The sequence below is a fragment of the Pedobacter rhizosphaerae genome (assembly GCF_900111155.1).
GTDB lineage: Bacteria > Bacteroidota > Bacteroidia > Sphingobacteriales > Sphingobacteriaceae > Pedobacter > Pedobacter rhizosphaerae.
Genome location: NZ_FOGG01000037.1, coordinates 1 through 49,074, shown reverse-complemented (window position 1 = coordinate 49,074; position 49,074 = coordinate 1). Strand labels below are relative to the sequence as shown.

The following is a 49,074-nucleotide window of genomic DNA, read 5'->3' as shown; positions in this document are numbered from 1 at the left end:
GGCTTTGCCCCAAAAGGTGAACTATGTATTTATTCTTACCAATTTCTCGACATCATTCTTGCCAATTTCTCTGTATCCGCGATTACGAAAAATCCTGTATTTTTAATTACCGATTACAGTGCTTTTTCCGAAACTCCAATCTCATGACTAAAAACTCCAAACTGATTACTAACTTTGCCGAATGGTTATTACAATATTAAAATCGAAAATACACCGTGTTAGAGTAACGCAGGCAGAGCTCAACTATGTTGGCAGTATTACGATTGATGAAGATTTAATGGATGCGGCTAACATTATAGCCAACGAAAAGGTGCAGATTGTAAACAATAATAACGGTGCCCGCTTTGAAACTTATGTTATTAAAGGGGAACGTGGCACTGGAACCATTTGCCTAAATGGGGCTACAGCTCGTTTAGCGCAACTTGGAGACATTTTAATCATTATGTCTTATGGCTCACTGCCAATAGAGGAAGCTAAAAAATATAATCCTATATTAGTATTCCCTGACGATAACAACCATTTGCTAAAGTAACATTGTGACGCTAAACCTTAAAACAGTGCTGAAGTATATGATCCTGTTTTTAATAGGATTAGCGGTATTGTTTTTAGCGTTTAAAGGTCAGGATCTGAAGAAAATCTGGCAGGAAATAAGATCTGCTAACTTTATATGGGTGGGTATTTCTGCGTTCTCCGTTTGGATAGCGCATATACTTCGATCCCTAAGGTGGCAGATGCTTTATCATTCTATGCGCTATCCTGTAGGTTTCTGGAATACCTATCATGCGGTAATGGTAGGATACCTGGCGAATTTGGCCTTGCCAAGATTCGGAGAGGTAGGCCGCTGCTCTATTATCCATCGAACGGAAAGAGTGCCTATGTTTGCCTCTATTGGTACCGTAATTACAGAAAGGCTTTTTGATGTTGCCGTTTTGCTCTTTACCGCATTGGCAATGGTTATTTTCCAAAAAGATATCATCTTAAATCTTTTCACCCACACCATTTATCCCTCACTAGAAAATAGACTAAACGCTATTAATTATATGTGGTTACTATTGATTGGCATTTTAGCAGTTGTTTTAGTGGCATTAACAATCAACATATTACGACAAAAGTTTAGCAATAAATTTTTAAGAATCTTTGTGAACCTCCGCCAGGGTTTTAGTTCTTACCACAAACTTAAACACAAAAGTCTTTTCCTACTTTACTCCTTAGGTATCTGGATATTTTACTTTCTTTCCATCTACTTTGCCTTTTCAGCAATACCATCAACAAGTTTGCTGGGTTTTAACGCCGCATTCACTGCCATCGTGTTTTCCAGCTTTGCTATGGCCGCACCGGTACAAGGCGGGATAGGAGTTTTCCATTGGATGGTTGCCCAGGCTTTGGTGCTCTACTCCATAACCTTCAAAGATGGATTGGCCTATGCCACCATCATTCATTCGTCACAAGTCTTGCTCCTCTTATTACTTGGAAGCTTAAGTCTTTTTATCAGCTTGCACCCCAATAAGTCAAAACGAACTTCCTTTTAAAGCCTCCCTTTGAAAAGAAATAAAAATGCTATGCAACCATAGTATTTTACATGAGAAATGCTACATTTGATTAACTAACCTTTTATACATAATGTTATGCATTTTGAATTAAGTGAAGAACAATTAATGATTCAGCAAGCTGCGAGAGACTTTGCGCAGCAAGAGTTGAAACCCGGTGTGATTGAACGTGATGAACATCAAAAATTCCCTACAGAACAAGTAAAAAAACTCGGTGAATTGGGTTTTCTGGGCATGATGGTCGACCCAAAATACAATGGAAGTGGTTTGGATGCCATATCTTACGTATTAGTGATGGAAGAACTTTCCAAAATTGATGCTTCTGCTTCTGTTGTGGTATCTGTAAATAACTCACTGGTTTGCTACGGTCTAGAAGCCTATGGCACAGCACAACAAAAAGAAAAATACTTAAAACCACTGGCTTCTGGAGAAAAAATTGGTGCATTCTGTTTATCAGAACCAGAAGCAGGATCTGATGCTACTTCTCAGCGCACTACAGCTGAAGATAAAGGAGATTATTACCTGTTGAACGGAACCAAAAACTGGATTACCAATGGTGGTACTGCTTCTACCTATCTGGTCATTGCACAAACGCATCCCGAACTGAGACACAAAGGCATTAATGCTTTTATTGTAGAGAAAGGAATGGAAGGATTTACGGTAGGTCCTAAAGAAAATAAATTGGGGATTCGTGGATCTGACACCCATTCTTTAATGTTTAATGATGTTAAAGTACCCAAAGAGAACAGGATTGGTGAAGATGGATTCGGCTTTAAATTCGCTATGAAAACCTTAGAAGGGGGTAGAATTGGCATCGCCGCGCAAGCGTTAGGGATTGCACAAGGTGCTTTCGAGTTAGCGACGCAATACTCAAAAGAAAGAAAATCATTCGGAAAACCTATTTCAGAACACCAGGCAATCGCTTTTAAATTAGCGGATATGGCTACCCAGATTGAAGCGGCACGGCTATTGGTTTACAAAGCGGCCTGGTTAAAAGATCAAGGTCTTCCCTACACCCAGGCAGGCTCAATGGCCAAATTATATGCTTCGAAAGTAGCCATGGATGTTACTATTGAAGCCGTACAAGTACATGGAGGATACGGCTTTGTGAAAGAGTACCATGTAGAAAGGTTAATGCGTGATGCTAAAATCACTCAGATTTACGAAGGCACCTCTGAGATCCAGAAAATGGTGATTTCGAGGGAAGTTATTCGCTAATTTGGAATTGGGGGCCTGGAGTTAGGAGTTTCAAAACACCTAAATCCAAGCCCTAAACCAACATCGTAAACGCTCAACTTAAGACCTCAATATCCAACTAAGAATCGAGTTTTAAAGCCCCTGACCAGAAACCCTCGTCTCCAAACCCCATAATCCAAACTTAATCCTTATCTCCTGCTATTGCATTAAAAATTGCTTTAATTAAAGCCACAACAATAGCCAGAAATGCCGCTGCTAAAAACCCAGAAGTATTAAATGAGGTCATCATATTATCAACCAGTAAAATCATCAATACAGTGATAATGAAAGACACCAATCCGAGCGTTAAAAAATTAACCGGAAAGGTAAGTAACCGCAGAATAAATCCGATTGTTGCATTTGCCAGGGCAATTAAAATGGCAGCAATGATGGCGTTTCCATAGCCGTCAATACTTACACCCGGAACCAATTTAGCCCCCAGAAAAAAAGCCAGTCCCGTTAACAGGATTTCAATAATAAGTCTCATAGTTTTTGTAATTTAGTAAATGTTTAAATGCGTTTTATTGTATTTGGCAGTGTTTGTATTTGCCACAAGTATTCAATCTTGCTCCAATGCAAACAACAAGCCAATCATAAAGTTTTCTGGGGATAGTTCTACAATAATAATTAAAAACATTGATGAGGCTAGCTGGTTTGAGGCTCGAAAAGCCTATCAGGCTAATCCTGATGCCAATAGTTTGATCACAGTACTCATTATCCCAGGAGATCAGGATAGCCTGCAAACTGAAAGAGAAATCTCGGGTAGTTTTAAATTGGCAGGAGATTCTATTCAATTTACGCCTGATAGTACCTTTTTGAAAGGAAAAACCTATCTGGTAGAAAACTATGTTGGCGTAAAATTCGGATCATTGGGCGGACTGCTCAAAAATAACGTAAAAGCGCAGTTACAGCCACAACGACAAACACTTACGAGATAATTTAATGAGTATTTTTTAGCACAAGGGTTTGATTTTATCCAAAAAATTACTACCTTTGCCTTGTAATCGAAGAAAAGAGAAGGGGACATTGTCCCCTTTTTCTATGAAATCAGGTTAAATATGCAGGTAGAAAAGAGAGTAAAAGAGCTCGTTGAAGAGAAAATTGCAGATCGCCCGGAATTATTTTTGGTAGATGTAAAAATGTTGCCAAACAATAAACTGATTATTCAGGTTGATGGCGATGAAGGAATCAGTATCCAGGATTGTGTTGCCATAAGCAGACACGTAGGTTTTCATCTGGAAGAAGAAAATACTATTGCTCAGGCTTACAATTTAGAGGTATCCTCTCCTGGAGTTGGAGAGCCGTTAAAACTTAACCGCCAATATCAGAAAAACATTGGTCGTACGGTAGGCTTGAAGCTTAAGGATGGAAAAAAGAGAGAAGGAAAGCTTTTACAAGTTGCAGAAGATAGCTTAACGATTGAGGAATCGGTTAAAGAAAAAGGGAAAAAAGCGGTGACAGTTGAAAGCATTGTGCCGTTAAATGATATAATAGAAACAAGTGTGTTAATTTCATTTAAATAAAAATGAGTACTACAACAATTAATTTGATCGACTCTTTTCAGGAGTTTAAGGATTTTAAAAATATCGATCGCCCTACGGTGATCAGTGTGTTGGAAGAAGTTTTTCGTAGCATGTTGCGTAAAAAATACGGAACTGACGAGAACTGTGACGTAATTGTGAATCCTGACAATGGGGATTTAGAAATCTGGAGAACGAGAAAAGTAATGGAGGATGGATTTTCTGAGGATGATGATTTAGAGATCGAACTTGCTGAAGTACATCAATATGATCCAAGCCTAGAGGCTGGAGATGATTACATCGAGCAAATCACACTGGAAAGTTTTGGCCGCAGGGCAATTTTAGCTGCTCGTCAAACTTTAGTTTCTAAAGTATTGGAATTAGAGAAAGATGAAATCTTCAAAAAATACAAGGATCGTGTAGGCGAAATTGTAACTGGCGAGGTTTATCAGGTATGGAAGAAAGAAACTTTGGTTTTAGACGATGAAGGCAATGAACTTTTAATGCCTAAAACAGAGCAGATTCCTGCAGATTATTTCAAAAAAGGAGATTCTGTGAAAGCAGTGATTTCTAAAGTAGAGATGATCAATGCTAATCCAAAAATCATTATTTCCAGAACAGCGCCAGAATTTTTACAGCGTTTGTTCGAACTGGAAGTTCCAGAGATTTTTGATGGTTTAATTACCGTTAAGAAAATTGTTCGCGAACCAGGAGAGCGTGCTAAAGTTGCTGTTGAATCTTATGATGACCGTATTGATCCAGTTGGGGCATGCGTGGGTATGAAAGGTTCACGTATCCATGGTATTGTTCGCGAATTGAAAAACGAAAACATTGATGTGATTAACTTCACTAACAATATTTCACTATATATCACACGTGCTTTAAGTCCTGCGAAAATCACTTCTATTAAATTAGATGATGAAACAAAACACGCCTCTGTTTACTTGAAACCAGATCAGGTTTCTTTAGCTATTGGCCGTGGCGGACACAACATCAAGCTTGCTGGTAAATTAACTGGCTATGAAATTGATGTTTACCGTGAAGCAGGAGAAGAAGATGAGGATGTTGATTTGGAAGAATTCTCAGATGAAATCGATAGCTGGATTATTGATGAATTAAAGGCTATTGGATGTGATACAGCAAAGAGTGTATTAGCACTTACTGTTGAAGATTTAGTAAAACGTACTGATTTAGAAGAGGAAACCATTAAGGAAGTGGTTCAAATTTTACAGTCAGAATTTGAATAAGTGGTGTAATTTCCAAATAAACACTACTTTTGTATAACAATTAGAAAAATAAAAGGAGCTAAATGTCAGACGACAAACCAATCATTTTAATTAAAGCTATTAAAGAACTTAATATAGGCATGGGTACGGCCGTTGAGTTTTTAAACAAAAAGGGCTTCGCTGCCGAGAAGAGCCCTATGTTTAAACTTACGGGTGAAATGTACAATGCCTTGTTGAAAGAGTATCAGGGAGATAAGATCGTAAGAGAAGAAGCCAAACAAATAGTGATTGGTAAAATACGTCGCGACGAGCCTGAGACTGAAAAGCCAGTAGAAGCGCCAAAGAAAAATGCCGATTTTGAGAAAAATGAAGAGATTTTAATTAAAAATGCTCAATCATTTACTCCACCGGTAGAAAAACCAAAGGTTGTTGAAACACCTAAGGAAGAAACTCCGGCTCCTGTGGCAGCAGAGCCTGTAAAAGAAGTTAAAGCTGAGGAAAAGGTTGAGGAAAGTGCATTGCCTGGTGTTAAAATTGTAGGAAAGATTGATTTAAACGATCTTAATTCAAAAACACGCCCGGTAAAAAAAGAAGAGCCAACTACTCCTCCCCCAGCTCCTGTAGCGAAAGCTCCAGAGCCTGTGAAACCTGTTGAACAACCTAAAGTGGAAGAAAAACCTGTGGAAGTTAAAAAGGAAGAAGCACCTGTTGTAGCTAAAGCCCCAGAACCTGTGAAACCAGTTGAACAGCCTAAACCAGAAGTAAAGCCTGCCAGTACACCTACTGAGCCTGCCGGACCTGAAGTAATTAAGGCACGTACAGTTAAATTATCTGGACCAAACATCGTTGGAAAAATTACCCTGCCAACTGTACCAGACAGAAGAAATAATCCTGTAGCCTCTTCAAGCGATAGCGAAGCTGCGAAACGCAAGCGCAAACGCAAGAAAACTCCGGGAGGACCTGGACAGCCAGGTCAGGGTCAGCAAGGACAAAATCCTGCTGGCACACAGGGTCAAGGCCAAGGTCAGGGAGGTACCCAACAACCGCGTCAGCCTTATCAAGGGAACCGTCCGGGAGGCCAACCATATCAAGGTAATCGTCCTGCAGGACAAGGCGGCCAACCTTATCAAGGTAATAGAAATAATAACAGACCAGGTTTCCAAAATAGAAACGCAACTCCAAGCGGACCTAAAGAAGAGCCTACTGAGAAAGAGATTCAAGATCAAATCAAGGCAACACTTGCTCGTTTAAGTGGTGCAGGTAAATCAGGTAAATTTGCTCAACGTGCTAAACTACGTCGTCAAAAACGTGATGATGTTGCTTCATCAGCAGAAGAAGCAGCAAACGAACTTGAATCGCAATCAAGAATATTAAAAGTAACAGAATTTGTTACGGCTAATGAATTGGCGAACATGATGGATGTGCCAGTTACCAAAATTATTGGTACTTGTATGAGCTTAGGTATGTTCGTATCCATTAACCAACGTTTAGATGCTGAAACTTTAACCATTGTTGCTGATGAATTTGGCTACGAAATTCAATTCGTAAAACCTGATGAAGAGGAGGACAATGTTATTGAAGAAGAAGATAACGAAAATGATTTGATCGAAAGAGCTCCTGTAGTGACTATTATGGGGCACGTAGATCATGGTAAAACTTCATTGCTGGATTATATCCGTAAAGCAAATGTAGTAGCTGGTGAAGCGGGTGGTATCACTCAACACATTGGTGCCTACATGGTAACGACTTCTTCGGGTAAAAAAGTAACTTTCTTAGATACACCAGGTCACGAAGCCTTTACAGCGATGCGTGCACGTGGCGCGAAAGCAGCGGATATTGCCATCATCGTTATTGCAGCGGATGATGCAGTGATGCCTCAAACGAAAGAGGCTATCAATCACGCTCAGGCAGCAGGCGTTCCTTTAGTATTCGCATTCACTAAGGTGGATAAACCAGGAGCAAATGCAGACCGTGTTCGCGAGCAATTATCAACCATGAATATTTTAGTTGAAGACTGGGGTGGTAAATATCAATCACAAGAAATCTCAAGTAAAAGCGGCTTAAATGTTGATTTACTTTTAGATAAAGTTTTATTAGAGGCTGAGTTATTAGAACTTAAGGCTAACCCTAATAAACGTGCTACAGGTACAGTAATTGAGGCTGCTTTGGATAAAGGACGTGGTATTGTTACTACGGTATTGGTTCAAGGTGGTACCTTAAGAGTTGGAGATCCAATTTTAGCGGGTAGCTTCAGCGGACGTGTTAAAGCATTAACCAATGAGCGTGGAGCTAAGGTTGACTCCGCAGGCCCATCACAACCAGTACAGGTTTTGGGTATGCAGGGAGCACCTACAGCAGGTGATCGCTTCAATGCTTTAGAAAGTGAAAGCGAAGCACGTGATATTGCGAACAAACGTATGCAATTACAACGTGAACAAGGCTTACGTACGCAGAAACACATCACACTGGATGAGATCGGTCGTCGTTTAGCAATTGGTAACTTTAAAGAGCTTAATATCATCGTTAAAGGTGATGTGGATGGTTCTATTGAGGCTTTATCAGATTCATTATTGAAACTCTCTACTGAGCAGATCCAGATCAACGTAATCAGTAAAGGTGTAGGTCAGATTTCAGAATCTGATGTATTATTGGCTTCGGCATCCGATGCGATTATCATCGGTTTCCAGGTTCGTCCTTCAACTGGTGCACGTAAGTTAGCAGAACAAGAGCAAATCGATATCCGCTTATATTCTATCATCTATGATGCAATCAACGAGATTAAATCTGCGATGGAAGGTATGTTGGATCCAGAATTTGAAGAGAAAATTGTGGCTAACGTTGAAATCCGTGAAACATTCAAAATCACTAAAGTGGGTACCATTGCAGGATGTATGGTATTGGATGGTAAGATTACCAGAAACAGCAAAATCCGTATCGTTAGAGATGGTGTTGTAGTTTACACTGGAGAACTTGCTTCCTTAAAACGCTTTAAGGATGATGTTAAAGAGGTATCGAAAGGTTACGAATGCGGATTGAACATCCAAAACTTTAACAACATTGAAGTGGGCGATATCGTGGAAGCTTACGAACAAGTAGAAGTTAAACGTAAATTATAATTAAGCTTATTATAGCTTTATGGAGGGTCTTAGCGAAAGTTGAGACCCTTTTTGTTTGATGCCTATATTCGAATAATTATTACTTAGTACTACTATGTTTTATCATATACCCAACTACCATATAGGAATCCTTTATGATCTGATCGATAGGTATTGAATAAAATTCAGATATTTTCTCCAGCTGGTTAATCGAAAAATCAACTTCGTTATTTTCCCATTTTCTGTAACTCACTCTACTAATTTCCAAGCAGTTTGCAACAAATTGTTGAGAATAACCACAGCTATCCCTATATTTTCTTAAGGTAATCCCGATATCTAGCATGAGAAGAGCTATTAATAAAACATATATAAATGTATATTTCATGGAATAGCTTTTGACAACGGGGAGTTATCAAAAATATACTTTTTTTCGTGTCTCTTTAGGAAAAAAACTTTTATGAAAAATTTAAAGATGATAGCATTTATGCTTGCCATTATTTCTTGCTCCTTATTAAGTTGTAAGAAAAAAGAACTATTAAGTGATCCTATTTCAAGTAAAGAGTTATCGGAACAAACTTCTAAAACCATCACAACAACACCGTTAGCAATACTTCCACAAGTATGGGGACCTCCTCCTTCAAACGGAATTGCATTAACGCGTTTATATAATCCATATCAGGGTGTTCATATGCTTGCCAATCCAGAGGAAACGTATGTTCTTTTAGCACAAAAAGTTAAAAGAGGCTCGAACTGGTTTCCAGCTTGGGTAAATGAAGGAATACTTGGCTATGGTTTAAGAAGTGGGGGAAAGCCACTGTATAGGTTTTATGCCATTGATGACCACTATTTTTCTACAAATTCGAGCATACCTGCAGGTTACGTATTGGAAGGTATACAAACTTATGTATACACTTCTGCAACTTCTGGCTACCGTCCAATATATGCTTTTTCTACTATTTCAGGGAAAACAGACCATGTCTATACCGCAAATCCAAATGAACTGAATGGAAATTCAGCCTGGAGAAATGAAGGTATAGCATTTTACTTGATGTATTAAGTTTACTCCACATAGGCCAAAACAGATGCATGAAGAAAATAATCGCTCAAAACAAACAAAACTTCAAAGCAAAAACAATAGAATTCTAACTGGCTTGCACGAGCAAATTAAAATCCAGCTTGGAAAGACTTAATAAATGTTAAAACCATCTCATTATCAATTTGAGATGGTTTTTTTTGTCATATTTGCAAAGCCACTTATGAAAAGGTATTAATTAATGAATCCAACCCAACTGAAACAGACATCTACTCTAAATAAAAACTTCGATTTTGTAAATACCATCAGGTGCATTTCTATGATGGGAATTCTATTTGAGCACAGTCAAATTGCTCATGCTCCAATGTACAGTACGATTGGAGCAACAATAGTTGAGACGGGAGTATTGCAATTCTTCAAATTTTCTACAATCGCATTTTTCTTGATTGGTGGATTTCTTATTAACCACAAGTTTCAAGAATACTCGGCCATTCAGTATTTAAAAAACAGATTTAAAAATACCGTTAAACCCTGGTTATTTTGGATTCTGGTCTATCTACTTCTTACCATGCTGGATAGAACTGTTGCCTATATGAAAGGTAGCGATGGTGGCCTCATGTTTACTGATTTTTGGGCATATATATCGGATTTAGGATATCGGGTACTATTTTTTAGTCCTTATTGGTTTATACTTAATTTCCTTATCTGCATTACATTACTTTTAATTTTCAAGAAATACTTATATAATTATTGGTTAGGGATTCTGTTTGGCATCATTTCCTTAAGTTATAGTGTCAATCTATATTATAAATGGTTTGAAACTACTCATACTTCAGCTTTATTTGGTTTTGTATTTTATTTATGGTTAGGGGTTTTCCTCAATAAATACTACATCAAGGTAGTGGAATTTATTAAGAAAAGTTCTTGGCTCATGTGGGTATTACTTTATGTAGCCACATTTAGCCTGGGGGTTTGGGAGTCAATGCACCTGATCAAACTAGGAAGTACTGATGCTTATAATACACTTAGAATATCTAATATTATCTATTCATTAGTATCATTTGGAATCTTGCTCAAGATTGGAAGCATTAAAACACTAGATAAACTGAAACCAAGAGAAACCACTTTTGGCATTTACCTTATACATAGTATTGTAATAGAAAGATTTTTACCGTTAATTTTTCAACCTTTAAAGTTAAATGTAGCCAAATTTAATGTTTGGCAAAATACAGGTTTATTGCTAGGTCGTTTTGTGATCGTATATATTCTTTGCTACCTACTTTCATCACTAATTGTTAAAACCAAAATGAAATGGACTGTGGGGCAATAAACCTATCAAAAAACGTTTTTTATACTATTTTTAAGAGCTTTACGCATTTTCTTAAGATTAAAATAAGACAGGCTAAATAAAGCAGGATTAAAGTACCATTTAAGATAAAGACCATTGACTTGATCCGACAGGAGAATAGCGCACCATTTATCAAATAAAAAGCGTTCAAATCGATTAGAATCATATGTTTTTGAAATTCTGTTAGCTAGTTTCAGCTCGCTGAGTAGATTGGCATAATTCGTCAGGTGATCTTTATTCAAATGCCATGAAAAAAGCTCAAAATGTATTTTTAAGGAAAATTCATCAACTGAAACGCCCATCATACTTCTCAAACTGGAAATAATCCTCTGCTCATTCTCAAGCCTTATGGCTAAATGTAGAGCTGATGTGTTATTACTATGCACCCTATAGTCTATCAGTGTTTCATCTAAATTAGCTACTTTCTGACCATTTGACATCCTGATAAAAAGATCGTAATCCTCAGAAATCTCATATTCCTGATATCCACCAATAGCTTTAAAAGATTCGGTTCTAAACATAGTAGTAGAATTCACAAAGGGATTACCAAATAACATAAACATGTTTACAGTATTATCTACAGGTACCCGCAATTGTGCTCCAGTTGCGCGATTATGCTCGTCAATAATGTTGGCATGACCACCACACAATACAACATCTGGATTCTTTCTCAGGAATTGATATTGATGTTTTAAACGATCATGATACGCAATGTCATCAGCATCAAGGATCGCTATATATTTACCCCTTGCAATGTCTAACAATCTATTTCTGGTAAAGATCAATCCCCGATTACCAGCGTTGTGCATCAATCTGATTCTGTCATCTGAGAATGATTCAACAATAGCAACAGTATCATCCGTAGAACCATCATTTACAATAACCAGCTCAAAGTCGCTGAAACTTTGTTCTAATATGCTATTTATTGATTTTTCAATATATTTTTCCTGGTTATAAGCGGCCATAAAAACCGTTATTTCTGGTTGTTTCATTCTTTGCTAATTACAGATACGGAGATATTGAATTAATTTTTAATTTATTCCTATTAGTATCGCTTTCAAATATATTAACAAAAGTAATGAACCGAGGTTAGTGTAATAAAATAAAACTTAATGAATTATTGCTTTACTTTGCAGAAAAACTGATTTCCAATCACCAAAGATTAGATGAAGAAAATATTATTTATCACGCACAATTTAGGCAGAACTGGCTCAGAAATGCTACTTTGGTATTCTTTGATACATCTTAATAAAGAAAAATTTACGCCACTATTATTCACAAAAACTAAGGGAGTGCTTGTAGATCAGCTACCTGCCGAGATCCCGCATTTTTTGCCATACAAGAAGAATCCAAAGCGATCATTAAGATTTTTGAGAACCATTTTAAAAATTTTTAAAATTGATTCTTTAACCTACCAGTTAACACAAATACATAAAAAAAATAATGTAGATTATTGGTATGTCAATACATTGGTGTTGCCAGAAGTTTATTCCATTGCAAACAAATTGGGGGTAAAAATTATTACACATGCCCATGAGTTACCCCTGGCTTATAACTTTAACTCTTACACGGACATGGAGCGAATCATTACTTCCTCCAGCACCTTAATTGGCTGTTCAAAAACGGTTTGTGAAAAGATTAGTGACATGGGAAGACCAGATGTAAAACTGCTTTATGGCTTTATAGATGCGAACAAGATTGTTTGCAGCAAAACAGCGCCTGAAGTTAAGGCTAACACCGGCTTCAATAACGATGATTTCGTTTGGGCAATTTCAGGAAAAACCTCTTTAATAAAGGGTGTAGACTTCCTTGCTTCATTGGTTGCTGAACTTCCCGATAATGTTAAATTTATTTGGATTGGAGGCGAGGAAAATACGGGGATTTACTATTATGCCAAAAAAGCATTGGAAAATAAATTTCCTGGGAGAGTATTATTTCTAGGCGCACAGAGTGATGAATATTATAACTATCTTAATTCTGCTGATGCTTTTCTACTTCTATCTCGTGAGGATTCTTTCCCGTTGGTAATGCTGGAAGCGGCGGCCTTAGGCAAACCTATAGTCGGCTTTAACTCTGGGGGCATAAGCGAATTTGTTAATGAGCAAACCGGCATTGTTATCGATACCTGGAGAGCAAAGGACCTGGCTTCTGCAATGATGAGAGTGAAAGATTATCCTGAGCAATTTTTAGAAACGGAGATCAAAGCACAGGCAGCGCGATACGAAGTGAAAAAACAGGTTTCTAGACTAGAAGAAATACTGGAAGACATATAAAATCCAAACGATTAAACACAATTTGAACTCATTTAAGAATTTAAATTGTGTCTTGATTTATTCTTTATGACTATTGATTTTAACAGCATCCAATCCTTCCTTTAGCGCTTGCAAATATTGATGTCCATATTTTTGATCCGGTTCTAAATGGCAGCCTTCTGCCCATTCATTCCAGGCATTAATAAACATCATTCGCTCATCTCCGTTAAAATTCCGATTGGTGTAATCAGCTGTTTTGATCACCCATTGCTTAAATTTCTCCGGGCTGGAATTGACAAAAACAGTAGCGTCTTTAGCTCTTCGAGCAGAATTATCCCAACTGGGAAATACGGACCTAAAAAATTTATATGATTTTGGTTCTTTCGCAACCATTCGATCAACCATATCCTGATAATCAAAGACTTTATTTTTTAATAAACCACTTGATGCTATTCCAGTTTTATGAGATAATTTTCTTAAAAAATGTCGAATAGGCTTCTTTTTGCTATACTTTTGAAGTTCAAGTGAAAAATCTGGAGCAAATTCCATACTAGCATCGAAATCATGATTTACAGGATCAAAATTTCTCTTAAAGTTTTCTACACGTATTAAATAGAGATCCTCAAATCCTTGTTTTTTAACTTCTTCCCTCCATATATGCACGGCTTGATTAATATTAGGATGGAGTTCGGATCTATACATTAAATATACTGGTTTACCATCTATCTTGATATATCTGTCATCCTTAAAAAATGGCATCAGATATTGTATATGATCCAAATCGTCTTTTAAATCATAGTCTTGTTTAATTAAGACGTTTTTTTCTAATCCATCCCAAGTCCTTGTCCAATTCTCGTTTGCCCAACATAGGCAGAAAGGGAAATCTGGTTTTTTAGATTTAAGCATTTGTTCTACTGGGGTTTCCATTAACAGCTTACCATTAAACCAGTAATGGTAAAAACAGAATCCATAAACTCCATATTCCATTGCAAGTTTCGCCTGATCAACCATAGTATCCAGGAGCCTAAGGTCATAAAAACCTAAATCAGCGGGTAGATGTGGCTGATAGTGTCCTTCAAACTTTGGTTTTGATTTAGTGACGTTAGTCCATTCTGTAAAACCTTTGCCCCACCACTCATCATTTTCCTTAAACGGATGAAACTGTGGCAAGTAAAGTGCAATTGCTTTCAGATCATTTTTGCTTGGAGAATCTTGCATAGTATTTTTAACATTAGTAGCCCATCTTTCTTGCAAAATTAAATCTACTGATCAAATTCCGCTTTTTCAAATCGGGAAAAAACTTGTGATAATCCTTGATCATTTGTGTGATTAGGAATAAATTATATTTGCTTTTGTGTGTATATGACAGGAATAATCTGCTTATCAGACGCCTGTCTTTTTTGCTTAAACCTTTGTATTCTTTCAGCGTACTCAAATTATTAGCAATTTCGGAATACCTAGCCTCCTTTAAATTTTTTGCATTGTTTAGCTCTTCCTTTTGCATTACCGAATTAGTGTGAATTCTATGTAAGGTAAGACACTTATTGAGATAAGTTATTTTATGATGATAAAGTGCAACAAATCCCATCCACCAATCGTAATATCCTAACTGAGGAATAGGTAGTGCATATGAAATCAATTTTCTATCAAACAGCGTAGTATGCCCGGTTACGAAATTATAAAAAAGTAGACTTCTAAAATCCCGATCACCCAGATGAAAGGAAGGATCAAGAAGCATCTTATCTATATGCTCATTCTCCTCATTAATATATGCAGAGTTCGAAAAGATTAACCATTTGTCGCCAATGTGATTAAATAGTAACTCTAATTTATTTAATTCCCATATATCATCCTGATCGCTTATCGCAATATATGCTCCAGTGGCTAATTCTATCGCCCGCTGAAAATTCTTATTAAAGCCTAAATTACTTTCGTTTTCGAAAAGTTTGATCTGTGGGAAAGAATTCATCAAAGTTCTCACCACTTCTACCGTCTCATCTTTTGAGCCGTCATCTACAACAATTATTTCAATATTTCTATAAGTTTGATTAATAATGCTAATCAACTGTTCTTCTACAAACCTCGAACCATTGTAGGTACATAATGCTATGGAAATTAAAGGTTGTTCCAAGGTGATAGATTATACTTTTACAAAAACATCTTTAACGGCTTGCTCAAACTTCTGTTCTTCCATATACAATGCCTCCCTGTACGAAACAAAATTTTTTATCTCATCATTATAATTTTCCAAACAAATGTTGATCATCTGTACAATATCTTTAATATTGTCGTCTACTTTCTCAAAACGATATTTATCTAAGATAGGCATATCCTCGTCGAAAGCAGCTGAACCCTCCCGGCCAATAATCATACAGCAACGCATAATACAAGCCTCACGAGGCATTCTTTCCTTACCTGGATGATAGCCGAAATCAACATATAATTTTGCCCTATTCATGGTGCTTGCTACCTCTTCTGGCGTTAAGCCTTGTAGTGCTACCCAATTTAATTCGGGTGTTTTTTTTATTATTTTTTGGAGAAATTCACCATTCTTTACGGGGTTATATATAATCATATCCTCCTTCTCCACCTGCTCATTCACCCTATTAAAAAACTGCTGATTCATATAATCAGAAATCTGTCCGATTGGATGTATACCTGCTTTCTTTAAATGATCCATCGAAAAATAGGAGTGCCCAATATTTGCAATATTCATTTCCTTAATTTTCTCCAGAGAAGCAAACTCAATTGGATCATAAAGCTTCCTGATCCAATAAGACGGTTTGCGTTTTGTTCTTCTGATCACAGGAGCCAACATCTTATAGTAGTTAGTTACACTAAGCCACCAGATAACCTTATTAATCTTACTCAGTTCTTTTTTAAATATCAGCTCTGGAGAGGTCTCTGGTAAAATGAGAAAGTTAGCTTCAGCATTTTCAACTGAAGTTACATAAGGTACCTGATATTTTTTGTAGAAAGGGTGAACTGGATCATTGTTATCACTCCCAATAGGATAATAGTACATTTTAGCATTAATACCCATTTTTATCAATTGATGCCCAAGTTGGTGTAGTGCCTCGGGGCCGCCAGTTGCAAAATTAGGTGCACAGAAAATATAAATGATAGCGTCGTTCTTTATCTTAAGCATTTTTCTTAACGTCTAATAAATATAATTTTTTGGGCTTAAAAGCCTTAAAAAACTGCCTAACCAAAAATTTAACTGGTTGCAAATTATAAAACCATGCCGTAAACCAATTACCCGACAAGTAGTAGCGGGTTATAGTGGTCGTCATAAATCTACCTCTAAGGGCATTATTATATTTTTTTATAAATTCTTTTCTAAGTTTATAAAAGCTTTCATCAGGATTACCATCACTCTTATGAATGATATTAAAGTCTATCACATAGGCATTAAAACCCAATACATCAGCAACCAGGCATAAATCCGGGCCATAAAGATGAAAGCCAGACAGATTATGGGATAGGGCCAGATTAGCACTATTTTTTACTATCATGAAATTTTCATCTACAGTTTTAGTCCTGAGGGGCAACCTTTTCTCCTTAATCACATTACCTGAACCTTGTGTGAGGTTTGTTGCAATCCATTTAAAGTTTATCCCTCCGGCATTGGCTAAAATTGCCCAATTTGGATCATTATTTTCTATCTCTGCAATTCGTGCGGATAAATATTTCCGATCCTGATCGTGAATAACAATATCCTGATGGCAAAGAATAATATATTTTCCCTTAGCCTGTTGCAGAAATTGGTTGAGACCTTGAAAAGCTTCGAATTTACATCCTTCGGTATTGTCAATAAACAAATACTCACAGCTTTCTTTGTCAAATCCCTTTTCAAGAAAGGATTCCAACATCTCTACGTACTCAGCTTTGCGGGTTACCAGTGTACAAATAGAATACTCATACTCATAAGCCGACAGTGAGATTGATTTAGCTACATTCAAAGCTGTACTCATGGTTTAATCATTAAAAGCTTGCATATCAATTAAACGTCTATATAAGCCATTTTGTGCAATCAATTCACTATGACTTCCAGTTTCTATAACGTTACCTTTATCAATCACAATGATTTTATCAGCATGCTGAATGGTGCTTAAACGGTGTGCAATTACAATCGAAGTTCGGTTTTTCATCAAATTATTCAGGGCATCCTGAACCAATTTTTCCGATTCGGTGTCCAAAGCGGAGGTTGCTTCATCCAAGAGCATGATTGGAGGATTAGCTAAAACGGCTCTCGCAATACAAACACGCTGCTTCTGACCACCCGAAAGCTTATTACCCCTATCACCTACAAATGAAAGATAACCATTTTCGGTATTTTGAATAAAATCATGTGCATTGGCAATTTTTGCCGCAGCAATTACCTCTTCCATAGTTGCATCTGGCTTTGCGAATGCAATATTGTTAAATATAGTATCGTTGAATAAAAACGATTCCTGATTAACAGTTCCCATTTGAGCCCTAATACTTTCTACGGTTAATTCACGGTAGTCGTAACCATCTATCTTAATCGTTCCGGATTTGGGATCATGGAAACGTGGGATCAAATCCATTAATGTACTTTTTCCCCCACCAGATGGCCCTACCAATGCTATCGTTTTTCCCTTTTCTATTACAAAATCGATATCTTTTAAAATAGTTTTATCGCCATAGGCAAATGATACCTTTTCGAGCCTGATTTCTTTACTAAAGCCAGGCAAAACTGTTGCATTTGCTGAATTGATTAATAGTGGTTTGGTATCTATTAATTCCAAAACACGTTCTCCGGCCGCAATTCCTGAATGTATGCCGCTGAATGAATCTGTAAGAGCTTTTGCAGGGCGCATTACCTGGGAGAAAATAGCAATGTAAGCGATAAAATCTGCGGCAGCTAATGCGTTACTCTCTTTATTGATAATTAAAGATCCTCCATACCATACAATTGCAGCAACCATCATTACTCCCAAAAACTCAGAAACCGGTGATCCTAATTGCTGTCTCCGGGTAATCTTTCTTGTTAGGTTAGAATAAAAAATATTTTCCTCGTCAAATCTATGCTTAATTCTTTCTGAAGCATTAAAGGCCTTAATTATTTTTATACCGCTTAATGCCTCATCTAAAAATCCAATCATTTTGGCAAAGGATTCGTGTGATTCTTTGGCTTGTTGTTTAAGTCTTTTAACAATCTTACTAATGATGAATGCTGAAACCGGAATGACTAACAGTGAGAAAAAGGTAAGCTTTGCAGAAATATTAAAAAGTAATACTACATACACTATAAGTGTTACAGGCTCTTTAAACACAACCTGAAGCGTGTTGGTAACGGTAAATTGCACAACCTGCACATCTGATGCTACTTTAGAAATAATATCTCCCTTACGTTCGTTATTAAAGTATCCAACATGCAAGTTCATCACATTATTAAATACTGTTTTACGTAAATTTAGTAATGTATGCACTCTTAAATCTTCCATGTATCTTTGAGAGAAGTACTTAAAAAGGTTAGAGAGAAGCACTGATACAATAATTACTACACACACGTAACCGAGTGTTTTATCTGGACCTATTGTACCTATTGATTCATTTACATATTGCCTAAATTGGCCTAGTATATTAAATGATGATATGGCCTGATCGGTTAGTGTTTGTCCATTTTGGGCTTTATTGTGATTTAATAAAGTTTCAAACAATGGGGATAGTAAGGCTAGATTTAAGGTACCAAAAAGTATGGATAGCAGGGTTGCTATAACATAGGGAATTGCAAATTTCTCAATGGGTTTCGCAAAAGATAACAAACGAAAGTAAATCTTCATTTTTATATAAAATGGAATATGTGAAATGTACGTTGCATGTGAGTCAACGCCATAAAATTTTTAATAAAACTCAGCAAATGTACGGTTTTCGATTTAACCTGTAAGTTTTAAAGCCTCAAGCCTACTTAAAATTACAATCGCTGAATCTTTTTTCCCGTAATAGATTGATTTATAATATTGATCACGTCAGAAATATGAAGATCAGATTGATATTTAGCTTTTAACAACTCCAATCTGGCTCTACTGGCATCAATTTCATTTTTATGTTTGCGATAGTCCTTGTAGCTGTTCCACACCCAAATTTTTCCAGTAATTAATTTAGGTATTAATTCAGTTAAGATTTGTTGCAAAGGATAAAGTAACCTTCTAAATCCCTGCAAATGGATACCTTGAAGAATATAGCGGTTGCGATAATATATTTTCTTTATAAAATTTGATTTGATTTGTGTTTTTGTACTGCCACTAACATGATGAAAACAATAAGATTGGTGCTCATAATAGCATTTCCATCCCAGTTGCCAGGCCCTTAGGCTTAAATCAAAATCTTCTGAAGAAAATGGAGAATATATTTCATCAAATCCTTGTAGTTCTTTCAACTTTTTAGCGTCAACTAAAGCATTTGCTCCTGAAAGATAGGCCGTATAGACGCAATCTTCTGAAGGGTCTTCGCTATAATAAAACCTGTTTGCTTTAATGCGACACCCCCCATAGTATAGCAGTCGGGCAGCATCTTCTATTTTTGATTCGTCGAAACTCATGATCCGTCCCATTACACCAAAAGTGTCTGGTCGGTCAAAATATTTCCATTGATGCTCAAAGTAATCCGGCGTAAGCTTCACATCCGAATTGAGGAGCAAAATCAACTCATATTGTGCGCTTTTAATCCCTTGATTACAGGTGTAAGAAAACCCGCTGTTTTTTTCATTAATTAACAACACTACGTTAGGATAATATTGCTGAATAAAAGAAATACTATCATCCTTAGAGCCATCGTCAATAACAATTACCTCAAAAGCGGTTTGGGCATTTTCGGCGGCAAGAAATACCGAAGGCAGATACTTTTCTAACAAATGCCTGCCGTTGTAATTGGGAATAACAATAGAAATGCTTTTCTGCATCTACTTAACAATTTTATAATTACGGTATTCAAAGAGGCGCAACCCCGTTAAATCTTCAATTTTCTGAAGTACCCTTCTCCTGAAATTCATTTTCGGTGTTTCTTTGCTGAGGTCTTTTTCAAATTTCCAGTTTGCGGCTTCGATTCGAGCCTGAATAACCTTAGGATGTGTTCCTTTAAAATGCACTAAACGGTCTGCATTGTGCATATCGTAGGTTTCCTGAACGGGATAATTCTCTTCAATCCACTCTTCTGTTTGGTAAAACTGGTTAAAATTCCTCACCTTACCCTGCAAACCCTTTGGTGGTTTTACCCAGCCATAATGATATACATAAGCATCAATTAACTTTACTTTTAGCTTTCGATCATCAATTCTAAAGCCTTGAGCGTCTCTGTAAGAACTTACGCCTGGAAGGTTCTTTATGATGCGAACCTCTCTTCTATACCATCGCCTCGATTCTGCAAGATAATCATAAGAAGCATAGAAATGACGGTACTTTAATAGCAAAGCTTCCACATTCTTATTACTCAACTCTGATTCCATTTCCTGCTTAATTACTGGCAGGTAATCTTCATGAATAGCTTCATCACCCTGTATGTAAATCATCCAATCGGTATCATCAGAAATTGCAGCCAATGCCTTATTGGTTTCATCGGCGAATACTTTCCCCCCTTCCCTTATACTGTCATTCCAAGCGGTATTGATGATCCGAATTTTATCAGAATGAATACTTTTGATTAATTCAGCTGTTTCATCTATAGAGTTACCAAGCGCTACAACAAACTCATCGCAAAGTGGTAAAACAGAAAGTATAGCTTCCTTTGCCGGATAATCATTTACTACTGCGTTTCTAATGAAGGTAAAACCTGTAACTTTCATGAATAAATTAAGTAATTGCGAAGGTTGATTATTACCAATTCTACACAATAACGATTAAAAATAAATCTGTTTCTTTGTACAAAGATAGTTTTATTGATGAATACACCTCTATCCATTTTGAGTGAATTGAAGGCAGGTAATTTCAAAGCACTGGCTCGCGCATTGACGTTAGTAGAAAATGAGATTGCCCCTTCTGATCAGCTTTTAAGAAGTTTAAGCCATGAGGTTAAAGTTCCTGTAATAGGTATTACCGGTCCTCCGGGTGCAGGGAAGAGTACGTTAATTAATGCTGTAGTTTCATCCCTAACTGCGCAGGGCAAACGAATCGCCATATTGGCTGTAGACCCTACTTCTCCCTTTAATTTCGGATCGCTACTTGGAGATCGAATTAGAATGGCTACTCAATTTAATAATCCAAAGGTGTTTATCCGGTCCATTGCAACCAGAGGTGCCTTGGGAGGAATTTCTACCAAAACAATTGAAATGGTAGATATTTTGAAAGCGGCCAATTTTGACCTGATTATCATCGAAACTGTTGGCGTGGGGCAATCAGAAGTAGAAATTGCGGGCCTGGCAGATAAAACTATGGTTACCTTAGTTCCAGAATCTGGAGATGAGATCCAGCATATTAAATCGGGATTGATGGAAATTGCAGATTGTTTTGTGGTTAACAAATCAGATCGTGAGGGAGCAGATACTTTCTTTAATAATCTCAAAAAATTAGTTCACAGTGGTAAAAAGACCATCCCCATATTTAAAACCATTGCAGATAAGCAAGAAGGTATTTCTGCGGTAACAGACTGGATATTGGCACCAATTACTGAGGCCAATGCTAAAAAGACTTTGCTTTTAGCAGAAAAAGCCTGGAAAATCATTCAACACCAACGCATGCAGTCGGTAGATAAAAAAAGGCTGCAAGAAAAAATTCTGGCAGCCTCCAATCAAAAAGATTTTAATATTTACCGCTTTGCGGACGAATGGATTAATACTTAACCTAAATGTTTAACTGCTTAACTGTTGAATTGTTTAACTGTTTAACTGTTGAATTGTTTAACTGTTAATTGCTAACCGCTAACTACGTTAGCTATTCATAATAGATTCTATTTCTTCCGCTTCCAATGGAATATCTGCCATTAAATCTACATTTCCATTTGCCGTGATGAGTATATTATTTTCTAAGCGAATGCCTAACCCTTCTTCTGGAATATAAATACCAGGTTCAACAGTTAAGATATTGCCTGCTGCAAATGGGGTATATCTTCCCGCAAAATCGTGTACATCTATACCTAAGTGATGTGAATTGCCATGCATAAAGTATTTTTTATATGCCGGATAAGCTGGATTTTGATTTTTCACATCTGTTGAAGAAATTAATCCGAGTTTGATTAACTGTTCTGTCATGATTTCACCAACTTGTTCATGATAGGTATTCCAAATTGTTCCAACACCTATAAGCTTTATAGATTCTTTCATCACATGCAGTACCGCATTATAAACCGCTTTCTGTCTTGGGGTAAATTTTCCGTTTACAGGGATGGAGCGGCTCATATCGGCATTGTAATTAGCGTACTCTGCTCCAAAATCAAACAGAATAACATCTCCATCATTACACACCTGATTATTATCGTTGTAATGAAGAATATTGGCATTATGTCCAGAAGCGATTATTGGGGTATAAGCATGCCCTGTAGCACCTTGCTTGATAAACTCATGAATAATCTCTGCTTCTATTTCATACTCTTTAACCCCGGGTTTGGTAAACTTTAACACCCTCACAAATGCATCGCGGGTTATGGCACTGGCCTTTTTAGTTAATGCGATTTCTACATCTGACTTTACCGCACGCAAATCACGCATAATAGGGGCCGATCTTTCGTAATGATGTAAAGGGTACTTAGATTTCATTTTTTCGATAAACCGAATATCACGAAAAGGCACTTCATGCGCATAGCGATCATTTTCATTCGTATTTAAGTAAATATGTTCCGCGTAATTAACAATGCTATGCAAAATATTATCGAAATCTTCTAACCAATAGATGCTTGTTATGCCTGAAGCTTCTTTTGCTTGTTCTTTTGTATATTTATAACCTTCCCAAACCTTAATATAATCATTTGTCTGTCTTAAAAACAGGACTTCTCTGTACAAAGGATTAGGACAATCAGGATAAAGGAGTAAAATAGTCTGCTCCTGATCTATACCTGATAAATAAAACAGATCGGGATTTTGCTTAAAAATAAAGTTTTGGTCACCACTTCTTGGAAATTCATCGCTGGCATTGAATATGGCTAAGGAATTGCTTTTTAAGCGTTTAACGAAGTTCTTTCTGTTTAATACAAATAGCGACTGATCGATAGTTGGATATTTCATAAATGAAGTATTTTAGTACGAATAATGGCCAAATGTAAGAAAATGATTAGCACCTGAGAAGTTTGGAACGGAGTTTGTATAAAAGTTTGAAAATTTAAAAATTTGTTTAATTTTGCGATTACTAAAAAATTAATCAATTAAATTGTTTAACCCTTAAAAAAGAAAAAGATTATGAATTATTCTACTTTAAAGAAAAGTCTTGCTGTTTCTTTAGTAGCTTTAACAGGACTAGCTTCTGTTGCTGTTGCTCAAGATGCTCCGGCAACGACTTCTTCTACCAAGGTATTTGGTGGAAGAGGACAGTACAGAACATGGTCAATTGGTGTTAACGGTGGTGTTTTAGCTCCTGTTATCGCAATCGGCGGTTCTAATGATTTCAACAAATGGGATGTTAACTTAGGTTACGGTTTAAATATCCGTAAACAATTAGGTCACTCATTCGCTTTAGAATTAAACGGTTTACGTGGTAAAGTTTCTGGATCAAATGACGTTGCTCAGGCTCCAGGTACTACAGTTAGAGAATTCGAAACTGAATTACAATATGCTGTTGATTTACGTGGTGTGATCAACGTAGGTTCTATCGACTTCTTACGTCGTGAGAACTCTGTTGGTTTCTTCGTTACTGCGGGTGGTGGTTACTTAGCTTATGCTCCAAAAGTAACTTATACTAACGGCACTGTTGTTGATTGGAAAGGTAAAGCTACTGGTCCAGTTGGTGACAAACACGAAGCAAAAGATTACACAAAAGGTTTCTATATTCCAGTTGGTGCTGGTGTTAAATTCAAAGTTTCTGAGCGTGTTAACTTTAACTTAGGTTACACTATGAACTTTGTTGACGCTGATAACTTTGATGGAGTTTATGCAAAAGGAACTACTAAAGATAAATTCTCTTACGGTTATGCTGGTTTAGAGTTCTCTTTAGGTTCATCTGCTAAACCTAGCTTAGAGTGGACTAACCCATTAGCTACTATGTACGATGAGTTAAAAGATCCTACTTTACGTCAAGAAGTTGAAGCATTGAAAAACCGTGTTTCTAACGTAGAGAAATCTGTTGAAGATTTGAAAAAAGATACTGACGGTGACGGTGTTGCTGATCAATTCGACAAATGCCCAGGAACTCCTGCTGGTACTGCTGTTGATGGTTCTGGTTGTCCACTTCCAAAACCTGAGGCTGCAACTGCTCCAGCTAGCAATGTAACTGGTTTCGAGAAAATCTCTTTTGATTTCAACTCTTCAGTTTTAAAAACTGAGTCTTACCCAACTTTAGATAAATTATCTTCAGTGTTACGTGAAAACGGTGGTAAAGTAACTGTTAACGGTTACGCTTCTAGCGAAGGTACTGCTGCATATAACGTGAAGTTATCTAAAGACAGAGCAAACTCTGTTAAAACTTACTTAGTAAATTCTGGCGTTAGCGCTAGTCAAGTTGCTACTAAAGGTTTCGGTGAAGCTAATCCAATTGCTTCTAACGATACTGAAGAAGGTCGTATCCAAAACCGTCGTGTTGAAACTGCTAGAAACTAGTATTTCAATATAACTGATTAGAAAAAGGGTTCCGAAATTCGGAGCCCTTTTTTTATTTGCTCATTTTTTTCCATGATGATTATAAATGCTAATCGGTTTTCTCTAAGTTTGTATTATGTATTTCTTCAGAAAAAAAGATCCTAACCGGCCAACCAATATTAATATTAAAATCATGCATTTCATCAATGCATTGGCCATTGCCATTTTTTTAGCAGGAATCATTTACAAGCTCATTCAATGGCTTACCAAATAACCATACCTCTTTAAATTGATTATGAAACAAATTATTAATACAACCAATGCACCTGCTCCAATAGGGCCATATAGCCAGGCGGTTAAAGCTGGTAATTTCTTATTTATCTCTGGCCAAATCGCTATCAATCCGGAAAGTGGAGAACTTAATATCGGCAACATTCAGGAGGAAACTCATCAGGTAATGCGTAATTTAAAGGCAGTATTGCTGGAGGCAGGCTTAACTTTCGATAATGTGGTTAAATCAAGTATCTTCTTAAGTGACATGGATACCTTTGCACAGGTAAATGAAGTTTACGGACAATATTTCAGTGCAGATTTTCCTGCGCGCGAAACTGTTCAAGTATCTGTTTTACCCAAAAATGTTAACGTTGAAATTTCAGTGATTGCCATAGTTGAATAGTTTTGGCATTAGGAAAGAGTAAATATTTTTTAGCAGGCATTGTTCCCTATATTATCTGGGGAACAATGTCTATCCCACTTCGTAACATAAAAGGTTTTTCTCCACCCGAGATTTTATATTACCGCATATTTGCATCGGTTATATTGGTTTGGCTGGTTGCCCTTATCTTTAGAAAAGAGGCGATCAAAAAGGATATAGCACTAATTAAATCTTTAAATGGCAAAGAAAAAAAACGTTTATTGCTATTTACAATCATATCTGCTTTCCTGATTACCGGTAACTGGTTTAGCTACATTTATGCAGTAAATAGCGTGAGCCTCAAGGCCGCGGCCTTTGCCTACCTGGTTTGCCCTTTGCTTACCGCATTAAGTGGCTTTATAATTTTAAAGGAACAGCTTACAAGAGCTAAAATAATCGCATTAATAATTGCCTTTGTAAGCATCATATTATTAGCTACAGGCTCCTTAAACGAGGTGCTTTGGGCAATTGTTATCGCATCATTCTATGCCCTGTATGTAATTGTATTAAAGGTAATAAAAGGGATTGATAAGTTTAACCTGCTGGGGATCCAGCTTATTCTTTCAGGCTTATTGATGTTACCCATGTATATCATTAGTTCAAATCCTTTCCCCACAGATACCTATTTCTGGTGGCATATTATTTTAATTGCTATAGTTTTTACCATTATACCTTTATTTTTAAATTCTTACGCATTGCTAGGCATGCCTTCCTCAGCCTTAGGGATATTAATTTATTTAAATCCGATTGTAGCTTTTACGGTAGCCTTTTTATACTTTAAAGAGCCAATAGATTTACACCAGATCTTTTCTTACTTGCTTTTACTGGTATCGATAATTATTTTTAATGCACAATTGATAAAAGGCGTTGCTAACAAGAAACAGTAAATATTTTGTACCATTCAATTTTAGACACATCCGTTGAGTTTATTAAAGGCGTAGGGCCTACTAAAGCTGATGTGCTTAAAAAAGACCTTGGGTTATTTACTTTTCGTGATATGCTTGCCCATTATCCCTTTAGGTATATCGACAGAACCAAGTTTTATAAAATCAATCAAATCAATCCAGACTCCCAGTACATTCAGATTATTGGTCGGGTTATTAGTAAGAAGGTTATAGGGGATAAACGTGTAAAACGCATTATTGCTGTTTTTAAAGATGAAACGGGTATCATGGAACTGGTTTGGTTTCAAAGCTTAAAATGGGTTGATACCAATATCCAGGTAGGGGTTGCCTATGTCGCTTTCGGAAAGCCAAACCTTTTCAACGGGACATTTAGTATTTCTCATCCAGAAATGGAATTGTATCAAAACAGGCATCTTGGAAGAGGAAATCTGACCTTACAACCCGTATACAATTCAACTGAAAAATTAAAGAAGTTTAACCTTGATTCTAAAGGTATACAGAAATTAATTGCGGGATTACTGGATCAGGTGATTCCCCAGGTTACTGAAGATCTTCCCCAATATATCCTGGACAAATACCAGCTACCAGATAAAAGAACAGCTCTGCTAAATATTCATTTTCCTAAAAATCAACAGGATTTAAATGCGGCCGAAAGGCGTCTTAAATTTGAAGAACTCTTTTATATCCAACTTCAATTACTGCATAACAAACAGCTTAGGCAACTAAAATTTAAGGGTGCAAGTTTTGAACTTGTAGGCGAAAAGGTAAACCGGTTTTACAAAGAGTTTCTACCTTTCGAACTGACAAATGCGCAAAAGCGGGTAGTGAAGGAAATCCGGATAGATACCCAACGTGGCGTACAGATGAACAGGCTTGTTCAGGGAGACGTTGGAAGCGGTAAAACAGCCGTGGCGCTTATGAGTATGCTGCTGGCCAATGACAATGGCTATCAAGCCTGTATGATGGCTCCTACGGAGATTTTGGCACGTCAGCACTATGCTTCAATTATAAGCCTTGTTTCTGATGATCTGGTGAAAGTTGCTATCCTGACCGGAAACACGAAAAAGAAGGAGCGTAACATACTACATGAGCAGCTTGAAAACGGAGAAATTGATATCCTCATCGGTACGCATGCCTTAATAGAAGACAAAGTTCAGTTTAAAAACCTGGGATTAGTTGTGATTGATGAACAGCATCGATTCGGCGTGGAACAAAGGGCAAAACTCTGGCGTAAAAATGTTATTCCACCACATATTTTGGTGATGACGGCTACACCCATCCCCCGTACGCTCGCCATGACTTTGTATGGAGATTTAGATGTTTCTGTTATAGATGAATTGCCTGCGGGCCGAAAACCTATTGAAACCAGGCACCTATACGAGGGGCAGAGGTTGAGAATGTTTGGCTTTATGAAGCAGGAAATTGCTAAAGGCAGACAGGTTTATATCGTTTACCCATTGATTAAAGAAAGTGAGAAGCTTGATCTCTTACACCTTGAAGCAGGGATTGAGCAACTAAGTTATCAGTTTCCCCGTCCTGATTATCAAATGAGCATTGTTCATGGACAAATGCCAAATGCAGACAAACAATTTGAGATGCAGCAATTCATTGAAGGTAAGAGCCACATCATGGTAGCGACAACAGTGATTGAGGTTGGCGTAAATGTTCCAAATGCTTCTGTCATGGTTATCGAAAATGCAGAGCGTTTCGGCCTATCTCAACTCCACCAATTAAGAGGAAGAGTTGGACGGGGCGCTGAACAGTCCTTTTGTATCTTAATGAGTGGCAACAAACTGAGTAAAGAGGGCAGGATAAGATTGGAAACCATGGTAAAAACCAACAATGGCTTTGAAATTTCGGAAATTGATTTGCAGCTGAGAGGCCCGGGCGATATTACCGGCACACAACAAAGTGGTGTTTTAGAGCTTAAACTTGCTGATCTGGCCAGCGATCAAATTATTCTATCGGAAGCCAGAAATACAGTAATTGCACTTTTCGAGGATGACCCACAACTGGACAAGCCGGAGAATTCAATGCTAAAGGCTTATCTTCAAAAACTTCAGAGAGGAATCTCTTTCGATAAGATCAGTTAATTGGAGATAATAACCATCTCAACATAATTTTTCTTCAAAAATTCTTTCTTTACAACAACGCAAACGATTGCATTATTTATCCTACAATATGTAGTTGTAAAATAATTTTTTATCAATCAGCCCCTTTATTTTTATTGATTTACCCCCGCTCCAAAATTGATAATAATTTTTATATTGCGGTAACCAAGTATAAACTGTTTAGCTAGATACACCCCTCTTAGGGCAATCCCGCTCTGTAGTTAATAAGCCCTGATACCCACAAATTATGTGATAATACAGGTTTTATTGGTTGAAAATTGATAATTGTAGATTCGACAAGTAAAGAATACAAATCAAAGTGCCCCTTGAGGGGATCATGAGTCGTATATCTTAACATTATCGCCTAAGCGTTTTAATAATACACAAAAAACACTCAAATACTTACTTATATGTAAACCAAATAACTACAAATTATCTAACCAAAAATTAACTAGAACCTATGAAAAAAAATCTATTGAGATCTTTTGCTAAGCGTAGCCTGCTTCTTGTATTCGGAGGATACTGTATACTTTCTCCGTTAACGAGTATAGCTGCTAGTTGGCTTTCTACCGAAAAAGAGCCGGCCGATCTTTCCAAACTACTACTTAAAGACATCATTGTAAAAGGCCAGGTAAGTGATGTTAAAGGAGGTCCGCTTCCCGGAGTTAGCATTAAAGTGAAAGGGGGCACTGCCAGTACTGTAACCGACAGCAATGGAAAATTTAGTATAAAAGCACCAGAAGATGGAGTTTTGGTATTTACCTATGTTGGTTATGTAGACCAGGAAGTGCAGGTAAAAAACCAGACCAGCATAAATGTCAATTTAGCTGAAAATAACCAAAACCTATCGGAAGTTATTGTGGTGGGCTACGGCACACAGAAAAAAGCGGTTGTATCAGGGGCTGTTGCTGCCGTTAAAGGTACTGAACTGGCAAAATCATCATCGGTAAATTTAACCAACTCATTGGCAGGCCGATTACCAGGTGTTACTGCGCTTCAAAGCAGTGGAGAACCAGGTTATGATGGTTCAACCATTAGAATTCGGGGAATTAATTCATTAGGAAACAACAATGCCCTGATCGTAATTGATGGGATTCCAAATCGGGCCGGAGGTATGGAACGCTTAAATCCGAACGACATTGAAAGTGTATCGGTTTTAAAAGATGCATCGGCAGCTATTTATGGCTCGCAAGCTGCAAACGGTGTAATTCTCATCACCACCAAATTGGGTAAAAATGGGAAACCCCAATTTTCTTATGATTTTAGTTATGGCTTGCAACAACCTACCAGAATTCCTAAAATGGCCAATTCGCCACAGTATGCAGAGATTTTAAATGAGCTCAACATATTTGGTTCGGATCTTAACCCTAGCGAATGGTCGGCCGCGTGGAACAGTTTTAAAACCACTGGAGTATATCAATCTCCCACCGGAAAAACACTCAATGCAGCCTATACCCCTGACCAAATTAGAAAACTCGCAGATGGTTCAGATCCACTGCGTTTCCCGAATACAGACTGGTTTGATACGACATTTCAGGAATGGTCGCCTCAACAAAGACATAACGTACAAATTAACGGAGGAAGTGAGTTTGTGAAGTATTTAATCTCCCTTGGTTATTTAGATCAGGATGGTTACTACAAAAAATCGGCTACCGGCTACAAGCAATACGATATGCGTATTAATCTTGAGGCTAAATTGAGTAAATACATCACCACAACACTTGGAGTAACAGCCAGAGAAGAAGCCCGTAATTTCCCAACGGTAAGCGCTGGTGATATTTTTAGGTTTTTGATGCGGGGAAGACCAACCGAAATTGCCGTATGGCCTAACGGACTACCGGGAAGGGACATTGAATATGGGTATAACCCCGTTGTATCTACCACTGATTTAACCGGATACAATAAAGATATCAGAGATTATCTTCAAACCACTGGTAAAGTGGAAATTAAAATTCCGGGAGTGGATGGATTAAAAGTAACCGGAACAGCTGCCATTGATAAATATTCGGGCAGACAAAAAAACTGGCAACTTCCCTGGACACTGTACGATTGGGATAAGAAGACCTTTCAGGCAGATGGCGTTACACCTGTATTAACCGGGACAGTACGTTCTCAGTACACCGACCCAAGACTTAGGGAAACAGCTGGGGGCCAATTGGCAACCAACTTAACCGGTATGATTAATTATGATAAAAAATTAGGAGATCATACCATTGGTTTAATGGCTGGTGTAACCCGCGAGCAGGTAACGAATGATGGATTTACGGCATTCAGAAGGTATTTCTTATCATCAGCTATTGAAGAATTATTAGCCGGAGACGAAAGAGAGCAATCGCTGGGGAATAATCCCGGAGATCCAAACAACTTATATAACAGAGCACGATTAAGCTATTTTGGAAGAGCTGGGTACAACTATAAAGAAAAATACCTGGCTGAGTTTCTCTGGCGTGTAGATGGGTCTTACATCTTCCCTACTGCAAGGAGATTTGGCTTCTTCCCTGGTGTATCATTAGGCTGGCGCTTATCAGAAGAGGCTTTTTTCAAAGACAATGTTAAATTTATTAATAACTTAAAATTAAGAGCTTCCTGGGGACAAATGGGTGCTGAAGCCTATTTTGGAGATGCCCTTCAAGAATATCAATACCTCAGTTTAATGAACTTTGGCAGTTACGTTTTTAACGATGCCATTACAAAATCCATTTTTGAAGGCAAGGTGCCCAACCTGGATTTTGGCTGGGAAGTAGCTAACAATACCAACATCGGTTTAGATGCGTCATTCCTGAATAACAAACTGTCTTTAGAATTTGATTATTTCTATAACAAACGAACCAATATCTTAATTAGCCGTGGAAGTTCTATTCCTGAAAGTTCGGGAATTGTAGATCGTCTGCCGCCTGTAAACCTGGGAAAGGTAAATAACAAAGGTTTTGAATTTAAACTAAGCTACAATGATCAGATCGGAGATTTAAATTTCGGTGTGAGTGTAAACGGGGGATATGCTAAAAATAAAATCATTTTCTGGGATGAAACGCCAGGTGCTCCGGAATGGCAACGTTCTACCGGCAGGGTAACCAACTCCTGGTTAGTTTATGATTATGACGGAGTATTTAAGGATCAGGCAGAAATCACCGCGAATAGAATTAATTATAGTGCATTAACTAACAATTTGCGCCCTGGCGATATGAAATTCAAGGATATCAACGGTGATGGCAAAATTAATGCTGACGATAAAATCCGATTGGACCAAAACGGTACACCTACTTTTACCGGAGGGGTTAACTTTAACGTTCAGTATAAAGGATTTGACCTTTCAGTGCTCATCCAGGGGGCAACAGGTGGAAAGCAGATTGTGGGAATTACAGAGTCTGGCGACATAGGAAACTTCTTAGAATGGTCTTACCTCAACCGTTGGAGCATTGATAACCCAAGTTCGGTAAACCCTCGTCTATCCAACCGTGGGGCAACCTATTATACCGATGGTAATAATGCCTTAAATAATACCTACTGGTTAAGAAGCAACAACTATATCAGACTGAAAAACATCGAGTTAGGCTACACACTACCTACCAATTGGCTCGAAAAAGTTGGTTTAAACAGCGTTAGACTTTACGCAAATGGACTTAATCTGTTCACCGTAGATAAAATTAAAATTTGGGATCCTGAATCTACCAATTCAAGTGGTCAGTATTATCCGCAGGCAAGAGTAATCAACTTTGGTATTAAAGCCGCTTTTTAGAAAGGTCCTACTGTTTATCAATTACAATGAATAACATGAAAACAACAATTAAAAATATAAACCTATATCTGCTCACGCTTATAACCTGTTTTACCCTTTCTTGTAAAAAGGACTTCATGGATGTAACTCCGCCAGATAAAATATCATCAGAACTGGTTTGGAATGATGCAGCACTTGCTCAAGCTTTTGTTAACGACATTTACAATGGTTTAGGGAATGGCGGTTTCTCGGAAGAGATGTTATCTTCAGTTTCGGATGAATCTCTATTTACCCACCCTACAAGAGGGATAGATTTAGTTAACAACGGAACCATTAACCCTTCTACATTGGGTTGGGTAAACGACAGCTGGGCGTATAAAGCAATGTACAATCGCATTAGAGCTTGCAATACTACTGTTGAAAGAATTGCTGGCGGAAATAATGGGCTTACCAGCCAAGACTTGAAGGACAGACTTTTGGGTGAGTCTTATTTTTTAAGAGCCTACTTCTATCAACAGTTGTTGAGATTTTATGGTGCTGTTCCCATTATCACTAAAACCTACAGTTTAACTGATGATTTTAATGTAAAGCGCAATACCTATGAAGAATGCGTAAATTTCATCATTAAAGATTGTGAAGAGGCTAATAGATTACTTACTGGAAAAACAATGGACAAAGGACGTACAACGGCACTTGCTGCGCTAGCACTGAAATCCAGAGTACTCATTTATGCTGCCAGCGACCTACACGACCGCACAAAACTTACGGCCAAAATTAGTGGGATCCCGGCACAGAAATTAGATTTTTTAAGTTATAGCTCTGGTAACCAAACCGAACGCTACAGATTGGCACAAACCGCAGCAAAGGCCGTTATGGATTTAGGCACAGGCTATAAGCTCAGTCTAACCGCACCTGTTTCTGTGGCCGATGGGACTAAAAACTATAAGAGTATAGCCATGGGTGGGGGAAGTGCTGCTCCAGGCGTTGATCTTAGTGCTGCATCAGAATTGATCTTTGCCAGATATTTTATTATTCAAAACAATATTAAACATGCTCAACAGAATGGCCCCAATGGTTATCACAATTGGGCAGGCAATACCCCTATTGGTTTGCTTGTAGATGATTATGAGATGAACGACGGAACAAAGTTTAGCTGGACCAATGCAGTGCAAAAAGCCAACCCATACCAAAACAGAGATCCACGGTTTTATGCCACTATTTTATATGATGGTGCAGGATGGAAGCCTCGTGATAAAGCTTCAGGAAATGTTGACCCTGCGAGTCAAATACAGACTGGAATTTATGATTTGATAGATAACGGTACCCGGATAGATTTCAAAGGTTTAGATACCAGGGGCAGCACGATTGAGAACTGGAACGGAAGCTGGACAGGTTATTACTACCATAAATTTATTGATCCAGATCCGAATATTGTAGATGCCTCTATGTCGCAAAATGTTCCATGGCCGTTTTTTAGATATACCGAAGCAGTATTTAATTATATTGAAGCCAGCATCGAGCTTGGAGAACTGGATAATGCTAAGAACTGGCTGAACAAAATTCGCTTCAGGGCAGGGATGCCAGCCATCACTGCAACAGCCCAGGCCGAGTTAAGAGACATTTATCGTCACGAACGCCGTATTGAGATGGCTTACGAGGAGCAACGTTACCATGATACCCGCAGATGGCTAATTGCAGATGTAACTTTAGGGAGAAAAACCACCTACATTAAGGTTACAGGTAAATTTAAAGCCGGCAAAACCATGTCTGCACCATACCATTACGATCCAACGGTTTATGACTATACGTATAGCCCTATAGTAGAGAATGCTCAGGAAAACCGAAACTGGGATAACAAACTCTACTTCAGACCTTTCAGTCGAGACGAGATAAACAAGAATAATCTTCTAGAACAAAATCCGGGGTATTAAAAAGCCCTGCTTAAAAGGCCGGTGGGTAGCAATATCCATCGGCTTTTTGTTTTACAACATAATTTAAAAGGTTTAAACAAATATTTTTACGCTATAATAGAAAAATAAGGGTGCTAAAAAAGAGATTTGTTCGCCTATTAATTTATGATGACGTAGTTTTGCAAGAAAATATTTTCCTGTGGCAGATTCAGACCCCAATTCGGTTTTAGTAAAACCAGATCCTTTCGCGGCCTTGCGATATAAAGAGTTCAGATCGTTTTTAGGCATGCGATTCTTTTTTACACTTGCTTATCAAATGCAGGCTGTTGTTATTGGTTACCATATTTACGATTTAACCCACGATCCCTTAAAACTGGGTTTAGTTGGTTTGTGCGAAGCCATCCCTGCCATTGGAATTGCACTTTATGGTGGATACATTGCCGATAAGAGTGAAAAAAGAGGATTGCTAATCAAGATTTTCTCGGGTGTACTTTTGGCTTCACTCCTTATGTTGCTCATTACCAGCAAATACCTGCATCTGAAAGAAAGCCTGATTGTATTAATTATGTACGGCTTAGTATTTTGCATTGGCTTAGCAAGAGGATTTTTCGGTCCAGCCACATTTTCATTAATGGCTAAAATTGTACCTAAAGACTTGTACCCAAACTCGAGTACCTGGAACAGTAGCAGCTGGCAATTGGCTACCATTATTGGCCCAATGCTTGGTGGATTAGTGAACTGGCTATGGGGAATTACTGCTGCGTACAGTGTAATTGTAGTATTAATATCTATTTCTTTGCTCTGCATTATTTCATTTAAAAAGCATCCTGCTACATTTATTCCCACACAAGATATATTTGCGAGCTTAAAAGAGGGTATTCAATTCGTATTCAAAACCAAGATGATGGTTTGGGCGATGAGTTTAGACCTTTTCTCTGTATTTTTTGGAGGCGCGGTTGCCCTACTTCCAATTTTTGCCAAAGACGTTTTCCACCTGGGTTCTTTTGGCTTAGGCATGATGCGTGGAGCAGCTTCTTCTGGTGCCGTAATTACCATGTTGCTCATGACCCGCTTCTCGCCTATGGGTAAACCCTGGAGAAACTTATTAATTGCTGTTACCGGATTTGGAATGAGTATTATCTGCTATGGCTTATCTAAAAATTTCTACCTGACCTTATTTTTCCTATTCCTGGAGGGATCATTTGATAGCGTGAGTGTAATCATCAGGCAGACCATTATGCAGTTGCTTACGCCAGATGAAATGCGTGGACGGGTTTCTGCAGTAAACAGTATGTTTATTGGCTCATCTAACGAGATTGGAGAGTTCGAATCAGGCTTAACTGCAAAATATATGAGATTAGTTCCGGCCGTAGTTTTTGGAGGGAGTATGACCATTGCCATCGCAGGAATTACCTGGTTGAAAACAAAATCTTTAACGAAATTGAGTTTGCAGGATATCCACGATCAAACGTCTAAGTGAATTAGTCCTTAGTCCAAAGTCTGGACATAGCAGACTCCTGACTCAGTGTTGTCCGGTAAAATCAATCCTGTCCGTCGAGTTCCGCAGGAGTTCTACGGATTGGTTAATGGAGGAGAGTCTTGGACTCGGTTTAAGTAATGTTGAGTTATGAAACTCAAAGGTATGTTGTAATCCGGAATTAGTCCTTAGTCTGAAGTCCTTAGTCCAAAGTCTGGACATAGCAGACTCCTGACTGAGGACTAAACACGTCCTGAAATAAACCATTTAAATTCCACAATGGAAGTGAAGTAGTCCTTAGTCCAAAGTCTGGACATAACAGACTCCTGACTGAGGACTCAAGACTGATGACTAAAAAAACTATGCTTCTACAATACGTTCGCCAATTTGCTGACGCCACATGGCCTGATATAAACCATTTTGCGCAATCAGTTCTTCATGATTACCTTGCTCAATGATATGCCCTTTTTCTAAAACGTAAATGCAATCGGCATGTTTAATGGTAGATAAACGGTGTGCAATTAAAATGGTAATGTGATCGGTTAAATTCGAAACGGAACGAATGGTTTTGGTAATTTCTTCTTCAGTTATAGAATCCAATGAAGAAGTAGCCTCATCAAAAACCAAAATATCCGGTCGACGTAGTAAAGCACGTGCAATAGAAAGACGTTGTTTTTCTCCACCCGAAACTTTAACACCGCCTTCGCCGATTACAGAATCCAATCCTTTATCTACCCTAGACATTAATGTTTGGCATGCTGCCTGATGTAGCACTTTTAAACATTCCTCATCCGTAGCGTTAGGATTTACAAAAAGTAAATTCTCTCTAATCGTACCAGAGAATAACTGCGTGTCTTGCGTTACAAAACCGATTTTCTCTCTCAGGATATCCAGGTCAATTTCATTGCTTGGAATACCATTATACAAAATTGCGCCCTCTTTAGGTTGATACAAACCAACCAACAATTTCACCAGGGTAGTTTTCCCGGAACCCGATGGGCCTACGAAAGCTATTGTTTGACCGTTATGCGTTTTGAAAGATATATTTTCTAAAGCATTTCTATTTGCCGTTTGATGCTTAAACAGTACGTTATCAAAGGTTAAATCGTGTATTTTTTGTACCGACTTTGGATTAGCAGGCTTTTTATCTACTGGTGTGCTCAAAATCTTTTTAAAGTTCCCTAACGATACTTCTGCCTCCCGCCAGGTTAATATAACATTGCCAAGCTCTTGTAGCGGCCCGAAAAGGAAGAAAGAATAAAACAAGAAAGAGAAATATTGTCCGGCAGAAATGGTATTCTCAAAAATGAGCAGCAATAATACCACAATCATGGTACTTCGCACCAGGTTTACTGTAGTGCCCTGCACAAAGCTCATACTTCTTACGTATTTCACTTTTTTAAGTTCCAAACCTAAAATTTTGTAAGTAGTTTTATTTAAGCGATCGATTTCCTGATCGGCCAGGCCTAAACTTTTTACCAATTCGATGTTACGAAGAGATTCGGTAGTTGATCCGGCCAATGCCGTAGTTTCGCCAACAATAGACCGTTGAATGGTTTTAATTTTACGGCTTAAAAACCAGCTCACAAAGCTGATAATGGGGATGGCTGAAAAATATACCAAAGTTACCTTATAGCTCACGGTAACCGAGTAAACGATTACGAAAACCATTCCTATTAAACTGATAAAAAGAATACTGATGAATGCTGTAATGAATTTCTCCGTATCCAATCTTACCTTTTGCAAAATGCCTAAAGTTTCTCCGCTTCGCTGATCTTCGAACACCTGATAAGGTAATTTTAAGGAGTGCTGCAATCCATCTGCATACATCTTTGCGCCAACCTTTTGCACAATTACGCTGGTAAAATAATCCTGAAAGTTTTTTGCAATACGCGAAACCATCGCTGCGCCTATAGCGAGACCAATAAGCCCCAGTGAACCCCACAAATATTCATTGCGGCTCATGAAGTCTTTTCTGTTAATGTAACGGTCTAGAATCCGTCCGGTAATGTATGGATCCAATAAAGAGAACCCTATATTGATAGCTGCAAGCAGTAGAGCCAAGGCCACAATCCACTTGTGCTTTTTTAAGTATTTTAATAATAAGCCCATGAAAGTTTTGTCGTTTGAAATACAAACATAAAAAAAGGGAACGGATAAAAATCCATTCCCCTTTTTTATGACTTTATACTAAGAAATTTAGCTACTCCTTAAAATCCGTAACGTAAGCCAATCTGCATTTGCCAAGGATTACCTGAAGGCGTAACAACACCCGTGTTATTTACACGATAAGTGAAGGCTTTATTAACTGCATCGAAACCCGAAACGGCATATAGAGCCTGGTTAACCAAATTTTCGTTAACTCCCCATTTCTTATTCAACAAGTTACCAAAGTTGAAGATATCGCCAGAAAGCTCCAAAGTTTGTTTGTTTCCAAACTTGAATTTCTTACTTACACGTACGTCAACAATACCGAAGAAATCGTTAACTCCGCCATTACGCTCTGCGATCTGGCCCGAATATCTGGTAATGTATCTTTTCAAACTTTCGCTGGCTGATGGATTGTCCAAAAGGTTTTGTAAACCTGTACGGATAGCCTGAGGTACATTTTGGTTGTTTCTATCAAAAACATAAGCTAAATCGTTCGTGGCAACGAAATCTCCATTGATGTTACCACCTGCTAATAAGCTGTAGCGCGTACCACCAATACCCGAGTAACGCACCCCTACCGTTACACCATAAAAAGTTGGCAAGGTACCATAAATCACTACTTTATTACGGAAATGGTTATCAGAGTAGCTCATTTTACTTAAATCTCTCGGATCGTCTTTTACCGGAAGCGATAAAGTTGCCGAGTTAGCTACGTTACCATTGAAAGAAGTATTGTCTTTCGTATCGTTCCAGGTATAACTTACAAAGATTTCGCCATCTCTAAAATACTGCCAGGTGGCATCTGCTACAACAGCAAATTGATTTACCCTACCTTTTGAATTTAGTTCTAGCACACGGCCAAACTGATTGGTTAAACGACCGCCTTTCCAGTCTGCGGTACCATTTGTAGTTCCGATACTTGAAACTGGCACAAAAACACCGCGATTATCCTCATTTGCTAAAGTGAAGAAAGGTGTTGCAACCATGTTTCTATCTACATACATATAGTTATTACGTCCTAATGTTGCATATCCGGTAATACCTACCTTTAAGCGATCGGTAATTAATTTGCTGTAAGATAAGTTTGCCTTATAAATTACAGGAATTTTAGCATCTTCTGCATAAGTATTAATGGTTGGTACTTGTAAAGAAGATAAGGTTGGAGTCCCTGCTGTTCCATTTCTGTAACCTATGAAGTTTGGTGTTGGAACGTCTGTATTAATTACATCTACCGTTGCCAAATGCTTACCATCAAAAGTTAAGTTGTTAATGGTTACATAATTGTTTACGTCAGAACCAAAAATACCTGCTCCAAAACGTACAAAATCTGTTCTGTTTTCATTAATATCCCAGTCGAACTGGATTCTTGGTTGCACTAAAAACTGTTTGAGCTCATGATCGGTTCTTACACCAATAGCATCAAACAATTGTTGGTTCAGCGGCGATTTAGGATAGGCGCTATAATCAACACGAATACCTCCAGTAAATTCTAAACCTTTAGCCAGTTTAGTTTGCATTTGCCCGTAAATAGCGGTATTCCAAATATTAGCTTTTACAGTTGGATCGGCCATTAAAGGCACTTCACGGTAAAATCTGTTCGGGATTAAGTTACTAAAGTTATCGAATGAACTTATTGCACCAGTATTTCTAAATTCAAAACGGCCATTTACCTCGCTACCATAGAGCGATTTCGCGTTTGTATACTGTAAATCAACACCAAAAGTATATTTGACTTTATCTGTATTATAATAGAAATTATCTACTAACTGGATTACGTTATTGGTAAAACCTTCTTGTCCGAAGCGGTGTCCACCGATTTGAATATCTGCGCCCACATTTGCTCCTGATGAAAGGGTTGAAGGAACGTTAAAAACAATCGCTCTTGGGATAGCACTAGACAATTCGCTGTTTTGTGTACTGGCCTGAAAAGTGTATAAATGCTGTACCTTTAACTCGTTGGTAATTTTACTGCTAACAGTAGTTCTTAATGTAGCCAATAAGTTGTTGTCTACGTTTTTGTCTGTGCCGTAACTCTCAAAGAAGTTAATTGCAGTATTATCTGCTAAGCCTAAGGGATTTCTGTCGTTAGTATAATTATCTCTAACGGTTAGCAAGTTTTTCTCGTCAATTTGCCAGTCGATACGGGCAAAAGCAGCATCCGAGCCACGTTTTTTATCAAATGAACCATATTGAGGAGTATTGGCTACGCCATATTTAGAACGTGCAACATCCAGAAAGCTAGATAATGTACTGTTTGTAACTCTAAATCTGGCTTCATCCGCCTCTCCTTTAATATCGGCAATAATTAACGGACGCGCATCTCTTTGGTGATCCCAGCCCACAAAATAGTGTAATTTATCTTTAATGATTGGGCCACCCAAAGTAAATCCATACTGATAGGTAGAGAAGTCGTTATCGCGCTTTACTCCCCTGATATCGTACTGTGATGATAACCAATCTGCACGACCGTACATGAAAGCACTTCCGCTAGTGGTATTGGTACCTGCTTTGGTTACAGCACTTACCGTACCACCACCTGCTCTTCCGTAAGTAACATCATATTGGTTGGTAATTACTTTAAACTCACGTACAGCCTCCATAGAGATCGAATATGGTGCACCGCTTCTACTGGTTGTAGCCCCTGCTGATGTAGGGTTTTTTGCGCCCATACCATCAATGGTATAGTTAGTAGATGAACCCAACTGGCCAGAAATTCCCCCTCCACGACTTAAAGGAGAAAGATCCATTAAGTTAGAGAAGTTACGACCGTTAACTGGCAATTGATTCATGGTTTTTGCCGAAATCTCTGTAGATGCACCAAAGTTTTTCACTTTGTTTCTTAAACCCGATGCCACAACGTCTACTGCTTCTAAGTTTTGTGAGGCTTCTTGCATGTTAATAGTGATTTTAACCGCATCACCTTGATTAAGCATGTAACCACTTCTGGTTTGATCGCCAAAACCAATATATACTGCCTTAACGGTATATGGACCACCCAATGGAAGCTCCTTAAAAGTATATTCGCCCTGTGCGTTTGTAGAGGTTCTGGTGGTAAAACCAGTAGCGTTATTTCTTATTTGAACGGAAACACCTGGAATGGGTTTCTTCTGTTCGTCGGTAACAATCCCCGAAATAGAGGCTTGTGTAGTTTGTGCATATGCCGTATTGGTGACATAACAACACAATAAAAATACTGCAACGAGTAAATTTTTGATCATGATTAGTTCCGATTTGTTTATGACCGCAAAGATGTCATTGCTGTATTAAGGGAACTATACCTTCAGATTAAGAAAAGGTTATGGATTTTAAGGGAGGATGATTGTTAATTGGTGAGTTGGTGAGACTATGCGTTGATAACCCATATCCTATTTAACCGCAAAGTACGCAGAGGGTAGGCACAAAGGCCGCAAAGCTGGTTTAAATTTTTTAACCACCTTAGGCACCTAAGGATCAAATGGTGTTACATGGCTTATATGGTTCAGAGGCTAGGCACCCAATTTTTTCACCATGTAAGACATATAAGCCCATTAAGGTATTAGTTCTGTGTTTTTCCGTGTTTCCGTGGCAAATTGAGATATGCTGCTCTGTGTAACCTCTTTTTCTCTGTGGTTACCTTTTTTATCGGAAAGTAGCTTGTTTAATTTTTTAACCACCTTAGGCACCTAAGGCTCAAATGGTCTTACATGGCTTATATGGTTCAGAAACTCAACGCCAAATTTTTTACCATGCAAGACATATAATTAGTTCTGTGTTTTTCCGTGTTTCCGTGGCAAAATAGGTTTCATTTCTCTGTGCTACTCGGTGTAAAGCCTCTTTTTCTCTGTGGTTACCTTTTTTATCGGAAAGTAGCTGGTTTATTTTTTTAACCACCTCAGGCACCTAAGGGCTCAAATGGTCTTACATGGCTTATATGGTTCAGAAACTCAACGCCAAATTTTTTACCATGCAAGACATACAATTAGTTCTGTGTTTTTCCGTGTTTCCGTGGCAAAATAGGTTTCATTTCTCTGTGCTGCTCTGTGTAACCTCTTTTTTTCTGTGGTTACCTTTTCATCAAAAGTACAAACCAATAAAAAAAAGCTCCCTGGTTTGGAAAGCTTTTTATGTTATAAATAAAATATAAATACTTATTGTGCACAAGGTCCATCAGGAATTTCCTTGCTGATTTTGACCACCTTAGTTACCACCAAAGTAGAATCAAAATCGGCTGAAACTACAGCTGTATCTGACTTAGCAAAATAGCCCTCAAGCTCTACATAAACAGGTTCATAAGGCTTTTCGAAGTTTAAATTACTGTAAGCGAGTTCTAAATTTTTCACGCTATCGGCCACCCAGTACTCTCTGCCATCTTCGCAAAGCGTAAATGATTTCATTTCAGGGCCAAAGCTATACAGACCTTTTACCGTTTTAATATTACTTTTTTCGCTCAGGGCGTTATCCTTCCTTCTACAAGCTGTAGCGGCTACGCCTAGGAGCACAACAAATACCAATGCTTGTTTAAATAACCTCATCTTTTTATATAGTTTGATTAATTTGGTCGATCTTCTTAACACTTAAATTAGATGACAAAGCAGATGCCAAAAATGAAAAAACACCTACAGTTGCAAATACTAAAATGAAATCTTTCCATTTTAAAGCTATAGGATAAGAACTTACGAGCGTGGTATTATCTTCACCCATTTTGATAATCCCATAGGTGTGTTGGAAAAAATAGAAAATTAGTCCGATAATTAGTCCCAGAATACATCCCGTCATGGTAATCATCATGCCTTCAAACAGAAAAATACGCTTGATTAATTTCTTCCCTGCCCCCAGGCTACTCAAAATGGCAACATCTTTAACCTTATCAATAACCAACATGGTTAAGGAACCAATAATGTTAAATATGGCAATAATTAATATAAAGGTTAGGATAATATAAACCGCCCATTTTTCGGTAGTAAGAATATGGTAGAGCGATCGGTTCTGCTCTGCCTGATTTCTCACTTCATAACCACTTCCAATCTTTTCCGCTACGGTTTGCTTAAATTCGTCGACATCTACTCCGGGCTTCAAATTAATTTCAATTGCAGAAACATTTTTCTCTTCCCCAAGTAATGCTCTGGCAAATTGAAGGGGAACAATAATTCCGTTATCAAATTCCTGTTGTACTTCGAATACCCCGCTAACCCTTATACTCTTAGCTACAAAATCATCGGCAGGATTAATGGAGTTAACAGAAATGGTTTTCTTTGGAGAAAAAATTTCCAGTTCGGTAAAGGGATCAACGGTGTTTACCGCTAAATAGGCCTGTAATCCCGAACCCATTACAGCACTTTCGCCACTGCTATTTTGTAATACAAATCTTCCCTCTCTGATGGTGCTATCCAGTTTCTCATTTTTTAAGTAATCACTGCCAACTCCTTTCACCATTCCAACGGCCTGCTTGTTGTTGTATTTTAGCAGCGCATTTTCTTGTAAAACCTCGGTAAAAGTAAGTATCTCTTTATCTTGCTTTAGCTCCTTAAAACTGGCCGTTTGAGGGTCAAAGGTTTTCCCTTTAGCAGGTGTAATCTCGAGCTGGGGGGTAAAAGTGTCAAACATGCCCAGTACCACGGTTTCCAATCCGTTAAACACAGAAAGGATAATAATCAATGCGGCACTTCCTACCATTACTCCCGCCATAGATATACCCGAAATCACATTGATTGCATTGGTTGATTTCTTGGCGAACAAGTATCTTTTGGCAATATAGAAGGAGGTATTCACAGTGGTAAAGATAGTTAAAAGGTTTAGGGTTTAAACGCAATTGGACTGTAAACCCCTTTCACAATTTACATTAAACAATTTTTTAGAAAAAAGGATTGTGTTGTTTCTCGAAACCAATAGAGGTTGCCGGGCCATGACCGGGGTACACGACGGTATCTTCTGGGAGTACAAAAAGTTTTTCCTGAACGTTTTTAATTAACTGCGCATGGTTTCCTCCCGGAAGGTCTGTTTTGCCAATACTGCCATAAAAAAGTACATCTCCGCCAATTAAAAATGAATCTGAGGCACTGTAAAAGCATAAATGAGCAGGTGAGTGTCCAGGTGCGAAAATTATGTCTAAGCTGCTGTTCCCAAAGGTGATTGTTCCCGTTTCAGGCAAGAATACATCCGGCAAGAGGGATATTTCATAGCGGGTAAAGCCCATGGATGGAGCATAGCCCGGAACCGCTTGTAAAATGGGCAATTCGCCCTCATTAAACTGTGGTTTCAATCCCCAGGTATCAAATACAAACTTATTACCAAATACATGGTCGAGGTGACAATGGGTATTCAGTAATAAAACCGGTTTAAGTCCATTTTCCCTGATAAAATTTACAAGGGTATTCTGTTCTGATCCCTCGTACATTCCGGGATCAATAATCACACATTCTTTCGATTCATCGTACAGCACATAAGTATTCTCGCTATACGCATTGAATGTAAATTTCTTTACCGTAATCATAATCTTATTTTTTTAGATCGCTGTAAGCAAACAGCTTAACTGGTTTTATTCGGAATTCAATTCTTCCATTTAAAAGATGCAATCAGTGTATCAATATCCGTTTTAATAAATTTTATCACCGGAGCAATTGAATCATACTGTGGACGCTCGTTAAAATAGAGCGCTCCCCGAAAGTAATGCTTGGCGCTATCTGTTAGAAAAAATTGAACAGAGGAAGCCGTATTGCCTTCTATAGCGTAATAAATGCCATATACCCTGCGGTCTGGATAATTAATTACTTTTTGATCTATGGCACTCGCCTTGATGGTATGTTTAAATGCGAGTTTCCTTGCGTCTTCTACCATTTCATCATATGCAGCCTTACCCGAAACATTATAGTAAGTTAAATGCAGGTAGGCATTAAACTGCTTAAAGTGCAGGTTATACCAATCCTGATGCGCATCCCTGCTTTTATCGGCCTCAACCGTAGCATATACCGGGTAGTGAAAACTATAGGGTACTGGCTGGTTTAGTAACTGATATCCTCTTTTGGGATATTCTATCCTGAAATAACCCCGTGGTTTTGGACTATAATCATTGTTTTGGCAAGCTGTAATTAGCAATGAACAGGCAAAAGAGAAGAAGATCAGATATTTTAATTTCATGGCTTTAGCACTTAATATTGCCTCATTGTTAATGTTTATAGCGTATAACCGGTACAACTCATACTCAGGACGTAACTATAGATTTTTTCCCTGCAGTTGAAGTCTAATTTAGCACTTGTTCCAAATGGCCCAGGCTTTTTCTGCCTGTTGATATAACATTTCCAGTCCATTTTTGATTTGGGCACCCTGAGCCGCAGCCTTAGTCAAGAAAGCGGTTTCTAAGGGATTGTAAACCAAGTCGTAAGCTAAGTGGTTTGGCCCCAGTTGCGAATAATCAATTTCGGGAAAAGTATCTACATGAGGCGACATGCCTAGTGGTGTAGTATTAATCAATAAAGTGTGCGAGGCCAAAAGTTCAGCTATAATAGCTGAATATAAAATCGTATCTGGCAGCTCTTTGCGAACCACTACCTGATATTCAATCCCTAATTTTGCCAGTACATACTTTACAGCCTTAGCGGCACCACCATCTCCAAAAACTAAAGCTTTGGTATGCTGCTGTTGCAATAGGGGCTGTAACGAAGCCTCAAATCCATAAGCATCCGTGTTATAACCTTTTAAGTAGTTCTCCCCGTCAAAGCTTCTGATCGAAATGCAATTTACTGCTCCAATATTCTCTGCGGCTTCATCCACTTCATTTAAATAGCAAAGCACATTAACTTTATGTGGTATGGTTACATTTAAGCCACACAAGGTTGGGTTTTCTGTTAGCAGATCGGGAAGTTTCTTGATATCCTCAATAGGGAATAATTCATATTGGTGATCCTCAATTCCCTCATTCTGGAATTTTTCGGTAAAATACTTCTTAGAGAAGGAATGAGAAAGGGGATATCCAATTAAACCGTAGGTTTTCATAAGTGCTATTTACGTTATAAAGGCACGGAACAGCCTTAAGGAATTTCCTCAAAACGGCTTCGTGCCTTACACTAACAGTATTGTTATTATTTGTTCGCTAAGTTCAGGAAATGATCAAAAGTATCTCCACGTAAGCCTAAACGAATAGTTTCTAAAGGAATTACTTCTGCAGGTGCGATATTTCCAAGATTCACATTGGCTCCAATCAATTTGATAAACCACACTTGTTGCTCTTTTTGAGGCGCTTCCCAAATGATGGTTTCTTCTGGTATCTGTGTTAAAATTTCATCTACCAATCCTTCACGCACTTCACCACTTCCTCTGTAAATACCAACATTTCCACCTTCACGGGCTTCAGCAATAACCTTCCAGGATCCGGCCTGAATTTCGGCCTGCATCAGCTTAATCCATTTATAAGGCGCAAATATCTTTGCAGCATCTTTACTTCCTACCTCCGAAATTACTGTTACCTGCTGGGCCAGTTTAGTAATGTATTCACATTTCTTATCGTGCTCAATCTCAATCGATCCATCAGAAACTTCGGCATACTCCATGCCATACTGATCTAAAACACGTTGATAATCTTCGAACTGATTGCGAATAATGAATGCCTCAAATAAGGTTCCACCAAAATAAGTTGGAATACCAGCACTTTTATATAATGCCAGTTTCTCTTTTAGGTTAGGTGTAACGTGTGATGTTGCCCAGCCTAGTTTTACGATATCTGTATGTACACCTGCAACTTCAATAAAATCTTCTACTTGACGGAGGCTTAATCCCTTATCCATAACCATGGTTACGCCTTTTTGACGCGGTTTAGCAGGACGTTCGGGAACGTTTAATAATGGGTAATTCATATGCCTACAAAAGTGAAAAAAATTTCGAGATTTTAAATGTCAAAATTTTCTCACACAAATCCTATCTGATGTAACGGTTTATAACATTAATTATGGCACTATTATCTTGTAGCTGGGGCAGGTACTCAAAAAGGATGTAATGCTTATCCGGATCGGTAGATAATGCCGTTTCCAGGTATCCCAGGGCATCATTATAGTTTCCTAAGGCAAATAAATAAGCCACCATTCTGTAGTATAATTCTGCAGCTTCGGGGTTATTCTTAATCGCTTCTGCCATCGTTTCTGAAGCTTCCAATAGCTTTCCTTGCTCATAAAGCACGGTGCTAAAATCTAACCAAGCCTCAATATCAAGCGGATTAAACTCTAAAACTTTCTCATAAGCATCAATAGATTCGTCTACCTGACCCAATTTATAATAGGCATCTGCCATAGCAAACCAGAAATCTGGATTTTCACCATCTAAATCAATGGCCTTTTTATAAAAATGAAGAGATTCAAAATAACGTTCCTCAAAATTTAAGGTAACGCCTATTCCAAACCATCCATCAGCCATTTTTGGGTCCATTTTTACCGATTTTTTATAATAAGATCGGGCTTCATCCATTTTTTCGAGTTTTTCATAACACTCTCCAATGGCACAATAGGTATCGGCATTGGGTTGTTCATACTCAAAGGTTTGTTTATAAACGTCTATCGCCTCCTGGTATTTATCCAATTGAACTAGGGCGTTCCCTTTATTGAAATAAGCTGAACTGAAATCTTCCTTAATTAAAATGGCATAATCATAAGCATCAATGGCTTTTTCCCAAAGGCTTAATTTGTGGAAGCTGTTTCCTAAATTATACCATGCGGCATAAGAATAGGGATCTGTATCAATATATTGTTGATAAAACTTGATACTTTCTTCTTGCTTGTCTAATACATCATAACAGAAAGCCAACTCGTATAAACCATCCTGGTTTTCCATGTTTTGCTCTAAACTAAGCTTGATGTAATTGATGGCATTTTCGTAATCAGACATGCTTTGATAAACATAAGCCATCTGCAATAAAATTTCATCCGTGGTTTCGGCAAGACCAAGTGCCTTTTCATAATTCTCCAAAGCCTCGTCGTAGCGTTCGGTATTTTGAAAAATATTCCCTCTCAATAAATAGATATCTGGTTCGGAAGGCTCTAAAAGCTCTGCCTTTTGCAAAGCAATAAATGCCTGCTCATGATTATTGGTGAGGATGAAAAGATGGGCCTGCTTAATTAAAAATACGGTTGCATAGGGGTGCTGACTAATGGCATAGTCTACCACTTGCAAAGCCTTTACAGGATCATTTTTTTCGATATAAAAATCTACAATGTATTCAAAAGCGTGTGCATCGAAAAAATATTGGTCCTTATTGCGGAGCATTTCTTCATAACGTTCTACAGAGCGTTGCGCATCTTCGTTGGATTCAAAAAAGAATTCTTCTTCCATATATATAACTATTAAAGAACCGTGCCAAATAGCAGAATAACACCATATAAGTTTACAATATTTAATTATTCGTTTTAGAAATAATTATTAACATCCAAGCCTGAAAAGATTCTAATTAATTGAAAATAAAGCCTTTTGCCTGTAACTAAAATGTGTGGATAATCCTAAGTTTTTTACAACATCGCGGTATCTTGTCCCTTCTTTCACAAAAATAGTATAATTTTATTGGAGTAACGTAACGAAGAAGTCATGAAAAAACTACTGCTTTTTGCACTATTTTTTATCGGAATTACCCTAAAAGTAGTCGCGCAAACCAACGAGGAGGATGCAATTAAAAAGACAATCAACAATCTTTTTACAGGTATGAAGCGTGGCGACAGTACCATTGCGCGATTGGCTTTTGCTGATCACTGTATCCTGCAAACCATTAGTACTAAAACCGGAAAAGCGGTAGTAAAAACAGAATCTGTAGCAGAATTTATCAAATTTATTGGCACACCTCATAAAGAAAAATTCGATGAGCGGATAGTATTTACTAAGATTCTAATCGATGGCCCTTTGGCTGTAGTTTGGACAGATTACAAATTCTATCTGGATGATAAATTTAGCCATTGCGGCGTTAATTCTTTTCAGCTGGTTAAAGGAGAAGCTGGCTGGAAGATTGTTTATTTAATTGATACCAGGAGGAAGGACGGGTGCGGGAAAGGTTAGTATCAAGATGCTAGTATTGAGTATCAAGATGTAAGTATCAAGTAGCAAGACCGGATGCAGACTAGGCTCCATGTCTAATGACTAACGACTAATTACTAACTACTGAAATGAGTAGCAAGATGCTAGTATAAAGTATCAAGATGCTAGTATCAAGTAGCAAGACCGGATGCAGG

40 protein-coding genes are annotated in these 49,074 nt (G+C 38.0%); 20 read left to right on the top strand and 20 right to left on the bottom strand.

The genetic code is table 11. The features are described 5' to 3' along the window. Nucleotides 1–181: 181 nt before the first annotated feature. From panD to BMX11_RS20525, 3 genes are all read left to right on the top strand, one after another. Nucleotides 182–532, top strand: coding sequence for an aspartate 1-decarboxylase (panD, locus tag BMX11_RS20535; protein ID WP_029274491.1), 351 nt, complete (start codon nt 182–184; stop codon nt 530–532). 37 nt (nt 533–569) lie between these two features. Continuing rightward, nucleotides 570–1,529 carry a lysylphosphatidylglycerol synthase transmembrane domain-containing protein gene (locus BMX11_RS20530; RefSeq protein ID WP_090888209.1) on the top strand — a complete coding sequence of 320 codons (960 nt, stop codon included), beginning with the start codon at nt 570–572 and terminating at the stop codon, nt 1,527–1,529. Nucleotides 1,530–1,625: 96 nt separating this feature from the next. Then, on the top strand, nt 1,626–2,765 hold the full coding sequence (locus tag BMX11_RS20525; RefSeq protein WP_090888206.1) for an acyl-CoA dehydrogenase: 1,140 nt from the start codon (nt 1,626–1,628) through the stop codon (nt 2,763–2,765). Between the two features lie 160 nt (nt 2,766–2,925). On the opposite strand, the gene BMX11_RS20520 is transcribed toward BMX11_RS20525, so the two are convergent. Next, on the bottom strand, nt 2,926–3,270 hold the full coding sequence (locus BMX11_RS20520; protein WP_090888203.1) for a phage holin family protein: 345 nt from the start codon (nt 3,268–3,270) through the stop codon (nt 2,926–2,928). Nucleotides 3,271–3,313: 43 nt separating this feature from the next. Here BMX11_RS20520 and BMX11_RS20515 point away from each other — a divergent pair, with 43 nt between their 5' ends. The 4 genes from BMX11_RS20515 (at nt 3,314) to infB (ending at nt 8,645) form a co-directional block, all read left to right on the top strand. Beyond that, complete coding sequence (locus BMX11_RS20515; protein ID WP_217643888.1) at nt 3,314–3,721, top strand: hypothetical protein; 408 nt, start codon at nt 3,314–3,316, stop codon at nt 3,719–3,721. Nucleotides 3,722–3,841: 120 nt separating this feature from the next. Beyond that, on the top strand, nt 3,842–4,306 hold the full coding sequence (gene rimP, locus BMX11_RS20510) for a ribosome assembly cofactor RimP (protein ID WP_090888196.1): 465 nt from the start codon (nt 3,842–3,844) through the stop codon (nt 4,304–4,306). 2 nt (nt 4,307–4,308) lie between these two features. Then, nucleotides 4,309–5,550, top strand: a complete 1,242-nt coding sequence (gene nusA, locus BMX11_RS20505; protein WP_090888194.1) for a transcription termination factor NusA — start codon at nt 4,309–4,311, stop codon at nt 5,548–5,550. A gap of 62 nt (nt 5,551–5,612) precedes the next feature. Continuing rightward, nucleotides 5,613–8,645, top strand: a complete 3,033-nt coding sequence (infB, locus tag BMX11_RS20500; RefSeq protein ID WP_090888191.1) for a translation initiation factor IF-2 — start codon at nt 5,613–5,615, stop codon at nt 8,643–8,645. 79 nt (nt 8,646–8,724) lie between these two features. Here the strand turns inward: infB and BMX11_RS20495 are convergent, their stop codons facing one another. Beyond that, a complete protein-coding gene (locus BMX11_RS20495; RefSeq protein ID WP_090888188.1) occupies nt 8,725–9,009 on the bottom strand; it encodes a helix-turn-helix domain-containing protein in 285 nt (94 codons plus the stop codon). Nucleotides 9,010–9,081: 72 nt separating this feature from the next. Here BMX11_RS20495 and BMX11_RS20490 point away from each other — a divergent pair, with 72 nt between their 5' ends. Then, a complete protein-coding gene (locus BMX11_RS20490) occupies nt 9,082–9,681 on the top strand; it encodes a hypothetical protein (RefSeq protein ID WP_090888185.1) in 600 nt (199 codons plus the stop codon). 217 nt (nt 9,682–9,898) lie between these two features. Beyond that, complete coding sequence (locus BMX11_RS20485) at nt 9,899–10,987, top strand: acyltransferase family protein (protein ID WP_090888182.1); 1,089 nt, start codon at nt 9,899–9,901, stop codon at nt 10,985–10,987. A 5-nt stretch (nt 10,988–10,992) separates the two neighbouring features. Here BMX11_RS20485 and BMX11_RS20480 read toward each other — a convergent pair whose 3' ends face one another. After that, the gene (locus BMX11_RS20480; RefSeq protein ID WP_090888179.1) at nt 10,993–11,997 is read right to left on the bottom strand and encodes a glycosyltransferase family 2 protein; all 1,005 of its coding nucleotides are present in this window, start codon (nt 11,995–11,997) and stop codon (nt 10,993–10,995) included. Between the two features lie 174 nt (nt 11,998–12,171). Here BMX11_RS20480 and BMX11_RS20475 point away from each other — a divergent pair, with 174 nt between their 5' ends. Then, nucleotides 12,172–13,278: a glycosyltransferase gene (locus BMX11_RS20475; protein WP_090888176.1), complete on the top strand. Its 1,107-nt coding sequence runs from the start codon at nt 12,172–12,174 to the stop codon at nt 13,276–13,278. A 57-nt stretch (nt 13,279–13,335) separates the two neighbouring features. On the opposite strand, the gene BMX11_RS20470 is transcribed toward BMX11_RS20475, so the two are convergent. From BMX11_RS20470 to BMX11_RS20440, 7 genes are all read right to left on the bottom strand, one after another. After that, on the bottom strand, nt 13,336–14,511 hold the full coding sequence (locus BMX11_RS20470) for a glycosyltransferase WbsX family protein (RefSeq protein WP_245738727.1): 1,176 nt from the start codon (nt 14,509–14,511) through the stop codon (nt 13,336–13,338). Beyond that, nucleotides 14,489–15,388, bottom strand: a complete 900-nt coding sequence (locus BMX11_RS20465; protein ID WP_175474633.1) for a glycosyltransferase — start codon at nt 15,386–15,388, stop codon at nt 14,489–14,491. The genes BMX11_RS20470 and BMX11_RS20465 overlap by 23 nt, the downstream gene beginning before the upstream one ends. Nucleotides 15,389–15,397: 9 nt before the next feature. Beyond that, nucleotides 15,398–16,405 (bottom strand): hypothetical protein, encoded by a 1,008-nt coding sequence (locus tag BMX11_RS20460; protein ID WP_090888166.1) that lies wholly within the window; start codon nt 16,403–16,405, stop codon nt 15,398–15,400. Next, nucleotides 16,398–17,231, bottom strand: coding sequence for a hypothetical protein (locus BMX11_RS20455; RefSeq protein ID WP_090888163.1), 834 nt, complete (start codon nt 17,229–17,231; stop codon nt 16,398–16,400). Before BMX11_RS20455 ends, BMX11_RS20460 begins: the two co-directional genes overlap by 8 nt. A gap of 3 nt (nt 17,232–17,234) precedes the next feature. Next, the gene (locus BMX11_RS20450) at nt 17,235–19,067 is read right to left on the bottom strand and encodes an ABC transporter ATP-binding protein (protein WP_090888160.1); all 1,833 of its coding nucleotides are present in this window, start codon (nt 19,065–19,067) and stop codon (nt 17,235–17,237) included. Between the two features lie 131 nt (nt 19,068–19,198). After that, complete coding sequence (locus tag BMX11_RS20445) at nt 19,199–20,185, bottom strand: glycosyltransferase family 2 protein (protein WP_090888157.1); 987 nt, start codon at nt 20,183–20,185, stop codon at nt 19,199–19,201. Continuing rightward, nucleotides 20,186–21,064: a glycosyl transferase gene (locus BMX11_RS20440; RefSeq protein ID WP_090888154.1), complete on the bottom strand. Its 879-nt coding sequence runs from the start codon at nt 21,062–21,064 to the stop codon at nt 20,186–20,188. Between the two features lie 96 nt (nt 21,065–21,160). On the opposite strand from BMX11_RS20440, the gene meaB reads away from it, so the two are divergent. Beyond that, on the top strand, nt 21,161–22,057 hold the full coding sequence (meaB, locus tag BMX11_RS20435) for a methylmalonyl Co-A mutase-associated GTPase MeaB (protein WP_090888151.1): 897 nt from the start codon (nt 21,161–21,163) through the stop codon (nt 22,055–22,057). Between the two features lie 87 nt (nt 22,058–22,144). Here the strand turns inward: meaB and BMX11_RS20430 are convergent, their stop codons facing one another. Then, nucleotides 22,145–23,434 (bottom strand): aminopeptidase P family protein, encoded by a 1,290-nt coding sequence (locus tag BMX11_RS20430; RefSeq protein ID WP_090888149.1) that lies wholly within the window; start codon nt 23,432–23,434, stop codon nt 22,145–22,147. Between the two features lie 171 nt (nt 23,435–23,605). Between BMX11_RS20430 and BMX11_RS20425 the strand changes: the two genes are divergently transcribed. The 8 genes from BMX11_RS20425 to BMX11_RS20395 all read left to right on the top strand — a co-directional run bounded on the left by BMX11_RS20425 (nt 23,606) and on the right by BMX11_RS20395 (nt 35,752). Beyond that, the gene (locus BMX11_RS20425) at nt 23,606–24,958 is read left to right on the top strand and encodes an OmpA family protein (RefSeq protein ID WP_090888146.1); all 1,353 of its coding nucleotides are present in this window, start codon (nt 23,606–23,608) and stop codon (nt 24,956–24,958) included. Nucleotides 24,959–25,073: 115 nt separating this feature from the next. Next, nucleotides 25,074–25,211: a DUF6728 family protein gene (locus BMX11_RS24430; protein WP_175474632.1), complete on the top strand. Its 138-nt coding sequence runs from the start codon at nt 25,074–25,076 to the stop codon at nt 25,209–25,211. A gap of 21 nt (nt 25,212–25,232) precedes the next feature. Further along, nucleotides 25,233–25,613 (top strand): RidA family protein, encoded by a 381-nt coding sequence (locus BMX11_RS20420; RefSeq protein WP_090888143.1) that lies wholly within the window; start codon nt 25,233–25,235, stop codon nt 25,611–25,613. Between the two features lie 2 nt (nt 25,614–25,615). After that, nucleotides 25,616–26,518: an EamA family transporter gene (locus BMX11_RS20415; RefSeq protein ID WP_090888140.1), complete on the top strand. Its 903-nt coding sequence runs from the start codon at nt 25,616–25,618 to the stop codon at nt 26,516–26,518. 5 nt (nt 26,519–26,523) lie between these two features. After that, entirely contained in the window at nt 26,524–28,629 is a 2,106-nt protein-coding gene (gene recG, locus BMX11_RS20410; protein ID WP_090888137.1) for an ATP-dependent DNA helicase RecG, read from the top strand. 478 nt (nt 28,630–29,107) lie between these two features. Then, entirely contained in the window at nt 29,108–32,383 is a 3,276-nt protein-coding gene (locus BMX11_RS20405; protein WP_090888134.1) for a SusC/RagA family TonB-linked outer membrane protein, read from the top strand. 35 nt (nt 32,384–32,418) lie between these two features. Then, nucleotides 32,419–34,293 carry a RagB/SusD family nutrient uptake outer membrane protein gene (locus tag BMX11_RS20400; RefSeq protein ID WP_090888216.1) on the top strand — a complete coding sequence of 625 codons (1,875 nt, stop codon included), beginning with the start codon at nt 32,419–32,421 and terminating at the stop codon, nt 34,291–34,293. Between the two features lie 178 nt (nt 34,294–34,471). Next, nucleotides 34,472–35,752, top strand: coding sequence for an MFS transporter (locus tag BMX11_RS20395; protein WP_090888131.1), 1,281 nt, complete (start codon nt 34,472–34,474; stop codon nt 35,750–35,752). A 357-nt stretch (nt 35,753–36,109) separates the two neighbouring features. On the opposite strand, the gene BMX11_RS20390 is transcribed toward BMX11_RS20395, so the two are convergent. The 9 genes from BMX11_RS20390 to BMX11_RS20345 form a co-directional block, all read right to left on the bottom strand. Further along, complete coding sequence (locus tag BMX11_RS20390) at nt 36,110–37,861, bottom strand: ABC transporter ATP-binding protein (RefSeq protein ID WP_090888129.1); 1,752 nt, start codon at nt 37,859–37,861, stop codon at nt 36,110–36,112. A 98-nt stretch (nt 37,862–37,959) separates the two neighbouring features. After that, nucleotides 37,960–41,118, bottom strand: a complete 3,159-nt coding sequence (locus tag BMX11_RS20385) for a TonB-dependent receptor (RefSeq protein ID WP_090888126.1) — start codon at nt 41,116–41,118, stop codon at nt 37,960–37,962. Nucleotides 41,119–42,027: 909 nt separating this feature from the next. Beyond that, nucleotides 42,028–42,411, bottom strand: coding sequence for a hypothetical protein (locus tag BMX11_RS20375; RefSeq protein WP_090888120.1), 384 nt, complete (start codon nt 42,409–42,411; stop codon nt 42,028–42,030). Between the two features lie 4 nt (nt 42,412–42,415). Continuing rightward, nucleotides 42,416–43,648 carry an ABC transporter permease gene (locus BMX11_RS20370; RefSeq protein WP_175474631.1) on the bottom strand — a complete coding sequence of 411 codons (1,233 nt, stop codon included), beginning with the start codon at nt 43,646–43,648 and terminating at the stop codon, nt 42,416–42,418. Nucleotides 43,649–43,730: 82 nt separating this feature from the next. After that, on the bottom strand, nt 43,731–44,369 hold the full coding sequence (locus tag BMX11_RS20365) for an MBL fold metallo-hydrolase (protein ID WP_090888117.1): 639 nt from the start codon (nt 44,367–44,369) through the stop codon (nt 43,731–43,733). A gap of 56 nt (nt 44,370–44,425) precedes the next feature. Continuing rightward, nucleotides 44,426–45,013, bottom strand: a complete 588-nt coding sequence (gldD, locus tag BMX11_RS20360; protein WP_090888115.1) for a gliding motility lipoprotein GldD — start codon at nt 45,011–45,013, stop codon at nt 44,426–44,428. Nucleotides 45,014–45,121: 108 nt separating this feature from the next. Next, on the bottom strand, nt 45,122–45,868 hold the full coding sequence (locus BMX11_RS20355) for a shikimate dehydrogenase family protein (protein ID WP_090888112.1): 747 nt from the start codon (nt 45,866–45,868) through the stop codon (nt 45,122–45,124). A gap of 86 nt (nt 45,869–45,954) precedes the next feature. After that, nucleotides 45,955–46,725 carry a phosphosulfolactate synthase gene (locus BMX11_RS20350; protein WP_090888109.1) on the bottom strand — a complete coding sequence of 257 codons (771 nt, stop codon included), beginning with the start codon at nt 46,723–46,725 and terminating at the stop codon, nt 45,955–45,957. 61 nt (nt 46,726–46,786) lie between these two features. Then, nucleotides 46,787–48,190, bottom strand: coding sequence for a tetratricopeptide repeat protein (locus tag BMX11_RS20345; protein WP_090888105.1), 1,404 nt, complete (start codon nt 48,188–48,190; stop codon nt 46,787–46,789). A 249-nt stretch (nt 48,191–48,439) separates the two neighbouring features. Here BMX11_RS20345 and BMX11_RS20340 point away from each other — a divergent pair, with 249 nt between their 5' ends. Continuing rightward, entirely contained in the window at nt 48,440–48,901 is a 462-nt protein-coding gene (locus tag BMX11_RS20340) for a nuclear transport factor 2 family protein (RefSeq protein ID WP_090888103.1), read from the top strand. Nucleotides 48,902–49,074: the final 173 nt, after the last annotated feature.

What these genes read in the sequence shown, in the direction of transcription:
- panD (WP_029274491.1), top strand. Translation starts at nt 182, where the DNA reads ATGGTTATTACAATATTAAAATCGAAAATACACCGTGTTAGAGTAACG.
- BMX11_RS20530 (WP_090888209.1), top strand. Translation starts at nt 570, where the DNA reads ATGATCCTGTTTTTAATAGGATTAGCGGTATTGTTTTTAGCGTTTAAA.
- BMX11_RS20525 (WP_090888206.1), top strand. Translation starts at nt 1,626, where the DNA reads ATGCATTTTGAATTAAGTGAAGAACAATTAATGATTCAGCAAGCTGCG.
- BMX11_RS20520 (WP_090888203.1), bottom strand. Translation starts at nt 3,270, where the DNA reads ATGAGACTTATTATTGAAATCCTGTTAACGGGACTGGCTTTTTTTCTG.
- rimP (WP_090888196.1), top strand. Translation starts at nt 3,842, where the DNA reads ATGCAGGTAGAAAAGAGAGTAAAAGAGCTCGTTGAAGAGAAAATTGCA.
- nusA (WP_090888194.1), top strand. Translation starts at nt 4,309, where the DNA reads ATGAGTACTACAACAATTAATTTGATCGACTCTTTTCAGGAGTTTAAG.
- infB (WP_090888191.1), top strand. Translation starts at nt 5,613, where the DNA reads ATGTCAGACGACAAACCAATCATTTTAATTAAAGCTATTAAAGAACTT.
- BMX11_RS20495 (WP_090888188.1), bottom strand. Translation starts at nt 9,009, where the DNA reads ATGAAATATACATTTATATATGTTTTATTAATAGCTCTTCTCATGCTA.
- BMX11_RS20490 (WP_090888185.1), top strand. Translation starts at nt 9,082, where the DNA reads ATGAAAAATTTAAAGATGATAGCATTTATGCTTGCCATTATTTCTTGC.
- BMX11_RS20485 (WP_090888182.1), top strand. Translation starts at nt 9,899, where the DNA reads ATGAATCCAACCCAACTGAAACAGACATCTACTCTAAATAAAAACTTC.
- BMX11_RS20480 (WP_090888179.1), bottom strand. Translation starts at nt 11,997, where the DNA reads ATGAAACAACCAGAAATAACGGTTTTTATGGCCGCTTATAACCAGGAA.
- BMX11_RS20475 (WP_090888176.1), top strand. Translation starts at nt 12,172, where the DNA reads ATGAAGAAAATATTATTTATCACGCACAATTTAGGCAGAACTGGCTCA.
- BMX11_RS20460 (WP_090888166.1), bottom strand. Translation starts at nt 16,405, where the DNA reads ATGCTTAAGATAAAGAACGACGCTATCATTTATATTTTCTGTGCACCT.
- BMX11_RS20455 (WP_090888163.1), bottom strand. Translation starts at nt 17,231, where the DNA reads ATGAGTACAGCTTTGAATGTAGCTAAATCAATCTCACTGTCGGCTTAT.
- BMX11_RS20450 (WP_090888160.1), bottom strand. Translation starts at nt 19,067, where the DNA reads ATGAAGATTTACTTTCGTTTGTTATCTTTTGCGAAACCCATTGAGAAA.
- BMX11_RS20445 (WP_090888157.1), bottom strand. Translation starts at nt 20,185, where the DNA reads ATGCAGAAAAGCATTTCTATTGTTATTCCCAATTACAACGGCAGGCAT.
- BMX11_RS20440 (WP_090888154.1), bottom strand. Translation starts at nt 21,064, where the DNA reads ATGAAAGTTACAGGTTTTACCTTCATTAGAAACGCAGTAGTAAATGAT.
- meaB (WP_090888151.1), top strand. Translation starts at nt 21,161, where the DNA reads ATGAATACACCTCTATCCATTTTGAGTGAATTGAAGGCAGGTAATTTC.
- BMX11_RS20430 (WP_090888149.1), bottom strand. Translation starts at nt 23,434, where the DNA reads ATGAAATATCCAACTATCGATCAGTCGCTATTTGTATTAAACAGAAAG.
- BMX11_RS20425 (WP_090888146.1), top strand. Translation starts at nt 23,606, where the DNA reads ATGAATTATTCTACTTTAAAGAAAAGTCTTGCTGTTTCTTTAGTAGCT.
- BMX11_RS24430 (WP_175474632.1), top strand. Translation starts at nt 25,074, where the DNA reads ATGTATTTCTTCAGAAAAAAAGATCCTAACCGGCCAACCAATATTAAT.
- BMX11_RS20420 (WP_090888143.1), top strand. Translation starts at nt 25,233, where the DNA reads ATGAAACAAATTATTAATACAACCAATGCACCTGCTCCAATAGGGCCA.
- BMX11_RS20405 (WP_090888134.1), top strand. Translation starts at nt 29,108, where the DNA reads ATGAAAAAAAATCTATTGAGATCTTTTGCTAAGCGTAGCCTGCTTCTT.
- BMX11_RS20400 (WP_090888216.1), top strand. Translation starts at nt 32,419, where the DNA reads ATGAAAACAACAATTAAAAATATAAACCTATATCTGCTCACGCTTATA.
- BMX11_RS20390 (WP_090888129.1), bottom strand. Translation starts at nt 37,861, where the DNA reads ATGGGCTTATTATTAAAATACTTAAAAAAGCACAAGTGGATTGTGGCC.
- BMX11_RS20385 (WP_090888126.1), bottom strand. Translation starts at nt 41,118, where the DNA reads ATGATCAAAAATTTACTCGTTGCAGTATTTTTATTGTGTTGTTATGTC.
- BMX11_RS20375 (WP_090888120.1), bottom strand. Translation starts at nt 42,411, where the DNA reads ATGAGGTTATTTAAACAAGCATTGGTATTTGTTGTGCTCCTAGGCGTA.
- BMX11_RS20365 (WP_090888117.1), bottom strand. Translation starts at nt 44,369, where the DNA reads ATGATTACGGTAAAGAAATTTACATTCAATGCGTATAGCGAGAATACT.
- gldD (WP_090888115.1), bottom strand. Translation starts at nt 45,013, where the DNA reads ATGAAATTAAAATATCTGATCTTCTTCTCTTTTGCCTGTTCATTGCTA.
- BMX11_RS20355 (WP_090888112.1), bottom strand. Translation starts at nt 45,868, where the DNA reads ATGAAAACCTACGGTTTAATTGGATATCCCCTTTCTCATTCCTTCTCT.
- BMX11_RS20350 (WP_090888109.1), bottom strand. Translation starts at nt 46,725, where the DNA reads ATGAATTACCCATTATTAAACGTTCCCGAACGTCCTGCTAAACCGCGT.
- BMX11_RS20345 (WP_090888105.1), bottom strand. Translation starts at nt 48,190, where the DNA reads ATGGAAGAAGAATTCTTTTTTGAATCCAACGAAGATGCGCAACGCTCT.
- BMX11_RS20340 (WP_090888103.1), top strand. Translation starts at nt 48,440, where the DNA reads ATGAAAAAACTACTGCTTTTTGCACTATTTTTTATCGGAATTACCCTA.